The following is a 57,027-nucleotide window of genomic DNA, read 5'->3' as shown; positions in this document are numbered from 1 at the left end:
CGTCCGATCCTCACCTGCTCCGCACTCAAGCGCCGTTACCGCGATACCTTGCGCCAGGCCATGCCGGAACTGGTATTCGTGTTTCTTGAACTCACCCCTGCCGAAGCCGAGAAGCGCGTACTCGCTCGCCCTGGCCATTTCATGCCGGCGAGCCTGATCGATAGCCAGTTCGCCGCCCTTGAGCCCCCCCATGGCGAGCCTCTGACCCTGCCCCTTGATGCCACGCAGCCAATAGATGCGCTGGCCGAAACGGTAGATGCCTGGCTAAAGCCCTGCGGTGAGCGGAACCTGGCGCGGACCGCTTGAAATTGGCGGTTTTTCCGGCTCACCAAAGACAGCGCTGTCCCGACGCCTGAAAGCGTTGATAGTTCAATTTCAAGCAACGCCAAAAACAACGATAAGACCGAGGCATTAAAACCATGTTCGGACTGGCTACAGATACCTTCCTGCTGCTCGACGCCCTGGTAACCATCGTCGGGCTGATCCTGCTGATCACCCATTTCAAAGTCCACCCCTTCGTCGCCCTGACCATCGCCGCCGGTTTCCTCGGCCTGACTTCCGGTATGCCGGTTGCCAAGGTCATGAAGTCCTTCCAGGATGGCTTCGGCGGCGTACTAGGCTTTGTCGGCATCGTCCTCGCCCTGGGTACGATGCTCGGCAAGCTGATGGCCGACTCCGGTGGCGCCGACCAGATTGCGCAAACCCTCATTCGCGCCTTCGGCAAGAAGAACGTGCATTGGGCCATGATGTTTGCCGCGTTCCTGGTCGGCATCCCGCTGTTCTTCGAAATCGGCTTCGTACTGCTGATTCCGCTGGTGTTCATCGTCGCCAGACGCTCGGGTGTATCGCTGATCAAGATCGGTATTCCGCTGCTGGCGGGGCTTTCGGTGGTGCACGGCCTGGTGCCGCCACATCCCGGCCCACTGCTGGCGATCGGCATTTTCAACGCCGACATCGGCAAGACCATCTTCTACGGTTTACTCGTAGCACTGCCCACTGCAATCATCGCCGGCCCGCTGTACGGTAACTTCATTTCCCGCTACATCCCGGGCAATCCGTCACAGGAGCTGATGGACCAGATCGCCAAGGAGTCCGATCAGGGTAACCTGCCGAGCTTTACCGTCACTCTGGTCACCGTGCTGCTGCCGGTTGTGCTGATGTTGCTCAAGACATTCGCTGACGTCGTGCTGCCGGCCGAGCACATCGTTCGCCAGTGGATGGACCTGATCGGCCACCCGATTACCGCCCTGCTCGCTGCCCTGCTGCTGGCCTTCTACACCTTCGGCTCGGCGCGCGGCTTCAACCGTCAGCAGATCATGAAGATGCTCGACCAGAGCCTGGCGCCGACAGCTGCCATCGTGCTGATCGTCGGTGCAGGCGGCGGTTTCAAGCAGATGCTGGTCGATACCGGGGTCGGCAACGTGATCGGCCAGATGGCAGTACAGGCAGAAATTTCACCGATCATGCTGGCCTGGCTGGTGGCTGCGGTCATCCGCATCGCCACGGGGTCGGCGACGGTCGCCACCATCACCGGCGCAGGCATCGTTGCGCCGGTGATCGACCTGGTGCCCGGCGTCAACCGTGAACTGCTGGTGTTGGCCACCGGCGCCGGTTCGCTCATTCTGTCCCATGTCAACGACGCCGGCTTCTGGCTGGTCAAACAGTACTTCAACATGACCGTGGCCGAGACCTTCAAGACCTGGAGCATGATGGAGACCATCCTGTCGGTGGTCGGCATCATCTTCATCATGATGCTATCAACGGTGGTGTGACCGCTTATCGGGGTGATGGCACCTTGGCGTTTTGGGTAGGGCCCAACAGAAGTACGTGCCCTACCTTCGCAAAGGAGCCTGCCCATGATGCGCACAAGCCTGTTACTCGCTGCCCTGCTCGCCTCCCCCTTGGCCTTGGCGGTCGGCACCGGGCCGACCCATCCGGATGATCCGCACAACCCGGCACCACAGCCGGGCGTGGACAGCACCCTCAACCCGATCGAGGAGCCAATGCCACGGGATACCGACCCGCGAATACAGGGCAGCGGCCCTGAAAGCCCGCCCGCCCGGCAGAATGACAATCGTGATTTGCCCGGGATGGAGGGCAGTGGGTCGGAAGGCACGGGTGGCCAAGGTGGTAACGGATCGGACGGCGGTCAGCGCTGAGCGGTACAGCCCTCTTCGCGGGCTTGCCCCGTGAAGAGGGCTGAATTGGCAACGCAGGAACGCCGCTTCGAACCGCTCACCACTGGCGCTTTTCAGGCCGTGTAAGCCCCAGCTTTTCTATCTTGTAACGCAGCATATCCCGCGACAGCCCCAGCATCCGCGCCGACTTGGTCACGTTCCAATCTGTACGGTCCAGCGTCCTGCACACCAAATCCCGTTCCATGTCCGGCAAGCTGGTTCCGGGTTCAGGCTCATGCCGCGGCATTTCGTATACCGTGGCCGTAGGCTGCGCGAGGGGTTCGTCGACCAAGGCCAGGCACAGATTCAGCTGGTGCGCCTGCACCACTTCATTCGGTGCCAGCAGCACCGTCTGCTCCAGCATGTTGCGCAACTCGCGCACGTTGCCCGGCCAGCTGTAACCGAGCATCAAGTTCTCCGCCTCAGTGCTGAAGCGCAGGTTCGGTTTGCCGTAACGACGCCCGTGATGGGCCAGGAAATGCCGCGCCAACAGCAGGATGTCCTGCCCTCGCGCGTGCAACCGCGGTACCTTCAGGGCGATGATGCGCAGCCGGAAGAACAGGTCCCGGCGAAACTTGCCCTGTTGCACCATCTGTTCCAGGTTGCAGTTGGTGGCGCTGATCACCCGCAGGTCAACCTTGCGCTCCTTGACCGCACCTATGCGGCGGATACTGCGATCCTCCAGCAGTTTCAGCAGCTTGGCCTGTAGCACCAGGTCCATTTCGCCGATCTCATCGAGGAACAGTGTGCCGCCGTCCGCGGCCTCCACCAGCCCCACGCGACGTTCCTTGGCGTCGGTGAAGGCACCCTTCTCATGGCCAAACAGCTCAGCCTCCAGCAGATTGGCCGGGATCGAGGCACAGTTGAACTCGATGAACGGGCCCTTGCTGCGCGAGCCGTCGAAATGCAGGGCACGCGCAACCAGTTCCTTGCCGGTACCCGTCTCGCCTTCGACCAGCACCGGCGGCAGGTCGTCATTGGCCATGCGGCGTTCAGCATCGAGCACCTGGCGCAGCGTGTGCTTGAGGGTGAGCATCACCGGCGAGTCACCAATCAGCGCCTGCAGCCCGGACTTCTGCGCCTCACGCTCCTGGTAGAACGACAGCGTGCGCTCCATCCGTTCGGTGGCCAAAGCCTTTTCCAGTGTCAGTTTGAGCTCGGCCAGCACCACAGGCTTGGTCAGGTAATGGAAAGCCCCCTCTTTCATCGCTTGTACGGCATCCTCAACGTTACCGTAGCCGGTCATCATGATTACCTTGAGCTCCGGCATCTGCGCCACCAGCGTGCGCAGCAGGTCATGCCCATTCATGCCAGGCAGCGAGTTGTCGGTGAGTACCGCGTCGGGCTGGAACCGCTTGATCTGCTCCAGCGCAAGCTCCGCACTGTTACACACCGTCACTTCGAAGCCCTTCAGGTTCAAATAGGTGCGAATGTTGTTGCCAAGGATTTCATCATCCTCGACTACCAGGATGCTGTGCTCCATGTTCCCCTCCCGCTGCGATATTGAAAGTGAGGCTTACGCGGGTTCCTTCCTCTTCACGGCTGCTCAGGCTGACCGAGCCGCCAAAACGTTCCATGATGCGCTGAACCAGCGCCAGGCCTACACCGAGGCCGCCCTGCTTGGTGGTGAAAAACGGTTTGAAGACCATGCGTTGCTGCTGCCTGGTCATGCCCTTGCCTGTGTCACTTAGCAGCAAAGCAGCGCGCTGACCCTCCTGTATGCAGACCATGGCACGCAACTCGCCACCCATTGGCATGGCTTCGATGGCATTGGAAAACAGACTGTTGAGGATCTGCGTCAATTGCAAAGGCTGGCTGGCTACCCACTGCGTCTGGGGCCCGTCGAAGGAAAAGCGGATGCCGTTACGCTCGATCTGCTGGGCGAACGCCAGGCGGGTATCCTTGATGGCGGCTACCAGGTCAACGGCCTCGGGCATATCACTGGTCGGGCGTAGTGACACCAGCAGTTCGCGCACCCAACGCGACATGCGGTCCACCTGGCTGATGATGTCGACGATGTTCTGCTGGGCCTGCGGATTGGCGATTTCCTGTGCCAGCTCTGCGCTGGAGCGGATATTGGCCAATGGGTTGCGCAGGCTGTGGGCCACCGCCGAGGACATCTCGCCAAGGGCAACATAGGTTTCACTCGCCACCAGCCGATCCTGTTGCTGGTGCAGCATCGACGCTGCGCGACGCACGATCCAGAACAGGCCAAAGTAGATCAACGCCCCGCCCACCAGGGTCGAGGCCCAGATCAGCACATAACCGCGCTGAATCCGTCGAATGAGGTCCTGTGGCTCTTTGTAGATCTCGACCATAGACAGCACCTGCTCACCTTGGCTGTCGAACAGGGGGATGTAGTTTTCGATGAACAGGTAATTGGGCTCACGCTCGAACTTCTGCTCCTCGCGGTGCTCTTCGACTTTGTGGTAGCTGGCAGACACCGCCTTGCGCGAGCGGAAGGCGTGGTCCAGGTCGCCATCGGCCTCGATGCGCTTGCCGACCAGCTCGGGGTTGGTTGACCAGACGATGGTGCGGTCACGGGCATAGACATTGGCCAGCAGCGTATCGGGAAGATGCTCGACATGATCGAGGAACTCGACCCGCGTCGCCATGGCCAGCTGCGGGCTCACCTGCAGATGCAACTGGTCCAGGCGCGGATCGAGCAGTTCTCCCATGGTGGTGCCAGGTGGCAACTGCGAATGACGCACCTCGGCTTGGGCCATGGCCTGGATGAACTGGGCGGTGAGCATGGCATCGCGCTCCACGCTGTCACGTACCACGAAGCGGGTCGATACATAGCCCAGACCACCTGCCACCGACGTGATGATCAGCAAGCTGATCACGGAAAACCAGCGCAGCAGATTGAATTCGCGAAGGGGCGTAGCCAGACCACTGCCGGGCTGGGCGACGAGCTTGTCGGGAACATCGGTTTCCAGCGTCTGCATCGCGAGGTTCCCGCGCAAGGATTCCGTTCAGAAGGCTGTCACTAATTGCCGTGCGTAGCTAACTGATAGCACTTCGCCACGCCGGCCGCAGCCGCCATTTATCGCCTATCTCTTCTTGCAAAAAGTCAGCCACGGATGTCTTGTGAAACTAGCTTGAGGATAATCAACCGGTTAGCAACATAACCTAATCTTTAATCTAGAATAGATCCCCAGTTTCGGGGAATTTGCACCCAATAATAGGATTTACTTTAAAAACAATAGCTTATCGTCTGTTTCTAGATTTCTATGAAGGTTGTGCAAGCCGAAAATTGAGTGAAACCTGAGTGCCGAGGCCTTCGCGGCTACTCAACCGAACCGATCCACCGAAACGCTCCATGATCCGTCTGACCAATACCAGCCCGACCCCTAGCCCGCCTTGTTTGGTTGTGAAGAAGGGTTTGAACGCCATGCGCTGTTGCTGTTCATTCATGCCTTTTCCGGTGTCGGCCAGGCGCAGGGTCACGCTGCGCCTATCCTTCTTCACCACCTCGACACGCAGCCGCCCACCCTGCTCCATAGACTCCAGAGCGTTGGCGATCAGGCTGTTGAAAATCTGCCCGAGCAATTCTGGCTGTCCCAGCACCTGCAGTGCCGGAAGCGGCTTCAGGTCCAGGGTCACGCCACTGCGTGCCAGCGGTATGGCAAAGGTCTGCAAGCTGTCCTGCAGGACTTGGGGCAGATCCACCGGTATCGCCTTGTCATCCAGTGGTCGCAGCGACTGCAGCAACTGGCGGATCCACTGCGACATGCGGTCGACCTGGCTGATGATCTCGTTGATATTGCGCTGCGCCGGCCCTTCGTCGTAAACCTGAGCCAGCTCGGCGCTGGAGCGGATACTGGCCAGCGGATTACGCAGGCTGTGGGCCACGGCCGAGGACACCTCACCAAGGGCCACGTAGGTTTCATTGCTGATCAGCCGCTTCTGCTGTACCGCCATTAACCGGGCGGCGCGGCGCATGATGCCATACAGGCCGATGTAGACCACCGCGGCGCCCACCGTGGTCGCCAGCCAGATGAGGACAAGGCCATGTTCGATGCGCACGATCAGGTCATGGGGTTCCTTGTATATCTCCACCATTGCCACGACGTGCTTGCCATCTGCGTCGAACAGCGGAATGTAGTTCTCGATGAACAACTGCTCAGGTGGGGTCACGAACTTCTGCTCGGAGCGGGCTTCTTCGAAGCCGTGGTAACTGGCCGATACCCGCATCTTGTGCTCGAACGCCCGATCCAGGTCGTCATCGCCCTGAATCAGCTTGCCCGTCAGCGCCGGATTGCTCGACCAGATCACCGTGCGGTCCGGGGCGTAGATGTTGGCCAGCAGCATGTCTGGCAAGTGTGCGATGTGGTCGAGGAATTCGCCGCGGGCCTTGCGCCGCGCCACGGGGTCAACGCCTGGCAAAGGATCCAGGTCCGTACGCGGGTCCAATAGTTCTCCCATGGTGCGCACATTGGGGATCGCCACATGTCGTACTTCAGCGTCGGCGATCGAGGTAATGAACTGCGCGGTAAGCAGCGCGTCACGCTCGACGCTTTCGTCGATGATGAAACGGCTGGATATCAACCCCAGACCGGCGGCCACCGAGAGGATGATGGCCAAGCTGACCCAGGCGTACCAACGCAGGAGGTTGAACGGCTTGCGCGGTGTGCCAGCGTCAGGGCTGGCGGGTGACTCGAGTGGGTCGGAACGGGAGGCGATGTCCATGGCGGCTACCACTGCTGAGCACCTTTGAAAGGTTATAGCCCAGAGTTGGGGAACCCATGACATTGATTTTCGCAAGGCCGATGCAAGGCTGCCTGCCGTCAGGTGCTCATCACAACGGCGTGTCCGCTGCCAGCCCCTGTAACTTGCGGTATTCGCGCAGCACATTGGGCACATACCGCCGGGTTTCGGCGAAGGGTGGCACCGCGCCGCGGCGCCGTACGGCCTCCGGGCCGGCATTGTAGGCGGCCACGGCCAGGGTGATGTCGTTGTCGAACAGGTTCAGCATGCGCTTTAGGTAGCGAGCTCCACCCTGCACGTTATCCTCCGGATCAAGCACATCTTCAACACCCATTTCCTTCGCCGTACCCGGCATCAGCTGCATGAGCCCAAGCGCCCCGGCAGCCGAGCGAGCCTTTGGGTTGTACCCCGATTCTGCCTTGATCAGCGCATGCAGCAATGCCTGCGGAACGTTGTGCATGCGCGCCGCCGCTGCCACCAAGTCGGCGTAGGGGCGCCCGGTGATCAATTGCGCATTGGCCGGGCCGGCCTGTGCAACGGGTTCGCGAATTACCCGTTCGTAGTTGCGCCCGGGCCGGTGGACGTTGGTCAGCACGTAACCGCCCTTGCCATCGATGGCAATGTACACATCAGCCTGGGCGGTAGCCCCTGCCAGCCAGATCAGTCCCAGGATAATTCCACGCATGTCGGTCGCCTCCCCGCCGTGCCCCCCGATATGGGGGAAATACCCCGGAAAACCCGGGCTTTTCTGCTACGACGCAAGCAATGTGCCGCTTGCCATGGCCCATGGCGCAAGGCCCCGAGGCAGACGTGCACGGCTGTTGCATGGCGGATGAAAACCTGAAAAGGCATGTCCCCATGCAGGAGGGCTTCACCATGCAGCGCAAACCCAATCGCCAACGTGGCTTCACCCTGCTCGAACTTCTGGTGGTCCTGGTGGTGCTCGGCTTATTGGCCGGTATCGTCGCGCCCAAGTACTTCAGCCAGCTGGGCCGCTCCGAGGCCAAGGTGGCACGGGCGCAGATCGAAGGGCTGGGCAAGGCCTTGGACCTCTATCGCCTGGAAGTCGGCCACTATCCCAACAGTGAGCAGGGCTTGCAGGCGCTGGTTGCCGCCCCGAGCGGCGAGGCCCGCTGGTCAGGCCCTTACCTGCAGAAAGCAATTCCACAGGACCCGTGGGGCCGTGCCTACATCTACCGCCAACCAGGCGAAAACGGCGGCGAGTACGACTTGCTGTCCATGGGCAAGGACGGCCAACCCGGGGGCGACGGTGAAAACGCCGAAATTACCAGTTGGCAATGAGGAACAAGACCATGCGCTACAGCCTCAAGGCCCTGGGTAGAGAGGGCGTGGTTCAATTGCACATCGATGCCGAGGATGCCGAGCAGGCTCGGCGCAAGGTGGAAGACCAAGGCCTGCGTGTCGTCAGCGTACGCAGTCAAGGCCGCGCTCTGTTCGGTGTGCCCTGGCGACGCCAGGTCGCCTTTGACCTGTTGCTCTTCAGTCAGGAACTGACCACGCTGCTGCATGCCGGCCTACCCTTGATCGATGCCCTGGAAAGCCTTGCGGAAAAAGCCCCTACCGCGGCAACCCGTAAAGTGCTGGCAGCGCTGGTTGGCCAGTTGTACGAAGGCCGCTCGCTGTCCCAGGCCCTGGCCCAGCAGCCGCGGATATTCCCGCCGTTGTACGTGGCGTTGGTACAGTCCAGCGAGCGCACCGGGGCGCTGGGAGACGCCCTGCACCGCTATATCGGATACCGGCAGCGCTTGGACCTGGTCCGGCAAAAACTGGTGGGGGCTTCGGTCTACCCGCTGCTACTGCTACTGGTAGGCGGTGGCGTCGTGCTGTTCCTGCTCGGCTACGTGGTACCACGCTTCAGTCTGGTCTTCGAGGGTATGGGCAGCGAACTGCCCTGGCTCTCGCGCATGCTGATGCAGATCGGCCTGTTCTTGCATGCTCAGCAACTGCCCTTGGCCCTGGCCACAGCAAGTGGCATCGGTGCCTTGGTGCTGCTGCGGCGCAACCCCGTTCTGCGGCGCTGGGTGTCACGCCAGATTCGGCGAATGCCAGCCTTGCATCAGCGCCTGATGATGTATGAACTTGCGCGCTTCTACCGCTCGCTGGGCATTCTGCTGCAAGGCGGCATACCTATCCTGACGGCCATGGGCATGGCCCGCGGGCTGCTGGGAAGCGCTGCAGCGCAAGGCCTGGAGCAGGCTTGCCGCGGGGTGGGTGAAGGGCTGCCATTGTCGCAAGCGCTGGAAGCCGGACAGTTGGTCACGCCTGTGTCGCTACGCCTGCTGCGGGCGGGCGAGCAATCGGGGAATCTGGGCGAGATGCTTGAACGGTGCGCAGATTTTCATGACCAGGAGATAGGGCGCTGGGTGGAGTGGTTCGTGAAGCTGTTTGAACCGCTGCTGATGACCTTCATCGGGTTGCTTATCGGGGTGATCGTTATTCTGATGTACATGCCGATCTTCGAGCTGGCGTCGAGTATCCACTAGCCGTCACCCACAGCTATGACAACCTGCTTGCCGACGATCAACGTCGAGGCCGGTACCATCTGACACGGTGCCGGCCTGATGGATGAACCCGCTCGCTCAATAGTCGAACCGGTCCACCGCCTGCCGCCGCTCATTGTCATCGCGCCGGTCATAGCTGGCAGTGGTCTGGATGTTGGCGTGATGCGCCAGCTTCTGCGCAATCGACAGGTCGTGCTCTTCGATCACCCGGGTGATGAACGCACGGCGAAAATCATGCGGCATGATCTTCACCCCCACCTGTGCCCCCCGCTGACGGGCGATGTAGTAGATCGCATGCTTGGTGATGCGCGCGCGGGTAATGTGGTTGCCACGGCGGATGCGATTGAACAGGAAGGGGTCGTCTGACGCGCCCTCTGGCAGCGACTGCCGACGCAGTTCAAGCCAGGCCTGCAATTTTGCGAAGGCCCAGGGCGGTGCATACTTGATCAGTTGCCGGTTACCTTTGCCCAGCACCTGCAGGCTGCGCGCCTCGAAGTCGACTTGCTCCAGGTCGATGTCCACCGACTCCGATTTGCGCATGCCGGTGCCATAAAGCAGCGCTATGATCGCCGCATCACGGATGCCCTGCGGGCGCGGATCAGCCGCGCACACATCCATCAGTTCGCGAATCAGGCTACGGCGCAGGTTGCGCCCCGGCGGCAGGCGGCTACCGGTTGTCGGCTTGACTTCACGGATACGCAGCAACTGCTCATGATCGATCAGGCCCTGGCGCCAGGCTTCATTCATCACGCCACGAATTGCGTTGACATAAAGCGACGAACTGTTGGGCGCGTAGCCATCGGTACGCAGTGCTGCAACCAGGCCGATCACATGTCCCGGCTCAAGCTTGTGCCATGGCACATCGACGAGGTTGCAATCAATGAAACCCAGCCGGTCGGCAGCGTCCTGCAAGATGTAGCGCATGGTTTGCTGGCTGGAAGGCGCCAGCCTGGCGAGGTACTGCAGCAGTGGATTTTGCGAAAGGTCGGACAAAACGTGAATCCTGTAGCGAAGCCCGGAGCGCCATAAGGCACTCCAGGCGTAAAGCGGCCTGCGTCATTTCCTTGAACTTCAGAGACTTGGTCGCGGGCATGAGCCGAAATGGTATCCCATAGACTATCGTGGTAGCCATGGCTCCCTGTCGATGAGGCACCATGGCACTGCACCGCCTGACCCGCACCCACCCCCGCCTGAGCTTCGCCGCGCTGGTCGGTATCCTTGGCGCGTGGCTGATCCCTGCCAGCGACATCGTGCAACGCATCCTCGCTGGCTGGAACCTGGGGGTCTGGCTTTACTTGCTGCTGGTGCTTTGGCTGACCTGGCGAGCAACGCCCGAGAAGGTCCGTGAGGTCGCTCAGGTCGAGGACGAAAACGCCGGCCTGGTGCTCTTCACCGTGTGCATTGCCGCCATTGCCAGCCTTGCGGCAGTCACCCTGCAACTGGTTTCAAGCCGCGGTCTGCAGGGCAGTGACCAAGCCCTGCATTACCTGTACACCGGCTTGACCGTGGCGGGCTCCTGGCTACTGATCGGGTGCATCTTCACGCTGCACTATGCCCGGCTGTTCTACAACAGCGCCCCTGAGGCACCCGCGTTGCGCTTCGCCGACGGTGAACGCAACCCGGACTACTGGGACTTCCACTACTTCTCGTTCACCATCAGCGTCGCGGTGCAAACATCCGACATCGGCGTAAGCAGCCGGGGTATGCGCAGGGTGGTACTGGCACATTCACTGGTAGGCTTCGTGTTCAACACGGCAATTCTCGGTTTCACCATCAATATTGCTGCCGGCCTGCTCGGCTAGTACCCGCCGGGCGCAGGCACCAATCCGGCAACACACCTTTTCCAGCTGCTCGGCCGCCAGCACCAGCCCCATGCGCACATGCCCCGCCCCGCTGGGCCCGAAGGCATCACCCGGCAGCAGTGAAACGCCCTCCTCTGTCAACAGCCGCTGGGCGAAGGCCTGGGCGCTCAGCCCGGTTTCGCGGATATCAAGCATCACGAACATGCCTCCCGCCGGCCGATGGGCGCGCACCCCCGGACAATTGTCCAAGGCCCTGCACACCAGGTCGCGCCGCTCCCGGTAGGCCTCGCGCATCTGTTGTACCGCAGGCAAATCATGCTCCAGCGCCACACAAGCCCCCTGCATGACAAACTCTGGCAAGCCAAACAACATGGTCATGGCCAGGTTGGCCAAGTGCGCGGTAAGCGCCGGGGGGCCAACCACCCACCCCACGCGCCAGCCGCTCATCGCATGCGACTTGGACACGCTGTCAATGATCACGCAACGCTCGCGCATGCCGGGCAATTGCGCGGGGGCAACCGCTTCGCCGTCGTACAGCAGGCCACTGTAGACCTGATCGCACACCAGCCACAGATCATGGTCGCAACAAAGCTGCGCGAGCTGCACCATGTCCTCAGGGGAGATGGCGCAGCCGGTCGGATTGTGCGGTGTGTTCAGCAGCAGCCCGCGGGTACGCGAGGTTATTGCTTGCGCCACGGCCTGCGGGTCGAGCCGAAAGCCCTGCTCCGGGCTTACCGCCACCTGTACCGGTTGTGCCCCGCAAGCGCCGAATACACCGTGGTAAGTGACATACATGGGCTCGGCGACGATCACTTCGTCCCCAGCTCCGAACAGGCATTGGCAGACGGCATATAGCGCACACTGTGCGCCAGCGAGCACCATTACCTGCTCGACACTGACCTCGGGGCCGGTGCGGCGTGCAATCGCCTGGCGCAGTGCCAGGCTGCCACGTACATCGCTGTAATGAGTGTCGCCGCGGCGCAAGCTGCTGACCGCAGCTTCAACGATGGCCGTAGGCGTGTCGAAGTCAGGATCGCCCACCGACAACAGGAAAATCTCGCGGCCTTCGCGACGCAGGGCCTGTGCCTGATAGTGGATGTCCCAGGCGGCAGCGGTTTCACCGGCGATGCGTTGAGTGAGCCTGGAATAGCGCATGACTGTCTCCCTGTCTGCCCAGCTCGCACCGCTCGTCCGAAAACGATGTGCGCCGAATGCAGTTAAAAATAGCAGAACCCTGCGGCACTTCTGGCACCACTTGCCAAGGAAAACGTTTGCTTGGCCATTTGCCCCCAAACGGCGAACGCCCGATGTTTGTGACGGAGGTCAAGCGTGAGTGGATTTGTCGTATTTTCGGCAGAACAGCGGCCCGTCGGGTGCTATCTTTAGGTTCCCGGCAGCCGCGCTCGCGGTCCCACCGATCACCGCGTCCAGGTAAGGACAAGGAGGCTGGCATGAACAAGATGACGTTCCCCAACGCCTGCCAGGTGATGCGCTGGCACTTCCACCCGCTGGGCTTCGAGGCCACCATGGATGCGCCACGCAGCATGATCGCCCGCCTGTTCGACCGTGCCACGGGCGAAACCTTGCTGGCGATTGCCGGCATCCCCTGCACTGCGATCATGGCGGCCGCTGATGTCGAACGCATCATTGAGGCGGTAGAAGCTGAAATGGATGCCTTTGTACCGGTTCTCGCCCTGCGTGACGCCGGCTAGGCGACCACCTCCGGGTTTTGCTGCAATACCTGCAATGTCCCCATGAACTGCTCGGCCGGCACCGGTTGACCCAGCAGGTAACCCTGCAGCGAATCACAGCCCAGACGCGTCAGGAAGTCCTGCTGCCCGCCGGTCTCCACACCCTCGGCAACAATACGCAAGCCCAGCGCCTGGCCCAATGCAACGATGGCCGAGACAATGGCTGCGTCGTCGCTGTCCTGCTCCAGGTCGCGGACGAAACCGCGGTCAATCTTCAGCTCGTTGGCGGGCAAGCGCTTGAGGTACATCAGGCTCGAGTAGCCGGTACCGAAGTCATCGATGGACAGGTCCACCCCCATGTCGGACAGCCGCTGCAGCACCGCCAGGCTGGCATCGGCATCATGCATCGCAGTGGTTTCGGTGATCTCCAGGGTCAGGCAGTTGGCTGGCAGGTGATTGTCGCGCAGGGCGCGGGCAACGCTGTCAACCAGACCGGCATGGCAGAACTGGATCGCGGACAGGTTGACCGCCATGCGCCAGTTTTCATACCCCTGGTCAAGCCATTGGCGCATCTGCCGGCAGGCCTCGTCCAGCACCCACTCGCCAATCGGGATGATCAGGCCGGTTTTTTCTGCCAGGCCAATGAAGCGGTCCGGCAGTAGCAGCCCGTGCTGCGGATGCTGCCAGCGCAACAAAGCCTCGGCGCCGATCGGCTGGCAAGCCTGCGCGGCGAACTTGGGCTGGTAATGCAAGCGGAACTGACGTTGCTCCAGGGCCATGCGCAGGTCCTGCAGCAGTTGCAACTGCTGGCGGGCATTGCTGTTCATGGAAGCATCGAAGAAGCTGTAGCCATTCTTGCCGGCGCTCTTGGCGTGATACATGGCAGCATCCGCGTTGCGCAGCAACTCTAGCTGGTCTTGGCCATTACCCGGATACAGGACAATGCCAAGGCTCGCCGTCAATTGCAGGTCATGCTCGGCCACGCGGAACGCCCGCGACACCAGGTTGACCTGTTTGACTGCAACATCCATGGCATCTGCGGGCTCCTGCAGTTCCACCAGCAACACAAACTCATCGCCGCCAATGCGCGCCAGTGTGTCCTGGCTGTGCAAGTGGCCGCGCAAGCGTGCTGCCACCGCCTTGAGCAGCAGGTCGCCCACATGGTGACCAAACGCATCATTGACTGGCTTGAAGCCGTCCAGGTCGATGAACATCAGCGCAAAACAACCGCCCTGCTCCGCCACCTTGCCGATCGCCTGCTCGATACGGTCGGAAAGCAGCGTGCGATTGGGCAGGCCGGTCAGCGTGTCATGTAGCGCCAGTTGCGTCAGTTCCTGGTTGGCGAGGGTCAGCGAACGCGCAAGCTCCGCAGTGCGTGCCTCCAGGCGCGCATCGAGCACCGAGGTCAGCAACGCCACTGCGAGCACCGCCAAGGTAGTGATCAGAACCAGATAGACCAGCCCGTCACCTTGCAACCCGTCTGGCAGGGCACCACAGAAACTGCCCTGAGGGAAGTTGGCTGCGGCCATCCCGGTGTAGTGCATGCCAACGATGGCAACGCCCATCAGCACAGCCGCCAGCCCACGGACCTGGCGCACGTAAGGGGTATGCTGGCGCAACCGGAAGGCAATCCACAACGCTGCCGCCGATGCGCCCACTGCGATCGCCAGCGAGGCGCCAAACAGCGTCGGGTCGTAGTCGATACCCGGTAGCATGCGCAACGCTGCCATACCGGTGTAATGCATGCAACTGATGCCGGCCCCCATGAACAGTGCGCCAAACGCCAGTTGCAGCCACGGCAGGCTCGGTTGGCTCACCAGCCATAGGGCAAACCCCGAAGACAGCACGGCGATCAGCAATGAGAAGGCGGTCAGGCCAATGTCATAGCCCAGTTCGACTGGCAGGCTGAAGGCAAGCATGCCGATGAAGTGCATCGACCAGACGCCGATACCCATCGCCAACGCTCCACCGCCCATCCAAAGGTGCACCGCCCTGCCTTGGGCGGTAGCGATGCGGCCGGTCAAATCGAGGGCGGTATAGGAGGCAAGGATGGCCACGCACAGTGAGATCAGCACCAGCGAAGAAGAGTAACTACCGGTCAGCATTGAGAGTTCCAGCGACGGGACAGGGGGGGCCCGAAAAAGCTGACGATTGTACTCAAGCTTTGGCGAAACGCACGGGGTTTCTGAATACGAAAATGGATCCAAAACCTGGCTGGATAGGCCACGAGTTGCGCCATAGAGCGTCTGGATGAACCAGTGATATCAAAATGCCACTTGTCGACTTTCCATCCGCCCACAAGGGCAGATAGAAAACCCGTTGATGCATGCCCGGGCGGCCACCTCTCCAAGCAAGGCCGCTCCCACAGGGGTTGCCGAACAGATCAGGGTTTTAGCACAGGCCTGCCTTCACTCTTGCCCGGCAAACGCCTGCTCGGCATCCCAACCGCCGCCCAGCGCAGCAATCAGTTGCACGCTGGCCACCAGCCGGCCCTGCAACAGGTTCAACACACTGCGCTCATTGCTCAGCGCCGTGGTCTGTACATTGACCACGTCCAGATAACCGATCAGCCCGGCCCTGTACTGGTTGTCGGTCAGGCGCAACGACTCACGCGCGGCATCCAGAGCTTCCTGGCGTACGACCGCCTCGTCGCCGTAAACCTTGAGCTGCACCAGATAGTTCTCGACTTCCTTGAAGCCGTCGAGCACGGTCTGGCGGTACTGCGCCACGGTCTGGTCGTATACGGCGACAGTGCGGTCAACCTCGGCGCTACGCTTTCCAGCATCAAAGAGGGTCAGCGCCAATTGCGGCCCTACCGACCAGTAACGGTTGGGCAACTGAATCCAGTCATTGAAGGTACTACTGGAATAGCCACCGCTCATGCTCAGGCTCAAGTCCGGGAAATAGGCGGCCCGTGCAACGCCGATATTGGCGTTGGCGGCCATCACGTTGCGTTCGGCCGAAGCGATGTCCGGGCGGCGCTCCAGCAGTTGCGACGGCAGGCTTACCGGAATCTGCGGCAAGGCCGGAATGCTTTTGCTGTCGGCGAGGGCAAACTCCGCTGGTGCCTTACCCAGTAGCACAGCGATGGCGTTTTCGAACTGTGCACGCTGCCAGACCAGATCTATCAGATCGGCTTGGGTAGTCTTGAGCTGGGTGCGGGCCTGGGCCACTGCGTCGGGGCCGGAGACGCCTGCACGGTACTGGTTCTCGGTCATGCGCAGCGAACGTTCATACGTCGCGACGGTGGCCTCCAGAAGGCGCTTCTGCTCATCGATAACGCGCAACTGCAGGTAATTCTGCACCAGCTCAGACTGCTGGCTGAGGCGGATTGCGGCAAGGTCGGCGAAACTTGCTTCGGCACTGGCCTCATTGGCGTTCATGGTCTCGCGCAACTTGCCCCACAGGTCGATTTCCCAGCTCACGCCGAGCTGCGCGTTGTAAGTGTTGCGAATGCCGCTGCTGTTGTTGGAAAGGCTTGAGCTCGAACTGCCGGTGCCCTGGGCCGAGCGGTTCTTGCTGGTAGTCAGGTCCAGGCTTGGGAACAACGACGCACGGCTGCTACGCACCAGCGCTTGGGCCTGGCGGTACTGGGCTTCGGCCTGAGCCACACTCTGGTTGCTGCGGTTGAGCTCCTCGACCAGAGCGTTGAGCCCTGAGTCGCCATAGATTTCCCACCAGGCGCCACGGGCGATGGCATCGGACGGGTTGGCCTGGGTCCAGCCCTCGGCCTGTTTGAACTGCGCCGGCGTGCTCAGCTCCGGGCGATGATAGTCCGGGCTCAGGGTACAGGCGCTTAACAGCGCCGCGCACAAACCGGCACCGACCAGGCGTGAACCACGCCCGCGGGTCAGCAGTTGCAGGGCACGGTGGAGTGGAGACTGGGCAAAGTTCATAGCGGGGTATCCAGAGCGGCATCGGTGCGCACGCCGCGCCAATGGTTGAATCGGTGGCGCAGGCGGTCGAGGTACAGGTACACCACCGGCGTCGTATACAGGGTCAGGACCTGGCTGAAGACCAGGCCGCCAATGATGGTCAGGCCCAGCGGCTGGCGCATTTCCGCACCCTCGGCGCGACTGAGCAGCAGTGGCAAGGCGCCAAGCATGGCCGCCAGCGTGGTCATCAGGATCGGCCGCAGGCGCAGCAGGCAGGCACGGCGGATCGACTCTTCCGGCGTCAGCCCCTGATGGCGCTCCAGTTGCAGCGCCAGGTCGATCATCAGGATGGCGTTCTTCTTCACCACGCCAATCAGCAGGAACAGGCCCAGCAGCGAGATCAGGCTGAACTCGCCCCCAGTGACGTAAAGCGCAAGCAAGGCACCCACGCCAGCCGAAGGTAAGGTCGAGAGGATGGTCAGCGGGTGAATGTAGCTTTCATACAGTATGCCCAGCACCAGATACACCAGCACCAACGCGCCAAGAATCATGAACGGCTGGCCCTGCTGGGTCTTGGCAAAGGCGTCTGCCGTGCCGCCCAGCTTGGCAATCACTTCCTCGGGCAGGCCCAGCTTGGCCACCGCCCGTTCCACCGCGGCCATGGCCTGGTCGGGGCTGTAGCCTTCGGCAACGTCGAAGGCGATGTCTTCGGCAGCGAATTGGCCCTCATGGCTGACCCGATCGTTTGCCAGGCTGTTCTCGTAATGGGCGATGGTCGACAAGGGTACGCGCGCCCCGTCACTGGTGATCACCTGCACCTGCTCCAGGCTACTCGGGTCCCAGGCGTATTTCGGGTTGATCTCCAACACCACCTGGTACTGGTTGAGGCTGTCGTAGATGGTCGAGATCTGCCGCTGACTGTAAGCGTTGTTCAGAACGGTGGTGACCATGTCCATGTCGATACCCAGGCGCTTGGCCTGGTCGCGATCGACCACCAATGTCACCTGCTGGGTACCGGAGCCGTCGCGAGCATCGATGGCGGTCAGTTCGGGCAGCGCGCGCATGGCTGCGACCACCTTGGGGAACCACTGGCGCAACGCTGCCAGATCGCCGCTCTGCAGGGTGTACAGGTACTGCGACGAGGTCTGGTCACGGCCACCGCCGCCCAGCTGCAGGTCCTGATCAGCCATCAGGAACAGCCGTCCGCCAGGTACCTTGGGCATTTCCTTGCGCAAGCGCTCGATGACTTTCTGCGCATCGATCTTGCGCTCGCTGATCGGTTTCAGGCGCACCAGCACCATGGCGTTGTTGGTACCACTGTTGCCACCAATGAAACCGGCAACACTCTGCACGGCCGGGTCGGCCAGCAAGGCACGGCGGTAGATTTCCATCTTCGGCTGCATCACGGTGAACGACAGCCCGTCGTCACCGCGGATGAAGCCCATCAGCTGGCCGGTGTCCTGCTGCGGGATCAGCGTTTTCGGTACGACCACATACAGCACGATGTTCAGCCCGATGGTCGCCAACAGGCTGATCAAGGTCAGGCGCTTGTGGCGAAGGGCCCAACTCAGGCTGCGATCGTAACCTTCGACCATGCGCTTGTGCACATTGTCGCTCCAGCGCTGCAGGCGCGTCTGTTCGGCGCGGTGGGGCTTGAGCCAGCGGGCACATAGCATCGGGGTCAGGGTCAGCGAAACCACCAGCGAGACGATGATCGCCGCCGCCAGGGTAATCGAGAACTCCTGGAACAGGTTGCGAACGATGCCGCCCATGAACAGGATCGAAACGAACACCGCAACCAGCGAGACGTTCATCGACAGCAAGGTGAAGCCGACTTCCTTGGCGCCGAGGAACGCCGCACGCATCGGCGGCTGGCCGTCCTCTATATGCCGCGAAATGTTTTCCAGCACCACGATCGCATCGTCCACCACCAGGCCTGTGGCCAGGATCAACGCCATCAGCGACAGGTTGTTCAGCGAAAACCCGCACAGGTACATCACCGCGAAGGTACCCACCAGCGATACCGGTACCGCCAGGCTGGGGATCAACGAGGCGCGCAGGCTGCCGAGGAACAGGTAGACCACGAGGATCACCAGCACCACGGCGATCAGCAGCGTGTGCTCGGCTTCCTTGAGGGTGGCCTTGATGACCGGCGAACGGTCCATGGCCACGTTCAGCTGCACACTGGCCGGCAGCAGCGACTGCAGGGCCGGCAACTGCGCGTGGATCTGGTCGACGGTCTCGATGATGTTGGCGCCGATCTGACGGTTGACCACCAGCAGCACGGCACTCTGATCGTTGAAAAAGCCGCTGTTGTAGCGGTTCTCGACGCTGTCTGTGATGGTCGCCACGTCGGCCAGGCGCAGTATCGTGCCGTTCTGCTGACGGATCACGATCGGTTCGTAATCCTTGGCTTTTTCCAGCTGGTCGTTGGCCCGTACTTGCCAGTTACGCTGGCTGTCCTCGACGAAACCCATCGGCCGGCGCTGGTTGGCGTTGGCCACCGCAGTACGCACTTCGTCCAGGGCCAGGCTGTACTGGTTGAGCAGTTGCGGCTCGACGGAAATGCGCACAGCCGGCAGCGAACTGCCGCCGATCTGTACTTCCCCTACCCCACTTACCTGAGCCAGGCTCTGCGACAGTATGGTGTCAGCCAGATCGTACAGCTGGCCCTTCTGCAACACGTCCGAGGTCAGCGACAGCACCATGATCGGCGCCTGTGACGGGTTGAGTTTCTTGTAGGTCGGCATGCTGCGCATGCCGCTGGGCAGCAGGTTGCGGGTGGCGTTGATCGCCGCCTGCACCTCGCGCGCGGCGCCGTCGATGTCCCGGCCTTGCTCGAAGCCGATGATCACCCGGGTCGAGCCCTGGTTGGAGCTACTGGTCAGGGTGGTGACACCGGCGATACTGCCAAGCTTGCGTTCCAGCGGCGTGGCTACCGTGGAGGCCATCACCTCAGGGCTGGCGCCAGCCAGGTTGGCTTGAACCACGATCACCGGGAAGTCCATCTGCGGCAACGGCGAAACCGGCAGCAGGCCGAAGCTGACGCCACCAAGCAGCATGATTGCCAGGCTCAGCAGCATGGTCGCCACAGGCCTGCGAATGAAAGGGCCGGAGAGGTTCATGCCTCGGCCTGCGTCGCTTCAGTGGCCGGGCGCCAGCGCCGAGCCAGGCGGTCGAAGAACAGATAGATGACCGGCGTTGTGAACAGGGTCAGCACCTGGCTTACCAGCAAGCCGCCGACCATGACCAGCCCCAGTGGCTGGCGCAACTCTGCACCGGAACCTGTGGCCAGCATCAGCGGTACCGCGCCGAACAGCGCAGCCAGGGTGGTCATCAGGATCGGCCGGAAACGCAGCAGCGCCGCCTGGTAGATCGCGTCGTGCGGGCTCATGCCTTGATTGCGCTCGGCCTCAAGGGCGAAGTCGATCATCATGATCGCGTTCTTCTTGACGATGCCGATGAGCAGGATGATGCCGATGATGGCGATCATGCCCAGGTCGTTGCCGCTGAGGATCAACGCCAGCAAGGCACCTACCGCCGCCGACGGCAAGGTCGAGAGGATGGTGATCGGGTGAATGTAGCTCTCGTAAAGCACGCCGAGCACGATGTACATGGTCACCACGGCCGCCAGAATCAGCAGCAAGGTGCTCGACAGGGACGCCTGGAAGGCCTCGGCAGCCCCCTGGAAGCGGGTCTGCACGCCGATGGGCATGCCGATCTCCTGCTGGACCTGCTCGATCACCTTGACCGCTTCGCCCAGAGACGCACCATGCGCCAGATTGAACGACATCATCACCGCGGGGAACTGGCCGATGTGTGAAATCGCCAGCTGCGCCTGACGCTGCTCGATGCGCGCCAGTGCCGACAGGCGCACCTGACCACCGTCACTGGCCTTGACGTGGATCGACTCCAGCGCCTGCGGGCCGATGCTTGCTGCATCGCGCGACTGCAGCACCACCCGGTACTGGCTGGCCTGGGTGTAGATGGTCGAAATCTGCCGCTGGCCGAAGGCGTCATACAGGGCGTTGGTGATTTGCGACACATCGATGCCCAGGCGGCTGGCCATGTCACGGTCGATCACCAGGTACACCTGCAGCCCCTTGTCCTGCAGGTCGCTGGCCACATCCTGCAGTTCCGGCCGCTGTTGCAGGGCGTTGACCAGCTTGCCGCTCCACTGCGCGAGCAAGTCGGCGTCGGGAGAGGACAGGCTGAACTGGTACTGGGTGCGGCTGACCCGATCCTCGATGCTCAGGTCTTGCACCGGCTGCATGAACAGGCGGATGCCGACCAGCTTGTCGAGCTGAGGCTGCAAACGGCTGATCACCTCGCCGGCCGTCACGTCGCGCTCGCCGTGGGGCTTGAGGTTGATCAGCAGGCGACCACTGTTGAGCGTGGCATTGTCACCGTCCACACCGATGTAGGACGACAGGCTCTGCACGGCCGGATCCTGCAGGATTATCGTACTCAGCGACTGCTGGCGCTCGCTCATGGCGGCGAACGAGGTGGACTGCGGGGCTTCGGAGATACCCTGGATCACCCCGGTGTCCTGCACCGGGAAGAAGCCCTTGGGTACCACCATGTACAGGAAAACGGTCAGTGCCAGGCTGGCGACCGCCACCAGCAAGGTCAGCGGCTGGTGCCGGAGCACCCATTGCAGGCCACGGCCGTAGTGCTCGATCAGCCAGTCGATCCAGGCACCACTGGCGCGGTAGAAGCGGCCTTGCTCTTCCTGCTTGGGTTCACGCTTGAGCAGGCGAGCGCACATCATGGGTGTCAGGGTCAGCGAAACTACCAGGGAAATCAGGATAGCCACCGCCAGCGTGATGGCGAATTCGCGGAACAGCCGGCCCACCACATCGGCCATGAACAGCAGCGGGATGAGCACGGCAATCAGCGAAAAGGTCAGGGAGATCAGGGTGAAACCAATCTGCCGCGCGCCCTTGAGCGCAGCCTGCATGGGCGTCTCGCCCTCCTCGATGTGCCGCGAGATGTTCTCCAGCATGACGATGGCGTCATCGACCACAAAACCGGTGGCGATGGTCAGGGCCATCAAAGTCAGGTTGTTGATCGAGAAGCCGGCCAGGTACATCACGCCGAAGGTGCCGATCAGCGACAGCGGCACGGCAATTGACGGAATGATGGTGGCACTGACGCGGCGCAGGAAGACGAAGGTCACCATCACCACCAGAACGATGGCGATCAGCAGTTCGTGCTGTACATCCTTGACCGCGGCGCGGATGGTCTGGGTGCGGTCGGTCAACACCGACACCTCGAGGCCGGCGGGCAGGTTGTCGGTGATCGACGGCAGCAGGTCCTTGATGCGGTCGACCACCTCGATGACATTGGCACCGGGCTGGCGCTGGATGTTCAGCAGTACCGCCTGGTTCTGGTTGGCCCAGGCAGCGAGGCGTTCGTTCTCGGCTCCGTCGACGATTTCGGCGACGTCCTTCAGGCGCAGCGGCGCACCGTTGTTGTACGCCAGGATCAGGTTGGCGTACTCCTCGGGGGAACGCAGCTGGTCATTGGCATCGAGCATCGACACCCGGGTCGGGCCATCGAAGTTGCCCTTAGGCTGGTTGACATTGGAGGCGCCGACCAGGGTACGCACGTCAGCAAGGTTCAGACCATTGGCGGCCAACGCATCGACGTTGACCTTGATGCGCACAGCCTGGCGCTGGCCACCGGCGATGCTGACCATACCCACGCCGCCGATCTGCGCGAGCTTCTGTGCCACGCGGGTGTCGACCAGGTCGTTGAGCTTGGGCAGCGGCATGGTCTTGCTGGAAATGGCCAGGGTCAACACCGGGGTATCGGCAGGGTTGACCTTGTTGTACACCGGTGGTGCCGGCAGGTCGCTGGGCAACAGGTTGCTGGCGGCGTTGATCGCAGCCTGTACCTGTTGCTCGGCAACGTCCATGTTCATGTCCAGGCTGAAGCGCAGAGTCAGCACCGATGCACCGCCAGAACTGGTCGATGCCATCTGGGTCAGGCCCGGCATCTGGCCGAACTGGCGCTCGAGCGGCGCGGTCACGGCGCTGGTCATCACCTGCGGGCTGGCCCCCGGATACAGGGTCATGACCCGGATGGTCGGGTAATCGACCTGCGGCAAGGCCGAAACCGGCAGCAGCTTGTAGGCGATCAGGCCGGCCAGCACGATGGCCAGCATGCTCAGCGTCGTGGCGACCGGGCGAAGGATGAACAGGCGCGACAGGTTCATGCGCCCGCCTTGCCTGCCGTTTCACCGGTCTGGGCCGAACCTTTGCCGTCCTGCCCCTGCAGGTGCTGGCCGGGGGTGGCCGGTACTTGCGAGCTGTCTTCGACCACTTCGACCTTGGAACCTTCGCGCAGGCGGTCGGTGCCTTCGAGCACCAGGCGATCACCTGCCTTGAGGCCTTCGAGGATCACACTGTTCTCACCGTCACTGGGGCCCACCTTGAGCTTGCGCACATTGACCGTGTTGTTGTCCGTGACGACATAGGCGAAGGTGCCGTCGTTGCCGAACTGGATGGCCGCCGCCGGTGCCATGACTACCTGCTTTAGGGTGTCGGCCAACAGGCGCACGTTGACGAACTGGTTGGGGAACAGCGCCATGTCCTTGTTCTCGAAGCGGCCTTTGAACTTCAGGGTACCGGTGGTGATGTCTATCTGGTTGTCGATGCTGGCCAGCACGCCAGTGGACTGTAACTTGCTGTCGCCGCGGTCCCAGGCCTCGACCGGCAGGCTGGCACCGCTGCGGTAACGTTCCAGCACGGTGGTCAGTTCGGTTTCCGGCAAAGTGAAGGCGACGCTGATCGGTTCGGTCTGGGTGATGACCACCAGGGCGGTAGTGTCATTGGCCGCCACCAGGTTGCCCAGGTCGAGCTGACGCAGGCCCACCCGACCACTGATCGGCGCACGGATCTGGGTGAAATCAAGGTTCAGGCGGGCATCGTTGACCTGAGCCTGGTTGGTTTTCACCAGCCCCTGGAACTGCGCCACCTGGGCTTCGGACGTATCGAGGGTCTGCTTGGCGATGCTGTCTTCGGCGTACAGGCCTTTATAGCGCGCCAGGTCGACTTGGGCGTTCTTGAGCTGCGCCCGGTTTTGCGCCAGCGTGCCTTCGGCCTGCTGCAGCGCGATGCGGTAGGAGCGCGGGTCGATCTCGGCCAGCAAGTCGCCAGCCTTGACCTGCTGGCCCTCCTTGAAGTGGATTTTCACCAGCTCACCGGCAACACGGCTACGCACGTTGACGGTATTGGTCGCGGTAACCGTGCCAAGCGCTTTGTAGTAGAGCGGAAAGTCGCCCACCCTTGCAGGTTCCACACGCACTGGCACCGCTTCGGTGGAGCCGCCGAAGCCGGGACGGCCCATGCCAATGCCCATGCCCTTGCCCGGGCGACCCCCGCCCGCTTCTTTTGGGGCGGGCGTTGCAGCGGGCCACAACCACCAGGCCAGCAGGGCCACCAGCAGCAGGATCAGCAGGCCAACGAGCCAGCGACGAGGGGATCGGGAGACGGAAACTCGCATGGGTTGAACGAACCTTGTTCGGAATGACGACTTGGGAAGGTGAACGATAAGCACTGGCACTCTTTTAGCAAAGGCCCTTTACCAGAGGTTTACCTTTGCCTGACGTTGCCAAGAGGCTGAACTTTAAATGAAAACGGCCCGGAAAGCGTTCCGGGCCGTTACAGGGTGTTGCTTGGAGAGGCAGCGTACTGAAGAGTTCCGAGGCCGAAACCGGGGATAAAGACCTTCGTTACGCTTGATGGCAGTCAGCTAAGCGACTTAGGGCCGCTTTACGGCCCTGACAAAGCCAGCTGACTGGCATCAGCCCAACACCATCCTTACTTCAACACCGCCAGTGCCGCGTCATAGTTCGGCTCGTCAGCGATTTCGCCTACCAGCTCGCTGTGCAGCACCTTGTCGTTTTCGTCCAGCACTACCACGGCGCGGGCAGCCAGGCCGGCCAGCGGGCCGTCGGCAATAGCAACACCGTAGTTTTCGAGGAACTCGCGACCACGCAGGGTCGACAGGTTCTTCACGTTCTCCAGGCCTTCGGCGCCGCAGAAGCGCGCCTGGGCGAACGGCAGGTCGGCGGAGATGCACAGCACCACGGTGTTGGCCACATCGTTGGCCTGGGCGTTGAACTTGCGCACCGAGGTAGCGCAGGTCGGGGTATCGACGCTTGGGAAGATGTTCAGCACCTTGCGCTTGCCGGCGAAGTCCTTCAGCGACTTGTCGGCCAAACCTTCACCTACCAAGGAAAAGGCCGGAGCCTGGGCACCGGCTTTTGGCAGCTCGCCGTTGACCTGAACCGGGTTGCCTTTGAGAGTCACTTGAGCCATGGACGAAATCCTTATGCGGGGTTTGAAAAGGACACTGAGTTAAGCATGAAGGCGACCGGGTGCCTATGGGGCACGGTGAAATTGTTCTATTACCTGACAGTTTTTGTGGACAAAAAAATGTCCGGGTTGCAACAAGCAGCCCGGACATTTCTCAATGCAATCGATGGATCAGCCCAGCAGGCCGTACACCACAGAAGTCAGCGCAACCAGGCCAACCACCACTACGAAGACGTTGGACAGCGCGCCACTGTACTTGCGCATTGATGGCACGCGGCGAATGGCGTACATCGGCATCAGGAACAGCAGCACGGCGATGATCGGGCCGCCCAGCGATTCGATCATGCCCAGGATGCTTGGGTTCAAAGTGGCGACGATCCAGCACACCACCAGCATCAGCGCGGCAACCACACGGTCCAGCGCCTTGGCGCCAGGGCGTGCGCCGGTCTTGGCGATGATACCCTTCAGGCCTTCGCTGGCACCGATGTAGTGGCCCAAGAACGACTTGGCGATGGCGATGAAGGCGATCAGCGGCGCGGCGAAAGCGATCGTCGGGTTGCTGAAGTGATTGGCCAGGTACGACAGGATCGACAGGTTCTGTGCCTTGGCTTCAGCCAATTGAACGCTGTCGAGGGTCAGTACGCAGCTGAAGACGAAGAACAGCACCATGGCCACCATCAGCAGGTGCGCGCGGGCCAGGATCTGGCCACTGCGCTCGTCGGCGTGTTCGCCATACCGGCGCTTCTGGTCCACTGCGAAGGCCGAGATGATCGGCGAGTGGTTGAACGAGAACACCATCACCGGGATCGCCAGCCACACGGTGTGCAGGAAAGCCGAACCCGATGGCAACTGGGAAGCGCTGTCGAGGATACCACCGGTCCAGTGCGGGACCAGGTAAAGGCCCAGCAGCGCCAGGGCGACGATGAACGGGTACACCAGCAGGCTCATGACCCTCACCGTGGCCTGCTCACCGCAGCGCACGATAGCCAGAAGCCCGAGGATCAGCACGAACGACAAAAGCGCCCGCGGCGGCGGGGTGATGTGCAACTGGTGTTCCATGAAGCTGGTGACCGTATTGGTCAGCGCCACGCTGTAAATGAGCAGGATCGGGAAGATGGCAAAGAAGTACAGCACGGTGATCAGTGCACCGGCCTTGATGCCGAAATGTTCTTGCACCACGTCGGTGATGTCGCCGCCACTGCGCCCGGACAGAACGAACCGGGTCAGGCCGCGATGGGCGAAATAGGTCATCGGGAAGGCCAGTGCGGCGAGAATCAGCAGCGGCCAGAAACCACCGAGGCCAGCGTTGATCGGCAGGAACAAGGTACCTGCGCCGATGGCAGTGCCAAACAGGCCCAGCATCCAGGTAGTGTCATGACGGGACCAGCTGCCAAGGGCAGCCTGGGTCGATTCGAAGCGTTGTTCAACGCTTGGGGCCTGCTCGTTCATTCCGGGTGCAACTCCACTCGCAAGACTGCAACAGGGCTGGGAGTGGCGAAACAGAGGCTTCGAGCACCCCAACCAGAAAAGAGGGGCGCGATTGTGCACTGAAACTGGGCGGTTGCGAAGCCCCGCCCGAGGGACGGTTGCACTTGTCTTTACAAGCAGGTTGCACTATGGGGCCGCCTTGCGGCCCTTTCCGACCGGTCCGGCGCCCCGGCAAGGCCGCTCAGACTTTCGCGAAACCTTGCAGGAGCGGCATTGTGCGGTGTTACTTCTGAACGGCGGCGAACGCTTCGGCAACCCGTTGCAGGTTGGCCGGGCGCAGGCCGGACATGCACACCCGGCCGCTGTCGATCAGGTACACACCGAACTCGTCGCGCAGGCGACGGACCTGCTCGACGCTGAAACCTGTGTAGCTGAACATGCCACGCTGGCGCAGGAAGAACTGGAAGTCCTGGCCTGGCAGCAACACGGCCAAAGCATCGACCAGGGCCTGGCGCATATCGAGGATGCGCTTGCGCATCACTTCGACTTCAGCGGCCCACTGCGCATTCAGCGCAGCATCGCCGAGCACGCCGGCTACCAGCTGTGCGCCGAAGTTGGGCGGGCTGGAGTAGTTGCGGCGCACAGTCGCCTTGAGCTGGCCAAGCACGCTTTGAGTGGTGTCTTCATCGTCACAGACCACCGACAGGCCCCCTACCCGCTCGCCATACAGCGAGAAGATCTTCGAGAACGAGTTGCTGACCAGGCACGGTACGCCGGCACGGGCCATTTCGCGGATGGCGTACGCGTCTTCCACCAGACCCTCGCCGAAGCCCTGGTAGGCGATGTCGAGGAACGGGATCAACTGGCGCGCCTTGACCACTTCCACTACGTGCTGCCACTGCTCCTGGGTAAGATCGGCACCGGTGGGGTTATGGCAGCAAGGATGCAGCAGCACGACGCTGTTGGCCGGCAGGGCCTGCAAAGTCGCCAGCATGCCATCGAAGTCTACGCCACGGCTGGCCTGGTCGAAGTACGGATAGCTGTGCACCTTGAACCCTGCACCTTCGAAGATGGCGCGGTGGTTGTCCCAGGTCGGGTTGCTGACCCAGACTTCGGAGGCAGGGAAGTAACGCTTGAGGAAATCGGCGCCGACCTTGAGCGCGCCGGAGCCGCCGACAGTCTGCACGGTCGCGACGCGCTTGCCGGTGACGGCTGGGTGATCAGCACCGAACAGCAGCGCCTGGATCGCCTGGCGGTAGCTGGCCAGGCCTTCCATCGGCAGGTACAGCGAAGCCTCGTGGGCCACGCCGGCGATGCGTTTTTCAACGGCATCCACCGCTTCGAGCTGCGGCACCACGCCGGCCTCATCGTAATAAAGGCCGATACTCAGGTTGACCTTGTCGGCGCGCGGGTCGGCCTTGAAGGTTTCCATCAACGAGAGAATCGGGTCGCCGGCATAGGCATCGACATGTTTGAACACAGCGTGCAGCTCCTTGAATCAGGACAGTTCGGAAAGGCTCAGGTGAGGATACCCGGAGTCGGCGGGCAGGAACATCACCTATTGTGCAAGGTTGTCTATGCAAGATTGCACAGCGGGCATTTGCAGCATGTCAGCCGGCCAGCGCCTTGAGCTCCTGCAGCTCAAGCTCAGTCACCGCCACCCCTTCACGTTGCGCAATTTCCCGCTCCCGGTAGCGTCGCTCGCCCGGCATACGCGACAACCCCACCGCCTGCATCTGCTCGACCAGCTCCCGGCTGCGCTGCGCAAACCGGTCGCCTTCGGCCTTGCTCGGGTCGATGACGATGATCAACTGCCCGGTCCACGGCGTTTTCGCCCCAGGGTGGCTCGCCCAGTCGAATTCCCAGGAGAAATGCCCGCCGGTCAGCGCCGCCGCCAGTAACTCGACCATCATCGACAGTGCCGAGCCCTTGTGTCCGCCGAAGGGCAGCAGCGCACCGCCCTCCAGAATGGCCCTGGGCTCGGTGGTCGGGTGGCCATCGGCGTCCACGCCCATGCCCTCCGGCAGCTGCTGTCCAGCCCGCGCAGCAATCTGTACGTCACCATGGGCCATGGCGCTGGTGGCCATGTCAAAAACGATAGGGTCATGCCCCGCACACGGCGCGGCAAAGGCAATCGGGTTGGTGCCGAACAACGGCTTGCGTGCACCGTGTGGCACGACACAGGTCATGCTGTTGACCACGCTCAGAGCCACCAGGCCCTCATCGGCAAACGGCTCGACATCGGGCCACAGCGCTGCGAAATGGTGGGAGTTGTGAATCGCCAGTACCGCGATGCCGGCACTGCGGGCCTTTTCGACCAGCATTGCACGCGCCGCGGCCAAGGCCGGCTGGGCAAAGCCCCCGCCAGCGTCTACCCGAACAAAGCCAGCCGCCACGTCAGCCACCAGCGGTATGGCACAGCCGCTCACCCAGCCGCTGGCCAGGGTCGAGACATAGCCAGGCATACGAAACACCCCGTGGCTATGGGCGCCATCGCGCTGAGCGCTGGCGCAATTGTGGGCGAGCACGCTGGCCACCGCCGCACTGCAGCCGTGACGCTGGAAGATTGCTTGCAACAACCCCTGCAGTTCGGCAAAAGGCATGCGCACGACAGGGTGGGTGGAAGGTGCAGACATCTGAAGCTCCTTTCTTGGAATTGGAATGGCAACAGCGTGGGCCGCGACAAAAACTTTCCCGCATGTGACAGCTATCTGTCAAATATTGACTCCATGACAGAAAACATTCATTTTCTATTCACGCCTCGCCTGGAGCAACAGCATGAGCCAACCGATCAAACAACGCCTGGAACACAGCCTGCAAGCCGCGACTGCTTCAGGCCACAAGATCGCCAGCTACATGCTCGCCAATCTCCAGGAATTGCCATTCCAGACCTCGGCCAGCATTGCCGCCAAGCTCGGCGTCAGCGAATCCAGTGTCGGGCGTTTCTGCCGCTCCCTCGGTTATGCCCATCTCAAGGCGCTCAAGCAAGACCTTCAGAGCGACCTGGGTGATGGCCCATGGCTGGTGGGAGACCGCCTGCAGGAATACCGCCAGCAGCACGACGACAATACCCGCGCAGGCAGCCTTGAGCTGGAAATCGCCGCGCTGGTACGGGTGCACGAATACAGCCGCAGCGAGGCCTGGCACATAACCGCCCAGCGCCTGGCAGACAGGCCGCGGGTATTCGTTGCCGGTTTTCAGACCGAGCGTGGTGTGGCCCAGTGCATGGCCCACCTGCTGCACTACCTGCGCGACGGCGTCCAGGTGGTCGATGGCAGTGCCGGGCACTTCGGCGAGGTGCTGCTCGGGCGCCCGGAAAACAGCGCGTTGGTGGTGTTCGAGGCACGCCGCTATTCCCGCCATGCCTTGCTGCTGTGCCAGAAGGCACGCCAGGCCGGTATCCCGGTCACGCTGGTGACCGACACCTTCTGCGATTGGGCCGATGCCAATGCCGACGAGGTGTTCCGCATCCCCACCGAATTCAATCTGTTCTGGGAGTCCACCTCGGCAATGCTGTCGTGGGTGCACCTGATGGTCAACGAGGTCTGCAAGAAGCTCGGGCCTGATGTTGAAAAACGTTTGGAAGCGACTGCCGCTCTACATAACGAATTCGTCGGCTACACGACGGGAAAACAACAATAGCAAGAGTGCAAGAGGTGCGAGATGAACAAGACCATGGCTATGGTGGGTGCATGTGCCCTGCTGCTGGCGGCTAACGCCAGCGCCGAAACCCTGCGCTTCGCCACCGAAGGGGCCTACCCGCCCTTCAACTATGTGGATGCCGACAACCAGTTGCACGGATTTGACATCGACATCACCCACGCCCTGTGCGAGCAGATGAAAGTCGAGTGCACCCTGGTGGCTCAGGACTGGGAAGGCATCATCCCGGCTTTGATGGCACGCAAGTACGATGCGGTGGTGGCTTCGATGATCGATACCGAGGAGCGCCGCAAGAAAATCGCCTTCACCGACCATTACTACCGCACCCCGCTGACCGTCGCCGTGGCCAAGGACAGCAAGATCAGTGATGCGCAGAACACCTTCGAAGGCTACACGGTGGGTGCCCAGTCTTCCTCGACCCAGGCGATCTATGCCGAAGACGTGTATGCCAAGGCGGGCGCTGACGTGAAGCTCTACCCGACCATGGACGAGGCCAATGCCGACCTCGCGGCCGGCCGCCTGGACGGAGTGATCGCCGACAAGTTCCCGTTGCACGAGTGGATGAACAAGAACGGCCAGGACTGCTGCAAGGTGCTGGGTGACGTGGCCGGCACCAAGGCCAATGCCGCCATCGCCGTGCGCAAGGACGATGACGCACTGCGCCAGCGGCTGAATACCGCGCTGGCGCAAATCGTCGCCAACGGTACCTACCAGAAAATCGCCAGCAAGTACTTCGACTTCGATATCTACAACTGATTCCGCCTGCAACGACGCGCTCCCCCGTAGGAGCGGCCTTGTGTGGCGAAAGGGCCGCAAAGCGGCCCCAGGCTTGTGCAGCGCCACCAGAACCTGTGGGGCTGCTGCGCAGCCCTTTCGCGACGCAAGGCCGCTCCTACAGAGCTCGCCCGTGGAGCAGTCAATTCTAGGGATATGTCATGCTCGATCAATTGTCCTTGCTGTCCTTCGCCAGTGGTGGCTGGGGCCAGGCGCTGCTGGCCGGCGCGCTGGTGACCGTGTCACTGGCCCTCGCCTGCCTGCCCATCGGTTTGCCACTGGGCCTTGTCGTGGCGCTCGCGGCGCGCTCGCGCAAGCGCCTGCCGCGCGCATGGTCAACCACGTTTTCCACTGTGTTCCGCGGCCTGCCCGAGCTGCTGACCCTACTGATCATCTATTACGGTTGCCAGATCGCCGCACAGCAACTGCTGGCCGCCATGGGCTATCAAGGTGAGTTCCTGATCAATACGTTCCTCGCGGCGATGATCGCTTTCAGTCTGGTATTCGCCGCCTTTTCCAGCGAGATCTGGCTGGCTGCTTTCAAAACCCTGCCCAAGGGCCAGCTTGAGGCCTGTGCGGCATTGGGCCTGGGCAAGCGCACCGCCTTCTTCAAGGTGGTACTGCCACAACTGACGCGCATCGCCCTGCCGGGGCTCTCCAACAACTGGCTGTCGTTGCTCAAGGATACCTCGCTGGTATCGACCATCTCGCTGGTCGACCTGATGCGCCAGACCAACCTTGCGGTCAGCGTGACCAAAGAGCCGATGTTCTTCTACGGGGTGGCCTGCCTGGGTTACCTGCTGTTCTCGGCGCTGTCGGGGCGAGTGTTCGCCTACATAGAACGGCGCAGCAACCGCCACCTGCAAGGAGCGCGCGTATGAGTGCCGAACAATGGCTGAGCCTGGTGCTGGACCCCGACCTGCTGGAGCGCTACGGGCCACGGTTCATCGACGGGCTGCTGGTAACTGCCAAACTGGTGGCGATTTCATTCACCCTCGGCGCCGTGCTCGGCCTGCTGCTGGCGCTGGCCCGGATGTCGCGCAACCTGCCGCTGCAGCGCCTGGCGGCCGGCTACATCTATTTCTTCCGTGGCTCCCCCCTGCTGGCACAGCTGTTTCTGCTGTACTACGGGCTTGGATCGCTGAAGGAGTTCTGGCAGGACGTCGGCCTCTGGTGGTTCTTCCGCGAAGCCTGGTTATGCACCCTGCTGGCCTTCACCCTGAACACTGCCGCCTACCAGGCCGAAATCTTGCGCGGCAGCCTGATGGCAGTGGCGCCAGGGCAGTACGAAGCGGCCAGGGCTCTGAACCTCAAACGTTCCACCACCTTCTTCAAGGTCATCTTGCCGCAATCGTTGCTGGTGGCCATCGGCCCGCTGGGCAACGAACTGATCCTGATGATCAAGGCCAGCGCCATCGCCTCGCTGGTGACCATCTACGACCTGATGGGGGTGACCAAATTGGCGTTCTCGCGCAGCTTCGACTTCCAGATCTACCTGTGGGCCGCCGTCCTTTATCTGGTGATCGTCGAGCTGGTGCGGCGCCTGCTGAAACACCTGGAGGCCCGCCTGGGCCGCCACCTGAACTGACCGAAGGATACAATCATGCATTGCCAGACCCTTGTCCTGGGCGCCGGTATCGTCGGCGTCAGCACCGCGCTGCATCTGCAGGCACGCGGGCGCCAGGTAATCCTGATCGACCGCGATGAACCCGGATGCGGTACCAGCCATGGCAACGCCGGGCTGATCGAACGCTCCAGCGTCATCCCCTATGCGTTCCCCCGCCAGTTCGGCAAGCTGCTGCGCTATGGCCTAAACCGCCAGCCGGACGTGCGCTACAGCCTGCTGCACCTGCCCAAGGCCGCGCCCTGGTTGCTGCGCTACTGGCGTCAGTCGGCACCGGGGCGGCTGGCCGGGGCCGCGGCCGACATGCTGCCGCTGGTACAACGCTGCGTAGAGGAGCATGACGCCCTGATCGCCGCCGCCGGCCTCGAAGGGCTGGTTCAGGCCAAGGGCTGGATCGAGGTGTACCGCGACCCGGCGCTGTTCGAGCAGGCCAAGGCCGAGGTCAAGGGCCTTGCGCGCTATGGCCTGCACTACGAACTGCTAGAACGCGAGCAGCTGCAGGCACGCGAGCACCAGCTCGACAGCGCCGTAATCGGCGGCATCCATTGGCTCGACCCCAAGACCGTGAACAACCCCGGCGCCCTCACCCGTGGTTATGCTGCGCTGTTCGTCCAGCGCGGCGGGCAGTTCCTGCACGGTGATGCGCGCAGCCTGCGCCAGGTCGGCAGCCAATGGCGGGTCGAAAGCCAGCGCGGGCCGATCACCGCCGACGAAGTGGTGGCGTGTCTTGGGCCGCAGTCGGCCGACCTTTATGAGCGCCTTGGCTACACGATTCCGCTGGGTATCAAGCGCGGCTACCACATGCACTACGCCACCCGTGACGGCGCTCAATTGCAGCACTCGATCTGCGACACCCAGGGTGGCTACGTGCTGGCGCCGATGGCCGCCGGCATACGCCTTACCACCGGCATCGAGTTCGCCGCCAGCAGCGCCCCGGGCAACGAAATTCAACTCAAGCGCTGCGAAGCGCTGGCGCGCACATTGTTCCCGGCACTGGGTGAGCGCCTGGACGACACCCCCTGGCTGGGCCGTCGCCCCTGCCTGCCGGACATGCGCCCTGTGATCGGCCCGGCGCCGCGGCACAAGGGCCTGTGGTTCAACTTCGGCCACGCCCACCACGGCCTGACGCTGGGGCCGGTCAGCGGCCGTCTGGTGGCTGAACTGCTCACCGGCGAGCGCCCTTTCACAGACCCTGCGCCTTACAGCGCGGCACGTTTCAACTGACACCACGCGGGAGAACAACAACATGACCGCCCCTTTGAGCGTTGCCAGCCTTGCCCCTGAGAACGACCCACGCCCGGTGCTGATCCGCATCGAGGGCCTGAACAAGCACTATGGCGCTTTCCATGTGCTGCGCGATATCGACCTGCAGGTGCACGAAGGTGAACGCATCGTGCTGTGCGGCCCCTCCGGCTCCGGCAAGTCCACCTTGATCCGTTGCATCAACCGCCTTGAAATTGCCGAACAAGGCAGCGTCCGGGTAGCCGGAACCGATCTGGCCGGCAACACGCGCCAGGCCGCCCAGGTACGCAGCGACATCGGCATGGTGTTCCAGCACTTCAACCTGTTCCCGCACATGAGCGTGCTCGACAACTGCCTGCTGGCTCCCACCAGCGTGCGCGGCCTGTCCCGCAAGGACGCCGAGGAGCGTGCGCGGATGTACCTGAGCAAGGTCGGCATCGAAAGCCAGGCGCTCAAATACCCCAGCCAGCTCTCCGGCGGCCAGCAGCAGCGGGTGGCGATCGCCCGCGCCTTGTGCATGAAGCCGCGGATCATGCTGTTCGACGAGCCGACCTCGGCGCTGGACCCAGAAATGGTCGCTGAAGTGCTGGATGTTTTGGTACAACTGGCGGGCACCGGTATGACCATGCTCTGTGTTACCCATGAAATGGGCTTTGCCAGGCAGGTTGCCGAGCGTGTGCTGTTCCTTGAAGGCGGGCAGATCATCGAAGACAGCCCGCCGCAGGTGTTCTTCAACCAGCCGCGCACTGCACGTGCCAAAAGTTTTCTGGCGCAGATCCTTCATTGAAGCCACTGGCCCTATCGTCGGCCAGCCGGCGATAGGGCCAGCGAACACGACACAAGCCCCCTTTATTGCACAGCTGCAATGACCCAACTGCGTCGTTAAATATAATTGACCTCAGCTCCTGTCAAACCCTTGCCGCCTGAGGCTCGCAAGGGTTTCAGCCCCCGAATTCAGGCGCTTCAGCCCATTTCAGTCGTTTGACATATCGAACGGCTCTGGCAAGCTATCTACAAGCCCCGACCGGCATCGTCGCCTCTGACGAGCCGGCAGTGCTCGGGGCTTCAGGTAGCACACCAGGCCCCGCGCCGTGCACCTGCACAACAACGGCAGGTCGAACCTGTCATAAGGTGACATATGTCCAACAGCAACATTGGCAACAAGCAACCTTCCCTGCGCAAACCTGTCGTCCTGATGACCATGGGCAGCCAAGAGCGCAAAGGCCATGACTACCAGGTCATGACCCACAAATACATCACCCCGCTGGTCGATTTCGCCGATTGCGTCCCGGTGCTGGTGCCCACCTGCTGTGGCACCGAAGCCCTTGAGACCTATCTGGACATGGCCGACGGCGTATACCTGACCGGTGCTGGCAGCAACATTGAGCCGAGCCTGTATGGCCAGGAAAACCAGACTCCAGGCAAAGGCCAGGATGTCAACCGCGACCTGTTCGATATTCCGCTGGTCAAGGCAGCGCTCAAGCGTGGCCTGCCCATCTTCGGCATCTGCCGTGGCATGCAGGAAATCAACGTCGCCCTGGGCGGCGACATTTATCAGAAGGTTTACGCCGAACCAGGCTTCAACGACCACCGGGAAAACCCGGAAGATCCGGTCGACGTGCAATACGCTCAGGTGCATGGCGTGAAGATCAAGCCCGGCAGCTGGCTGCACGACGCCCTTGGCACCGACGAGATCCGCGTCAACTCGCTGCATGGCCAAGGCCTGCGTAATCTGGGTACTGGCATCGAACCGATCGCCCACGCCGAAGACGGCCTGGTCGAAGCGATTCACGCCCCGAGCATTTCGCCGTTCCTGTTCGCCGTGCAGTGGCACCCGGAGTGGCAAGCGGCGAAGAACCCTGATTCGATCAAGATCTTCCAGGCCTTCGGCGATGCATGCCGCGCCCAGGTGCGCAAATCCCAGATCAAGCGCCAACAGGCCGCCTGACCCTCAGCTTCGTTAGTTTTGATCGCGGGGCGGCGCAAGGCCGCCCCCGCTTCCACGGTCACCCTCTGCTGGTCCCAGAACATTTCCCGTGGATGCGGGCGGCGGGCTTGCGTCTGTCTCCGCGATCTTTTTTCCCTTCCCGAGAGATACGATGACTGTTTAGATGGTTGTCGTTGGGTTTTCTGCGCCCGGGATCCCGAGCGCCGCCGCGCTGCGCATCGCGAGCTGCGCACGATTCCGCCTCATCACAAATCCCCCGCTAGGCCAAGTGCCGCAAAAATTTTCCGAAGGGGGACTAGTCATCGCACTAGTTGTACGATAACTTACCTCCAACGCAAAACAACACCCTTCACCCAAGCGCCACAGGATGCCAATAACAATGAATCCACAAGAACTGAAATCCATCCTCTCCCACGGGCTGCTGTCTTTCCCGGTCACCGACTTCAATGCCCAGGGCGACTTCAACCAGGCTGGCTACATCAAGCGCCTGGAATGGCTTGCCCCGTATGGCGCCAGCGCCCTGTTCGCCGCCGGTGGCACCGGTGAGTTCTTCTCCCTGGCCGCCAGCGAGTACAGCCAGGTGATCAAGACTGCCGTCGACACCTGCGCCAAGTCGGTACCGATCCTCGCCGGCGTCGGTGGCTCCACCCGCCAGGCCATCGAATACGCTCAGGAAGCCGAGCGCTTGGGTGCCAAGGGCCTGCTGTTGCTGCCGCACTACCTGACCGAAGCCAGCCAGGACGGTGTAGCCGCCCACGTCGAAGCGGTGTGTAAATCGGTCAACATCGGGGTGGTGGTGTACAACCGCAATGTCTGCCGCCTGAACGCCGACCTGCTGGAAAAGCTTGCCGAACGCTGCCCTAACCTGATCGGCTACAAGGACGGCCTGGGCGACATCGAGCTGATGGTGTCGATCCGTCGCCGCCTGGGTGACCGTTTCAGCTACCTGGGTGGGCTGCCGACCGCCGAGGTTTATGCTGCCGCTTACAAGGCCTTGGGTGTGCCTGTTTACTCCTCGGCGGTGTTCAACTTCATCCCGAAGACCGCGATGGACTTCTACCACGCCATCGCCCGCGACGATCACGCCACCGTTGGCAAGCTGATTGACGATTTCTTCCTGCCGTACCTGGACATCCGCAACCGCAAGGCCGGCTACGCCGTGAGCATCGTAAAGGCAGGCGCGAAGATCGCCGGTTACGACGCAGGTCCGGTGCGCACCCCGCTGACCGACCTGACCGCTGAAGAATACGAAATGCTCGCAGCTCTGATGGACAAGATGGGTCCGCAATAAGCGCACCCCGCGGCCTGCCAATGCCGCACCCGGAGTGGGCTACCCCACTCCGGCTACAACTCGTGAGCCCGCACAAAAATAACTAGTGGGAGTATTACCAGCATGCAAGCGACTAAAAAGACGCATGTGCGCTACCTGATCCTGTTCATGCTGTTCCTGGTGACCACGATCAACTATGCCGACCGCGCCACCATCGCCATTGCAGGCTCCAGCCTGCAGAAGGACCTCGGCATTGACGCCGTAACCCTCGGTTATATCTTCTCCGCCTTTGGATGGGCTTACGTTGCCGGCCAGATTCCTGGTGGCTGGCTGCTGGACCGCTTCGGCTCCAAGAATGTCTACGCCTTCAGTATTTTCACCTGGTCTCTGTTCACCCTGCTGCAGGGTTTTGTCGGCGGCCTGCCAGTGGCTTGGGCGGTCGTCACCTTGTTCACCCTGCGTTTTCTGGTTGGTTTTGCCGAAGCACCATCGTTCCCGGGTAACGCGCGCATCGTTGCGGCCTGGTTCCCCACGGCAGAACGCGGCACAGCATCGGCGATCTTCAACTCCGCGCAGTATTTCGCCACCGCACTGTTCGCCCCGATCATGGGCTGGATCGTGTTCAGCTTCGGCTGGGAGCACGTATTCGTGGTGATGGGTGCACTGGGTATCGTGTTCTCCATGGTGTGGCTGAAGACCATCTACAACCCGCGCCAACACCCGCGCATCAGCCCGCAAGAACTCGAGCACATCGAGCAGAACGGCGGCCTGGTGGACATGGACCAGAAGCGCGGCAACGACGGCCCGAAATGGGGGTACATCAAGCAACTGCTGACCAGCCGCATGCTGCTGGGCGTATACCTGGGCCAGTACTGCATCAACGCCATCACCTACTTCTTCCTGACCTGGTTCCCGGTGTACCTGGTGCAGGAGCGCGGCATGACCATCCTCAAGGCGGGCATCATCGCCTCGCTGCCGGCGATCTGCGGCTTCATCGGTGGTGTGCTTGGTGGCGTGCTGTCTGACTGGCTGCTGCGCCGTGGCAACTCGCTGACCTTCTCGCGCAAGCTGCCGATCGTCTGTGGCCTGCTGCTGTCGACCACCATGGTCTTCTGCAACTATGTCGAGGCGGAATGGATGGTGGTCGGCTTCATGACCCTGGCCTTCTTCGGCAAGGGCATCGGCGCACTGGGCTGGGCCGTGGTCGCCGATACCTCGCCCAAGCAGATCGCAGGGCTGTCCGGCGGCCTGTTCAACACCTTCGGCAACATTGCTTCGATCACCACCCCGATCGTCATTGGTTACATCATCAGCGCGACCGGTTCGTTCAAGTGGGCGCTGGTGTACGTGGGCGCCAACGCCCTGGTAGCGGTGTTCAGCTACCTGGTCATCGTCGGGCCGATCAAGCGTATCGAGTTGCGGGAGGATGCAAAGCCAGACGCTGAGCCTGCCGCCCCGGGCGAACTGGCCAGCGCACGTCACTGAGTGAGCACGCCCGCGACCGGTAATCCCGGTGCGGGCGGATGTACAAAGCCTGAGAACATCACAAACAGGGCCCGAACATGCAGTTGATCGAACATTCCGACTCGCCCCGCTACGTCCGCCTGCACGACGACGATAACGTCGTGGTAGTGGTCAACGATGGTGGTCTGGGCGAAGGCGCGCGCTTCCCCGATGGCCTGACCCTTGTAGAAGCCGTGCCGCAGAGCCACAAAGTGGCCACCGTCCTCATCGCCAAAGGCGAGCCAGTGCGACGCTATGGGCAGATCATCGGTTACGCCCTGGAAGACCTGCGCCAGGGCAGCTGGGTGCAGGAGAGCCAACTGGCCATGCCCTCTGCCCCGGAACTGGACAGCCTGCCGCGCTGCGATGCCGTACCTGCGCCCCTGCCTGCGCTGGATGGCTTCACCTTCGAGGGCTACCGCAATGCTGACGGCACCGTCGGTACCCGCAACATCCTGGGCATCACCACCACCGTTCAGTGTGTGACAGGTGTGCTGGAACATGCAGTCAAGCGCATCCGCAGCGAATTGCTGCCCAAATACCCCAATGTCGATGACGTGGTCGCCCTCACCCACAGCTATGGCTGCGGCGTGGCGATCAACGCCCGTGATGCCTATATCCCGATCCGCACCGTGCGCAACCTGGCACGTAACCCCAACTTGGGTGGCGAAGCGCTGGTCATCAGCCTGGGCTGCGAGAAACTGCAGGCCGACCAGGTGATGCACGACAACGACCCCTCGGTTGACCTCACTGAGCCGTGGCTGTATCGCCTGCAGGATGCCAGCCTCGGCTTTTGCGAAATGATCGAGCAGATCATGGGCTTGGCCGAGACGCGCTTGCAGAAGCTCGACAAGCGCCGCCGCGAAACCGTGCCGGCCAGTGAGCTGATCCTGGGCATGCAATGCGGCGGCAGCGATGCATTCTCCGGTATCACTGCCAACCCGGCGCTGGGCTATGCGGCCGACCTGCTGGTGCGGGCCGGCGCCACCGTGCTGTTCTCGGAAGTGACCGAGGTGCGCGACGCCATCTACATGCTTACCTCCCGCGCCGAAAACCAGGCGGTCGCCGATGCGCTGGTGCGCGAGATGGACTGGTACGACCGCTACCTGCAGCAAGGTGCGGCCGACCGCAGCGCCAACACCACGCCAGGCAACAAGAAAGGCGGCCTGTCCAATATCGTCGAAAAATCCCTGGGGTCGATCGTCAAGTCCGGCAGCGGCGCCATCCAGGGCGTGCTCGGGCCGGGCGAGCGGGTAAACCGCAAGGGCCTGATCTTCTGCGCAACGCCCGCCAGCGACTTTGTCTGCGGCACACTGCAGCTGGCGGCCGGGATGAATCTGCACGTATTCACCACTGGCCGCGGTACCCCGTACGGCCTGGCCATGGCGCCGGTAGTCAAGGTGTGCACCCGCACCGAACTGGCCCAGCGCTGGCCGGACCTGATCGACATCGACGCCGGGCGCATTGCCAGTGGCCGTTCAAGCATCGAGGAGCTGGGCTGGGAGTTGTTCCACTACTACCTGGACGTGGCCAGCGGCCGCAAGCAGACCTGGGCAGAACAACACCGGCTGCACAATGACATCACCCTGTTCAATCCGGCGCCAATCACCTGATGGTTCGGCCTTGGCCGGTATTTCAATGGCACACGCCCGCCTGTAGTAGCTGGCTTGCCAGCTTCCACAGGTCATGCGACATCCACTGATCAACCCTTCCACACACAGGAGCACACCATGCCTGAGATTCTTGGCCACAACTTCATCGCCGGCCAGCGCAGCGCCGCTGGCGCGCAACGCCTGCAGAGCCTGGACGCCACCACTGGCGAGGCCCTGCCCTACAGCTTCGCCCAAGCCACCGAGGCCGAGGTGGACCAGGCAGCTCAAGCGGCGGCAGCGGCCTTTGCCGAATTCCGCCAGCTGGCCCCGGCACGTCGTGCCGAGTTCCTCGACGCCATTGCGGCGGAACTGGACGAGCTGGACGACGCCTTCGTCGCCGTGGTCTGCCGTGAAACTGCCCTGCCCGCCGGGCGCATCCAAGGTGAGCGAGGCCGCACCAGCGGTCAGATGCGCCTGTTCGCCCAGGTGCTGCGCCGTGGCGACTACCTCGGTGCACGCATCGACCTGGCCTTGCCCGAACGCCAGCCGCTGCCCCGCGTGGACTTGCGCCAGATGCGCATCGGCGTCGGTCCGGTCGCCGTGTTCGGCGCCAGCAACTTCCCGCTGGCCTTCTCCACCGCAGGCGGTGATACCGCTGCAGCCTTCGCCGCCGGTTGTCCGGTGGTGTTCAAGGCGCACAGCGGCCACATGGCCACGGCCGACCTGGTCGGTGCGGCCATCGTCCGCGCTGCCGAACGCACCGGTATGCCCAAGGGCGTATTCAACATGGTGTTTGGCGGTGGCGTCGGTGAGTGGCTGGTCAAGCACCCGGCCATCCAGGCGGTCGGCTTCACCGGCTCGCTCAAGGGCGGGGACGCACTGTGCCGCATGGCCGCCGAACGCCCGCAACCCATCCCGGTATTCGCCGAGATGTCCAGCATCAACCCAGTGATCATTCTGCCGGGCGCGCTTGCCAAGCGTGGCGACGCCATTGCCCGCGAGCTGGCCGGGTCCGTGTGCCTGGGTGCTGGCCAGTTCTGCACCAACCCAGGCCTGGTAATCGGCCTGCAATCGCCACAGTTCAGCCAGTTGCTCACCGACCTCGGCCAGCACCTGGACCAGCAAGCCGGCCAGACCTTGCTCAACGCCGGTGGCCTGCGCAGCTATGTGGGCGGCCTGGAGCACCTGCAGGCCCACGCCGGCATCGAACACCTGGCAGGCCAACCTCAGGAAGGTAGCCAGGCGCGGGCACAACTGTTCAAGGCTGATGCCCGTTTGCTGGTGGACGCCGACCCGCTGCTGCAGGAAGAAGTGTTCGGCCCGACCACCGTTGCCGTTGAAGCTCAGGACAACGCGCAGCTGCGCGCCGCCTTGCTCGGCCTGCGCGGCCAGCTGACCGCTACGCTGATCGGTGAGCCTGAAGACTTCGAAGCATTTGCCTGGCTGGTACCACTGCTGGAAGAAAAGGTTGGCCGCATCCTGATCAATGGCTACCCGACCGGCGTGGAAGTGTGCGACGCCATGGTCCACGGCGGGCCTTACCCGGCCACCTCCGATGCCCGTGGTACGTCCGTCGGCACCCTGGCCATCGACCGCTTCCTGCGCCCGGTGTGCTACCAGAACTACCCGCAGTCGCTACTGCCTGAGGCACTGCGTGACAACAACCCGCTGGGCCTGCGCCGCCTGGTGAATGGGCAGTGGAGTGACGGGGCGATCTGAATGCCCTGATCCGATAAAAAGCCCCGCATTTGCGGGGCTTTCTTTTGAGTCTTGCATTGGATTTAGCGGCCCTGTCGCCGGCAAGCCGGCTCCCACTGGGTTTGCGCTGAGCTTGAGAGCAGCGAGATACCTGTGGGAGCCGGCTTGCCGGCGACAGGGCCAGCACAGCCATCAGACCCCTTGCGCCTCAGCCTCCGCATGCGCCTGACGCAACCGCTCACGGCTGTTGCTCAGGTGCATACGCATGGCCATCTTGGCCCCTTCGCTGTCGCTTCGGGCGATGGCTTCGTAGATCGCCTCGTGCTCATGCATCAAGCGGCTCATGTAGTGCGCCTGGTCATCATGCGCCAGACGCGCCGAGTTGAGCCGGGTACGCGGGATGATGCTGGTACCAAGGTGGTTGATGATGTCGGCAAAGTAGTGATTGCCGCTGGCCTGGGCGATACGCAGGTGGAACTGGAAGTCCGCCGACACCGCATCAGTGGCATGGGCAGCACCCTCGTTGAGTTCGTCCAGCGCCGCACGCATGCCTGCCAGCTCTTCATCGCTGCGCCGTTGCGCCGCAAGGCCTGCCGACTCGATCTCCAGGGCGATGCGCAGCTCCAGTACCGCCAGCACCTCACGCAGCGTGACCACGGTGGCCGGGTCGATGCGAAAGCCCCCCGTGGCAGGCGTGTCCAGCACAAAGGTGCCGATGCCATGGCGGGTCTCGACCTGACCGGCGGCCTGCAGCCTCGAGATGGCCTCACGCACTACGGTGCGGCTGACGCCCTCCTCGGCCATGATCTGCGATTCGGTCGGCAACTTGTCGCCGCGCTTGAGCTGGCCGCTGCGAATACGCTCGGTCAGCACCGTGACCAGTTCCTGGGCCAGACTGCGCGGCTTGCGCCGGGTCTTTGCCTGTACCTGTTGCTCTGTCATGCCCTGTTTTTCACCTTGAAAGACAGCCGTCATGATAGCGCAAGCAGTTGTACGATCACATACACCAGACGCGGTATTTATCAACACAACGTCCTCGGCATAGGGGGATGGCGGAAATAAGGATTGCGGCAGCGGACCTGCCCGCGAACAGGTCAGGACAGACGGCATCCATCTCGGTACTGTATAAGCATCGATTGGTCACTCCATGGAAGGAAAACCGCTGATGAAAACCTTCGACCGCTGCCTGCTTTGCTGCGGGCTGATCACACCGTTCTGGCTGCTGCTTGGCGTTTGGTTCACCGCCCAAGCATACCCGGGCTACGATCATCTGCAGCAGGCCATGAGCCAGCTCGGCGCGGAGGGTGCCCCAACCCAACGCTGGTCACCCCTGCTCAACAACTTCCCCCTCGCTGTGCTGTTTACCCTGTTCGCCTGGGGCCTGGCGCGGCGCTGGCGGGGCTCGAAGCTCGCCCTTGCCAGCGCCGCACTGGTACTGCTGCATGGGCTCGGCAGCGTGGGCACCGGCTTTTTTCCCTGCGATCAAGGCTGTGCGCCTGCGCACCCCTCCCTGTCTCAGCAACTGCATAACGTGTCCGGCTTGCTGATGTTTCTCTCGTTGACCCTGGCCAGTGCGCTTTGGGTATGGGCCGGCAAAGGCGTGGCCGGCTCGCGCGCGCTGGGGGCATTTTCACTGGCTTGTGTAGTGGCTGCGATAGCCAGTGCCACACTGATGGTCCAGGCGGCCCAGAACGGTCAGTTATTCGGCCTGTACCAACGCCTGAACTATACCGTCTCGGTGGTCTGGGTAGCCGGGCTTGCCCTCTACTGCCTGCGGCCGACGCTGGCAAATCGCCTGCGCATCGCCACCACCTGACCTGCAACGTGCTGGCCCCCAGGCACTTGAAGCGAAGGCAAACTCCTTTTTCCTTCAGATGCTTAGGACAGCAACATGCGAGTATTTCTAGCAATGGTGGCCGGCTGCTTGCTGGCCACGACTGCCTTCGGCGCCCAGGCCAGAGCGCTGAGCCAGAACGACCGCCATGTTTGTGGCTGGGGGTCGCAGATCGCCGCCGAGGCCCAGCAGGCCAAGCTTTCCGGTGTGACCTTGTACGCCACGCGCAAGAAACTACAAGTACGCCGGTTCGCCAAACCATGGATGCGCATGACCGCCTTCGGCATCACTGAACAGACCTACAATAGCCGCTCGCGGCTCAAGCCGGCAGCCATCAAGCAGACCTACTATGAGCAGTGCGTGCAGCATGCAGTTGCAAAGCGATAGAATCTATATATATCAATAACTTATATAGTTCATTTAATGCTTTGCCTGGAACAGGCCAGCCCTAGCGCCGCCATGGCGGGCCCTCCTTGAACTGATCCGTGACCCATGCCTTGAACGCCCCCAACGAGGCCGTGTTCAAGCGTGCCGATGGTCGCACCAGATAGATCCCGGCCGCCGCATCCAACTCCCATTGCGCAAGTACCCGCAGCAGGCGACCGGCGGCCAGGTCCTCGCCCATCAACCAGTCACCGCCAGCGAGGATGCCCACGCCACGGCGCGCCGCCTCTAACAGGGCTTCGTTGTCATTGCCGCGCAATGACCCACTGATCTTCACACTCACCTGATGGTTTCCACGGGTGAGCCGCCATTCAGGAAATGATCGTAAGCCACTGAACCCCAAGCAATTATGTTTCGACAAGTCTTCTGGTTTTGCCGGTTCGCCCTGGCGCGCCAAGTAGTCCGGCGAGGCACAGAGGATGCGTACGTGGTCACAAAGCTTGCTGGCCACCAGGCGGTTGTCGGCCAGTTCACCGATGCGTATGGCGGCATCAAAACCTTCCCCGACCAGGTCGACGAAGCGGTCGGCATACTCGGCTTCCAGGGTCACCTGCGGATGGGCCAGGACAAAGTCCGCCAGCATGCCGCTCAACCAACGCCGTCCCATCGCCGCAGGTAGGGCCAGGCGCAGGCGCCCGCGCACCGACGCCGCACCCTCGGTGGCCTCCTGCTCTGCCTCTGTTATCAGCCGGCTGGCCTCGCGCACTCGCACCACCAGGCGTTCGCCCTCATCGGTGAAGCGCAGTTGCCGAGTGGTGCGTTCCACCAGGCGAATGCCAAGGCGCTGTTCCAGTGCGCTGAGGCGTTTGGACAGTACCGTGGGGTGGCGTGCCAACTGCCGGCCGGCGGCCGAGAAAGAGCCCTGCTCGTGCAGGGCCAGCAAGGTGGCGAGTTCATCGGCGCGGCGGCTGTCAAAGGCGTCCATGGCAAGGCTCTGTGGCTGGGTCAGTCAGGTGGTGAGAATCAGCGCCCCTTCCGACAGCCCCTGCTCCAGGTCTTCGTGGGCCCTGGCTGCTTCGGCCAACGGATAGCGGCGCCATACCCGTGGCTGGATGATACCTTCGGCGACCGCCGACAGCACGTCGCCTGCGCGCTGCTGGTACTCCTCCACTGTGCGGGTATGGGCGGCCAGCGATGGCCGGGTCACGTACAACGAGCCTTTAGCGTTGAGGGTGCCAACCTCGATCGCTGCCGGGGTGCCCGTGGTCGCCCCGAACGATACCAGCAGCCCACGCAGGCGCAGGCTGTCCAGGGACGCTTGCAGCGAGACCTTGCCGACACTGTCATACACCACATCGACCCCTTGGCCCCGGGTGAGTTCATGCACCTGACCAGCCAGCGTCGCAGCATCGAATACCAGCACATGGTGGCAACCCGCTGCCTGCGCGCGCGCCATGCTTTGTGGTCGGGATACCACGCCAATCACCGTTGCGCCCAGGTGCCGCGCCCACGGTACCATCAACTGGCCGAGCGCACCGGCGGCGCCATAAAGCAGTATCTGGGTGCCGGGCCCGATCGGGTAAGTCGTCTTGAGCAGGTATTGTGCGGTGATCCCCTTGAACAGGATGGCAGCGGCAGCTTCATCGCTTACCTCGTCCGGCAGATGCACCAGACGCTCGGCAGGATACAACCGGGCGCTCGCATAGCCGCCCACAGGGCCTGTGGCATAACCGACACGGTCGCCGACCTGAACATTGTGTACACCCTCACCCGTCGCGACGACGCGCCCGGCACCTTCCAGGCCTAGCCCCGATGGCAGTAGCAGCGGCGCACCGCCTTGGCGCTGCAGCACATCCAGCGGATTGACGCCTATGGCAGTTTGCTCCAGCCAGACCTCGCCAGGCCCTGGCCGTTGGATTTGCAGGGGCTGCAGGCGCATGACGTCAGTAGCGCCGGTAGCGCTCAACACAATTCGGGTCGTCATGTTCGATTCCTTGAGGGAGTGGAAGACCGACTCAGGCTAATTAGTCGGCAGGAATCGAACAATCGGCTTGGGTGCAGATGATTCCTGCACCCAATGAAGCAAAGTGTTTTCAGCAGCCCGTCAACACCGCTGGCCGGCGCTCACCGGCAAAGAACAATGGGCGCAGACGCACGCCAATGATGTTTCCGGTGTAGGCGGCAACCAGCCATAGCCAGCCATGCACGCTACCCGAAGCGATGCCGCTGAAGTAGGCGCCAATGTTGCAGCCATAGGCCAGGCGCGAACCGTAGCCCAGCAGCAGGCCACCGATCACTGCGGCTACCAGCGAGCGAAGCGGGATGTTCAGGCTCGGGGCAAAACGCCCCGCTAGGCCAGCCGCCAGCAGCGCCCCCAGCACGATGCCAAGGTCCATGACGGTGGTCACGTCTTGCCACAACGGCGCTGCCAGCGCCTTGGCGTTGGCCGGCGCCTGCCAGAACACCCAGCTGCCGACGTCTACACCCAGGCTGGAGAGAGTCTTGGCGCCCCACAGGGCAAATGCGGAGGTAATGCCCCACGGGCGCCCGGCCAAGGCCAAGGTGGCGTAGTTCAGCAAGGCCAGGGCAATAGCGCCCCACAGCAACGGCCATGGGCCACGCATGAAGCGTCGCAGGCCCTGGTGTTCACTGCTCACGGGGGCTTCCAGAGCGCCATGGCGGCGCTTTTCCAGTACCACCGTGGCCCAGGCGATCAGCGCGAACACCGCCACGCTGGCCAGCAGCGCCGGCGCTACCCCCCAGGCCTGGACGATCGAGGTAGCCGGCAACGATGGCAAGGCGAACCACCAGTCGGCATGGTGCGTGGCAGTAACCGAGCCGATGATGAAGAACAGCAGCGTCACCAGCATTCTGGCGTTGCCCCCGCCGACGGTGAACAGCGTGCCCGAGGCACAACCGCCGCCCAGTTGCATGCCGATACCGAAGATAAACGCGCCAAACACCACGGAAACCCCGGCTGGCGCCACCAGCCCGGTCACCGGGTTACCAAACAGGCTGCCAGCCGACAACGCCGGGAAGAACAGCAGCACGGCCAGGGTCAGCATGACCATCTGCGCACGCAGGCCGGCGCCCCGTCGTTCGTTGATGAATACGCGCCAGGCCGAGGTAAAACCGAACGCTGCGTGGTAAAGCGTCAGCCCCAGAGCGGCGCCGAGGATCAGCAGCAGTACCTGCTTGAAACCGGCGTTGAGGTTTAGGAACCAGGCACCAGCCAGCAGCAGGGCCAAGGCAATCAAGGGGGCGCCCAGGCGGCGCGGTTCGGGTGTTGCGGTTGCGGAAAGACCCATCGGAATGCTCGGATTACTGTAAAACGGGGGGCGATTATAGCGCCGGGGTTCGATCAATGCTGCTTTGGGTGGCTTTCATCTGTGGCAGGGGGGCTGCCCGCTCAGCAGTGCGCACATCTGTTAGGCTGATACGAAGCCCCCAAAAGCCACCCTGGCCATTCGCACCATGGATGAACTGCGCAAGATCGACCTCAACCTGCTGCTGGCCCTGCATGCACTGCTCAGCGAAAAACACGTGACCCGCGCTGCCATCCGCCTGCACCGCAGCCAACCGGCAGTCAGCCATGCCTTGGCGCAACTGCGCGCACATTTCGACGACCCGCTGCTGATCCGCCAGAACGGCCACATGGCCCTGACCGCACGCGCCCAGTCCCTCATCAAACCCTTGCAGGACGCGCTGGGCAGCCTCAACAGCCTGCTGGCCACACCACGCTTCGACCCGGCTCTGGCTCAGCGCAGGTTCCGCCTGTCGTTGTCCGATTACGCCTCGCGGATCATCCTGCCGCCACTGGTCCGTCACCTGCGACAGGCAGCACCGGGCGTGGACCTTGCCATCAGCCAGGCCAGCCGCGAGGCGATGATGGCGCAGTTGCTCGATGGCGAACTCGACCTCGCCTTGGGCATCTTCCCCGAGCTGCCGCAGGGCATTACCGCGCAGACACTGTTCGAGGACAGCTTCGTCAGCATCGCCGACCGTCAGGTGCTGCCAGCCAAAGGTGGCCTTGCACTGGATGACTGGCTGGCACGGCCGCACGTGCTCATGGCCATGCGCCCGGACGCCCATGACGAGATCGAGCGCGCGCTGGGTGAACGGGGCCTGCGCCGGCGCATCGCCCTGGCGCTCCCGCACTGGAGCGCCGCCGTCGAAGTGCTCGGCGGCACCGACCTGATCCTTACCGTGGCCAAGCGAGCGGTGGGCCCGATGCGCCCACATAAGGGCCTGCGCCAGTTCGCACCACCCTTGGCAATTCCAAACCTGGCCTATCAGCAGGCTTGGCACACCAGAAAAGACAGCGATCCAGGGCATCGCTGGCTGCGGGAGACAGTCTGGGCCTGTTGCCAGCCCGGCCGCTGATCAGGCTTCGGGCTGTTTGACGATAGCCGCCTTGCCAGTCGCCGGGCTTGCGGCCCAGGTGCTCTGCACCAGGAACACCCCGACGAGTATCAGAACCACCCCCGCAAGCCTTGGCAGGCTCACCGGTTTGCTGGCAACGCCCATCAGCCCGAAATGGTCGACAATCACCGACGTCAGAATCTGCCCCGCCACCACCAGCACCAGAAAGCCCGCGGTTCCAAGCTTAGGAGTCAAGGCGGCGGCAGCGGCTACGTACAGTGCGCCAAGCACCCCGCCGATCCACAGCCACCATGGGCCTTGCAGTGCTTTGCCCAGGTCGGGCAGCGGTACCCGCAGGATCAGCAAGGCCGCGATGACCACCACAGAACTGACCGTCAATGACGTGAAGGCGCCCCAAAGCCAGTGCCCGAGCGCACGACCAACGGCCGCGTTGCTGGCGGCCTGGTAGGGCAGCACGACTCCGGCGAGCAGCGCCAAAACCAAGGGAAGAAAAGCAATAAGCAGGGCCTTGTTAGGCATAGGTGCACTCAGCTGAAGACAGGGTCGGTACATCATCCGCAAATCCACAGAGGTTATGGAAATCGAAATCCTGCACTCAGATTATTCGCCACATGGATGATGGATACCGATCTATGATCGCCGGCCTTTTCGCGGGGTCGCCCGCGAAAAGGCCGGCGAGAGGTCAGCGGGATGTCTCGATCCGCAGTACTTCGGTGTAGATCGCATCGACCGTCTGGTCGACCTTGAGGTTTTTCATTCGGGCCTGCAGTTCAGGGTCCTCGACCTTGACCACCTGCAACTTGCCTTCCGGCGGTAGCAGGCTCACCTCATGGGTCTTGAGGTCGATCTTCTTGATCTGCGACGTTACCCGCACCTGGCGGAATGCCTCGCCGCCCGGGTTGGGGTTGTCCTTGGTGGCGCGGATGGTTCCAGACTCATCGCTGGCTTTGGGCGCCCCGCCCACCTCTGTGTTGAGTACATAGGCCACCGCACGGGTCACGTAGATATCGACCTGGTCACCGACTTTTAGGTTGGGCAGCGCCTTGGCCTTTTCCGTGAGCTGGAACGTCACGTCCTTGTCGTCAGGACCTTTGACCGTGACCTGCCGGTTGGCCTGGTCGATGGCGGTGACCTGTGTGGTCACATGACTTTCCAGTGCTTCACTGGCAATGGGTATATCGGCAGCCTGCACCGTGTAACTGGCGGTACCGACGAGCGTGGCAAGCGCAACAGCGCGAGCGAGTGTACAAAGAGCATTCATAGGCCTGCTTCCCTGTGGTCAAGACCGGACAGGCGCGTGAACGCTTCACGCGCCGCTCCTACACCATAGCTGGACTTACCGATTGCGCGTGACCCGCCATACGGTATTGGCCAAATCATCGGCGATGATCAGTGCCCCGCGAGGGTCAACCGTCACACCGACCGGCCGGCCACGAGTCTTGCCATCCTCGGTCCGGAAACCGGTGGCGAAGTCGATCGGTTCGCCGGCAGGCTTGCCATTGCTGAACGGCACGAAGATCACCTTGTAGCCCACAGGGTTTGGCCGGTTCCAGCTGCCGTGCTCGCCCACGAACACGCCGTCGGCAAAGCGCTCGCCCATGGCCGGTATGGAAAAGTCCACGCCCAGCGCGGCCACATGCGAACCGAGGCTGTAATCGGGCTTGATTGCGGCAGCCACCTTGTCCGGGTTCTGCGGTTTCACCCGCTCATCGACGTTCTGCCCCCAGTAGCTGTACGGCCAGCCATAGAAGCCACCTTCACGCACCGAAGTGAGGTAGTCCGGCACCAGGTCCGGGCCCAGCTCATCGCGTTCATTGACCACGGTCCACAGCTGCCCGCTGCCAGGCTGGATGGCCAGCGCCGTCGGGTTACGCAAGCCGGTAGCGTACGGCTTGTGCGCGCCGGTGGCAGCGTCGATTTGCCAGACCATGGCGCGATCGACTTCGGCCTCCATCCCGCGCTCGGTGATATTGCTGTTCGAACCGATACCCACATACAGGTAACGGCCATCGGGGCTGACGGTCAGCGCCTTGGTCCAGTGATGATTGATCTCGGCCGGCAGGTCGGTGACTTTGGTCGGCGGGCTGCCGGCCTGGGTCTGGCCGTCCTGGTAGTCGAAACGTACCAATGCGTCCTGGTTGGCCACGTACAGCTTGCCATCGGCAAAGGCCAGGCCATAAGGCGCGTTGAGGTTTTCGGCAAACACCGTCTGCACCTCATAGGTGCCATCGCCGTCGGCGTCGCGCAGCAGGGTCAAGCGGTTGCCGCCCTTGACCTGGGTATTGCCTTTGGCTTTGATCTGGCTGGCGATGACGTCCTTGGGCTTGAGCTTGGCTGCACTGCCGCCGCGGCCTTCGGCCACCAGGATGTCACCGTTGGGCAGTACCAGGCTCTGACGCGGAATTTTCAGGTCAGTGGCAATGGCTGTGATGCTGTAACCCTCAGGTACGGTCGGCTTCTGCTCGCCCCAGTGTGCGGGCTGGGCGATCTTCATGCTCGGCAACAGGCCACGCTCGGGGGCCGGCAGTTTCGGGTCGGGGCCCAGGGCCTGGGTAGCCTCACCTTCCCCACCGCAGGCGCTCAACAACAGCGCTACACTCAATACAGGCAATGCATGCAAAGGTTTCATGCCGCACCTCCCGAACGCAGGTTGCTCATACCCAGCCAGGCCGCCACGCAGGCCAGCACGGTCACGATCAGAGACAACACCAGGCCCGCGGGCATCACTGCCCAGGCGTCCTTGGCGTGCTCGAAGGCATTGACCAGCCCTAATATCCAAGTCACCAGCAACAGCAGAAAGTACAGCGTTGGCCGCCCGCCCTTGCGCTCGGCGCGGACCAGGTTGGCCAGCGCGAACAGCAACGTCAGCCCGCAGAACAGCAGGCCGCCGGCAATCAACCAGGAGGCGAAGTTGCTCCACTGGATCTGGTAGCTCTTGAAGTAGGCTAGGTCACTCAGCAATGCGCCAAGAAACAGCGGGACCGTGCCGGCCAGCAGGATTGCGTGCAGCGGGCTGGGCGTGCATCGGTAGAGGGTTTGCTCGGTAGCGGTCACGGCGCCTCCTTACTCAGTCAGTGACCCGGGGCTGGCGGACAGGCGCGAGTGCCCGGTCCGTCAGGCGTGCGCGGGGTGCGCTTAGCAAAGGATCACCTTGACGTCCGGTTAGTTCACCGCTTGGCTTGATAGAAATATCCTGAAAGACTTCACCCCCCTTCCCACCTGAGGCAAATGGCATGAGCGCTGATAGAGCACGACCTTACGCGTTGTGGGCCGCACATGCCCTGCTTGGCCTCAGCATGGCGCTGACCGCCGGATGTTCGAACAAGCACAGCCAGGCTCGCTACCAGACAGCGGCATTGGGCTCGAACTGTTTCGCCAAGGCCGTGCCCACTACGGGAGAAGGCGGCCTGGCGTGGGGCGATACCTTGAGCATGGCCCGCCACAAGTCGATGAACAATTGCATCCGCTATGCCGGCCGCTCCGGCGGAACGCCCAGGACCTGCCAGGTGGTCATGGCCAAGTGCAAGAACTAGCGGCTGCCGGGTTCCGCCCCCTCAAGCCGGGCGTCCAGCACGGCTTCCAGATCCGCCAGTTCGATTTCCCCGCCGGCCTCCAGCAGCGCACACCGTTTTGTACAGTCGATGATCACGCGTATGCCGTCGCGCGCGCGGTGGCTTGGGTACTTGCGCAATGCCAGTTCGACGGTCGAGCCGCTATGCCAGGTGCTGACGTCCGCTGACCAACAGGCATCCTGGAAGCTCAGCAGGCAAGTGCCTTGGTGGGTATCGAGAACACGCGGGGAATAGACCCAATGCGTATTTCCAGCCTCCCATGGCCTCACCATTACCCGGTAGTGGTCATCCGCTGAGCGGGACTGCACCTCGTCTTCGACTGCAGGCTGGCCGTTGGCGGCCACGTAGCGGTCGAAAGCATTGACCTGTCCCGCCGTACGGCAGCCTGCCTGGTAATACGCCACGTGCTGTCTGTAGCCGGCAAACTCGGCGGACTGGGCACCATCGGCGAAGAGAGAGGTGATGGCAGCGCTCTGCACCAGCCAATACACCTCATCCGAACCTTCGTGGGCTTTGCTGCTACCCAAGGTAATTGCCTGGCCCAGCAGTTCGCTGGCCAGGCGCCGGCCAACCTCGCGCAATGCGCCATCGGCCAGCGGCGCAGGGTTTTTCCCTGCTTGCGCCATGAAGGCCGAATAGCGCAGGTACAGTGGCTCACCAATCAGGCCAGGTGCGGGGTAATCGGGAAGAGGCAGGTCGAGCGGTTCGAACACCCGATTACGCGGCAGCCATGCCAGGTTCTGCTGAGCACGCGAAGGCTCAAAGGCAGGTTCGCAGGCCACATGTTTACCTGACCAGCCCGCGAGGCAGTTTTTCAGGCGATTGAAGAAGTTTGTCACCAGAACGTCCTTGAAGGTGCCAGGGCTTGCATGCTACTCCAGATGAACGCTTGCCTGTACGACCTCTTCGCGGGTGAACCCGCTCCGGCCCCAATCGCTGCGGTCTGCTAGCGGGAGCAACCCGCGAAGAGGCTCGCAATCAACGTTTCATGATCACGACTTCAAGGTAATCACTGGGCACCACAAGCGACGAAGCCCCAGCAAGGTTGCTCTCGTTCAACAATTGAGTCAGATCGCTCTCCAGCGCCGCCGAAGCATCTGCCGACTACGCCGCAAAGGCTTTATGCACCGGGCCATACCAAGTGCGGAACACCTCGATGAAGTGCGCTGGCGAACGATAGCGAAAGTTGAACTGCTGGCACCTGACATCCATGGCGCCGATTTCGCCGTCAAACATTGCGCGCAGTTGCTCTTCATCGCCCCAGCGCGACGGCGGCAAGGCGCCAGCCGGTGGCGGCACATGCCGACCGAGGGTCTTGAACATCTGGCCGACGAAGCCCTGAGGTGTCCAGTTAGCCAGGCCTACCCTTCCGCCGGAGCGGCAAACGCGCGCAAGCTCCCGAGCCGCCTGCGCCTGGTCGGGGGCGAACATCACGCCGAAGGTCGAAACAACGGCATCGAAGGTAGCGTCTTTGAACGGCAAGGCCTCGGCATCGGCCACCTGGAATTCCACATTCAGATGTTCGGCACGAGCGCGATCCTCTGCGCGCTTGAGCAGCTCGGGCACGTAGTCGGTGGAAATGACCCGGCACCCGCGCCGAGCGGCGGCCAGAGTGGCGTTACCGTTGCCTGCAGCAACATCCAGCACCTGCTCGTCCCAGCGAAGGTCACAGGCTTCGGCCAGCCGTTCACCCACCAGTTGCAAGGTAGTGCCGATCACCGCGTAGTCACCGCTGGCCCACGCAGCCTGCTGGCGGGCCTTCAATGCGTTGGTGTCCAGTGGGTTGCTCATGCTCTGCGCCTTCTTGTTCTGTGCGCGGCCGAGGTCCTTCTGACGGTCTATGCGCCGTGGTGTGTAGTGTGGTGGCCTGCTCCGACCACCATTGAGCTAAACGCTGATGAACAGATGCAGCAAGCAGTAATGCCTGACGGGCAATACGCATTGGCAATAGCATCAAGGCCGTTGCGTACTATCCAAGTGTAAAGGGGCGCTAAGCGCCCCCTCCAGACTCGTCACACCGCCTTGGCCCGTGCGGCATGCAGTTTCTTGTAGCTCTCGATCAGGCGCAGGTGGCGGTCCAGCCCCTCCAGCTTCATGCTGGTCGGGGTCAGGCCATGGAAGCGCACGCTACCGTCCACCGAACCCAGCACTGCATCCATGCGCGGGTTGCCGAACATGCGGCGGAAATTGGCCTCGTAGTCATCCATCTGAAGCTCGTCATCCAGCACCACTTCCAACACAACATTCAGGGCCTGGTAGAACAAACCGCGCTCGACAGTGTTGTCATTGAACTGCAGGAACGCCTCGACCAGTTCTTTGGCGTCCTCGAAACGCTTCAGCGCCAGGCAGATCAGCAGTTTCAACTCAAGGATGGTCAGCTGGCCCCACACCGTGTTCTCATCGAACTCGACACCGATCAGCGTGGTGATGGTGGTGTAGTCGTCCACCTCACAGTTGTCCAGGCGCTTTAGCAGCGCCCGCAGTGCACGGTTGTCCAGGCTATGCAGGTTGAGGATGTCGGCACGGAAGCCCAGGGCACGGTTGGTGTTGTCCCAGATCAGGTCCTCGACCGGGTAGATCTCCGAGTAACCCGGTACCAGGATGCGGCAGGCGTTGGCGCCGAGGTTGTCGTACACAGCCATGTACACCTCTTTGCCCATGCCCTCGAGGATGCCGAACAGGGTCGCGGCTTCCTGGAGGTTGGAGTCTTCGCCATGGCCGGAGAAGTCCCACTCGACGAACTCGAAGTCGGCCTTGGCGCTGAAGAAGCGCCACGACACCACACCACTGGAGTCGATGAAGTGCTCGACGAAGTTGTTCGGCTCGGTCAGCGCGTGGCTTTCGAAGGTCGGCTGCGGCAAGTCGTTGAGCCCCTCGAAACTGCGGCCCTGCAGCAGTTCGGTAAGGCTGCGTTCCAGCGCCACCTCAAAGCTTGGGTGCGCGCCGAACGAGGCGAACACGCCACCGGTACGCGGGTTCATCAGGGTCACGCACATGACCGGGAATTCACCGCCCAGCGACGCGTCCTTGACCAGCACCGGGAAGCCCTGCTCTTCCAGCCCCTGGATGCCTGCGACGATGCCTGGGTACTTCGCCAGCACCTCCTGCGGCACATCCGGCAGGCACAGCTCGCCCTCAAGGATTTCACGCTTCACGGCCCGCTCGAAGATCTCCGACAGGCACTGCACCTGAGCTTCAGCCAGGGTGTTGCCCGCGCTCATGCCGTTGCTGAGGAACAGGTTTTCGATCAGGTTGGACGGGAAGTACACCACCTGGCTGTCCGACTGGCGCACGAACGGCAGCGAACAGATGCCACGCGCGGTATTGCCCGAGTTGGTGTCATACAAGTGCGAACCGCGCAGCTCGCCGTCCGGGTTGTAGATCTGCAGGCAGTATTCGTCGAGGATCTCGGCTGGCAGCGCGTCCTTGGGCCCCGGCTTGAACCACTGCTCGTTGGGGTAGTGCACGAACGGCGCGTTGGCGATGTCCTCGCCCCAGAACTGGTCGTTGTAGAAGAAGTTGCAGTTCAAACGCTCGATGAACTCACCCAGCGCCGAGGCCAGCGCGGCCTCTTTGGTCGAGCCCTTGCCGTTGGTGAAGCACATCGGCGACTGCGCATCGCGCACGTGCAGCGACCACACGTTCGGCACGATGTTGCGCCACGAGGCGATCTCGATCTTCATGCCCAGCCCGGCAAGCAGCCCCGACATGTTGGCGATGGTCTGCTCCAGCGGCAGGTCCTTGCCGGCGATGTAGGTGGTGGTGTCGGCCACCGGCATGAGCAGGCCCTGGGCGTCGGCATCAAGGTTGTCCACCTGCTCGATGATGAACTCGGGACCGGTCTGTACCACTTTTTTGACCGTGCAGCGGTCGATGGAGCGCAGGATGCCCTGCCGGTCCTTCTCAGAGATGTCTTCCGGCAGTTCGACCTGGATCTTGAAGATCTGGTTGTAGCGGTTCTCAGGGTCGACGATGTTGTTCTGCGACAGGCGGATATTTTCGGTAGGGATATCCCGGGTCTGGCAGTACAGCTTGACGAAATAGGCGGCGCACAGGGCCGATGAGGCAAGGAAATAGTCGAACGGCCCCGGGGCCGAGCCATCGCCTTTGTAGCGGATCGGCTGGTCGGCGATCACCGTGAAGTCGTCGAATTTGGCTTCAAGACGAAGGTTGTCGAGAAAGTTGACCTTGATTTCCATGCGGGAACACCGTGATTTAAGCGTGCAAAACGAAATTGGCCGGCATTATCCGGTTTTTTCGGCTGGAAGTCCTGTTTGTCTGTACGGCTGACGGCTGCGGCACTTGATTGCGCATTTCACCGGATTGCTTGCCTGATTCTCTGAACCTGCAGTACACGGCAGGCCACCGCTCATACCGCTGTGCTAGCGTTTGCGATTGGGGAACAACGTATTCCCTGCAAGACAGCACACAATCACAACCGATGATCAGCAGGTGAGCCATGGAACTTCGAATCAACCAGAAGACCTACCAGGTCGAGGCCGACGCCGACACGCCGTTGCTGTGGGTGATCCGCGACGACCTCGGCCTGACCGGCACCAAATACGGCTGCGGCCTGGCACAGTGCGGCGCCTGCTCGGTGCTGGTGGACGGCAATGTGGTGCGCGCCTGTGTCACGCCGGTGGCCGGGGTGGTCGGGCGTGAAGTGACCACAATCGAAGCCATCGAGACCGATGAGGTGGGCAAGCGCGTGGTGGCGGCGTGGGTCGAGCATCAGGTGGCCCAATGCGGTTACTGCCAGTCGGGGCAGGTGATGGCGGCCACCGCGCTGCTCAAGCACGCCCCGCAACCGAGCGATGCGCAAATCGATGCAGCGATGGTCAACCTGTGCCGCTGCGGCACCTATAACGCCATCCATGCCGCCATGCACGAACTCGCCCAAGGGGAGAAGGCCTGATGAATACGCCTGTCGATACCTCTGCGGTGCTGCTCGACCTGCCGCCGGGCGAAACGGTCAACCTGTCGCGTCGGCGTTTTCTCGCCGGTACCGCCGTAG

Annotated in this window: 50 protein-coding genes (2 of these 50 running past the window's edge); 24 read left to right on the top strand and 26 right to left on the bottom strand. The window is 62.4% G+C overall.

The features are described from left to right. The 3 genes from ACW4TB_RS07935 to ACW4TB_RS07925 all read left to right on the top strand — a co-directional run. Positions 1-306: the 3' portion of a gluconokinase gene (locus ACW4TB_RS07935; RefSeq protein ID WP_012314635.1), read on the top strand. Its footprint begins 234 nt before the window's first position; 306 of the gene's 540 nt are visible here — the last part of the coding sequence; the start codon falls outside the window, past its left edge; its stop codon occupies positions 304-306. Positions 307-419: 113 nt separating this feature from the next. Further along, the gene (locus ACW4TB_RS07930) at positions 420-1,772 is read left to right on the top strand and encodes a GntP family permease (protein ID WP_012314636.1); all 1,353 of its coding nucleotides are present in this window, start codon (positions 420-422) and stop codon (positions 1,770-1,772) included. Positions 1,773-1,856: 84 nt separating this feature from the next. Continuing rightward, positions 1,857-2,159: a hypothetical protein gene (locus tag ACW4TB_RS07925; RefSeq protein ID WP_012314637.1), complete on the top strand. Its 303-nt coding sequence runs from the start codon at positions 1,857-1,859 to the stop codon at positions 2,157-2,159. Between the two features lie 76 nt (positions 2,160-2,235). Here ACW4TB_RS07925 and ACW4TB_RS07920 read toward each other — a convergent pair whose 3' ends face one another. The 4 genes from ACW4TB_RS07920 to ACW4TB_RS07905 form a co-directional block, all read right to left on the bottom strand. Next, on the bottom strand, positions 2,236-3,660 hold the full coding sequence (locus tag ACW4TB_RS07920; RefSeq protein WP_012314638.1) for a sigma-54-dependent transcriptional regulator: 1,425 nt from the start codon (positions 3,658-3,660) through the stop codon (positions 2,236-2,238). Beyond that, positions 3,629-5,125, bottom strand: coding sequence for a sensor histidine kinase (locus tag ACW4TB_RS07915; RefSeq protein WP_012314639.1), 1,497 nt, complete (start codon positions 5,123-5,125; stop codon positions 3,629-3,631). Before ACW4TB_RS07915 ends, ACW4TB_RS07920 begins: the two co-directional genes overlap by 32 nt. A 283-nt stretch (positions 5,126-5,408) precedes the next feature. After that, positions 5,409-6,869, bottom strand: a complete 1,461-nt coding sequence (locus ACW4TB_RS07910; protein ID WP_012314640.1) for a sensor histidine kinase — start codon at positions 6,867-6,869, stop codon at positions 5,409-5,411. Positions 6,870-6,978: 109 nt separating this feature from the next. Continuing rightward, on the bottom strand, positions 6,979-7,572 hold the full coding sequence (locus ACW4TB_RS07905; RefSeq protein ID WP_012314641.1) for a lytic transglycosylase domain-containing protein: 594 nt from the start codon (positions 7,570-7,572) through the stop codon (positions 6,979-6,981). Positions 7,573-7,763: 191 nt separating this feature from the next. Here ACW4TB_RS07905 and gspG point away from each other — a divergent pair, with 191 nt between their 5' ends. Together gspG and ACW4TB_RS07895 are read left to right on the top strand one after the other, a co-directional pair. After that, the gene (gene gspG, locus ACW4TB_RS07900) at positions 7,764-8,189 is read left to right on the top strand and encodes a type II secretion system major pseudopilin GspG (protein WP_012314642.1); all 426 of its coding nucleotides are present in this window, start codon (positions 7,764-7,766) and stop codon (positions 8,187-8,189) included. 11 nt (positions 8,190-8,200) lie between these two features. Further along, on the top strand, positions 8,201-9,391 hold the full coding sequence (locus ACW4TB_RS07895) for a type II secretion system F family protein (protein WP_254465849.1): 1,191 nt from the start codon (positions 8,201-8,203) through the stop codon (positions 9,389-9,391). A gap of 96 nt (positions 9,392-9,487) precedes the next feature. On the opposite strand, the gene ACW4TB_RS07890 is transcribed toward ACW4TB_RS07895, so the two are convergent. Beyond that, positions 9,488-10,402 (bottom strand): site-specific integrase, encoded by a 915-nt coding sequence (locus ACW4TB_RS07890; RefSeq protein WP_279931205.1) that lies wholly within the window; start codon positions 10,400-10,402, stop codon positions 9,488-9,490. 161 nt (positions 10,403-10,563) lie between these two features. Here ACW4TB_RS07890 and ACW4TB_RS07885 point away from each other — a divergent pair, with 161 nt between their 5' ends. Next, entirely contained in the window at positions 10,564-11,211 is a 648-nt protein-coding gene (locus tag ACW4TB_RS07885) for a DUF1345 domain-containing protein (protein WP_279931203.1), read from the top strand. Here ACW4TB_RS07885 and ACW4TB_RS07880 read toward each other — a convergent pair. Continuing rightward, positions 11,137-12,366: a pyridoxal phosphate-dependent aminotransferase gene (locus ACW4TB_RS07880; RefSeq protein ID WP_012314646.1), complete on the bottom strand. Its 1,230-nt coding sequence runs from the start codon at positions 12,364-12,366 to the stop codon at positions 11,137-11,139. The genes ACW4TB_RS07885 and ACW4TB_RS07880 overlap by 75 nt on opposite strands. Before the next feature lie 296 nt (positions 12,367-12,662). On the opposite strand from ACW4TB_RS07880, the gene ACW4TB_RS07875 reads away from it, so the two are divergent. Next, entirely contained in the window at positions 12,663-12,923 is a 261-nt protein-coding gene (locus tag ACW4TB_RS07875) for a DUF1652 domain-containing protein (RefSeq protein ID WP_012314647.1), read from the top strand. Here the strand turns inward: ACW4TB_RS07875 and ACW4TB_RS07870 are convergent. The 9 genes from ACW4TB_RS07870 to ACW4TB_RS07830 all read right to left on the bottom strand — a co-directional run bounded on the left by ACW4TB_RS07870 (position 12,920) and on the right by ACW4TB_RS07830 (position 29,165). After that, positions 12,920-15,007, bottom strand: a complete 2,088-nt coding sequence (locus ACW4TB_RS07870; RefSeq protein ID WP_012314648.1) for a putative bifunctional diguanylate cyclase/phosphodiesterase — start codon at positions 15,005-15,007, stop codon at positions 12,920-12,922. The genes ACW4TB_RS07875 and ACW4TB_RS07870 overlap by 4 nt on opposite strands. Before the next feature lie 303 nt (positions 15,008-15,310). Continuing rightward, positions 15,311-16,798 (bottom strand): efflux transporter outer membrane subunit, encoded by a 1,488-nt coding sequence (locus ACW4TB_RS07865; protein WP_012314649.1) that lies wholly within the window; start codon positions 16,796-16,798, stop codon positions 15,311-15,313. Continuing rightward, positions 16,795-19,902, bottom strand: coding sequence for an efflux RND transporter permease subunit (locus ACW4TB_RS07860; protein WP_254465851.1), 3,108 nt, complete (start codon positions 19,900-19,902; stop codon positions 16,795-16,797). Before ACW4TB_RS07860 ends, ACW4TB_RS07865 begins: the two co-directional genes overlap by 4 nt. Next, on the bottom strand, positions 19,899-22,997 hold the full coding sequence (locus tag ACW4TB_RS07855) for an MdtB/MuxB family multidrug efflux RND transporter permease subunit (RefSeq protein WP_279931199.1): 3,099 nt from the start codon (positions 22,995-22,997) through the stop codon (positions 19,899-19,901). Before ACW4TB_RS07855 ends, ACW4TB_RS07860 begins: the two co-directional genes overlap by 4 nt. After that, complete coding sequence (locus tag ACW4TB_RS07850) at positions 22,994-24,286, bottom strand: MdtA/MuxA family multidrug efflux RND transporter periplasmic adaptor subunit (RefSeq protein WP_254465853.1); 1,293 nt, start codon at positions 24,284-24,286, stop codon at positions 22,994-22,996. Before ACW4TB_RS07850 ends, ACW4TB_RS07855 begins: the two co-directional genes overlap by 4 nt. Positions 24,287-24,603: 317 nt before the next feature. Beyond that, a complete protein-coding gene (gene tpx / locus ACW4TB_RS07845; RefSeq protein WP_012314653.1) occupies positions 24,604-25,104 on the bottom strand; it encodes a thiol peroxidase in 501 nt (166 codons plus the stop codon). Positions 25,105-25,272: 168 nt separating this feature from the next. Next, positions 25,273-26,550, bottom strand: coding sequence for a serine/threonine transporter (locus ACW4TB_RS07840; protein WP_279931197.1), 1,278 nt, complete (start codon positions 26,548-26,550; stop codon positions 25,273-25,275). 262 nt (positions 26,551-26,812) lie between these two features. Then, complete coding sequence (locus ACW4TB_RS07835) at positions 26,813-28,009, bottom strand: amino acid aminotransferase (RefSeq protein WP_012314655.1); 1,197 nt, start codon at positions 28,007-28,009, stop codon at positions 26,813-26,815. 130 nt (positions 28,010-28,139) lie between these two features. Then, positions 28,140-29,165: an Ldh family oxidoreductase gene (locus ACW4TB_RS07830; protein ID WP_279931194.1), complete on the bottom strand. Its 1,026-nt coding sequence runs from the start codon at positions 29,163-29,165 to the stop codon at positions 28,140-28,142. Between the two features lie 142 nt (positions 29,166-29,307). Here ACW4TB_RS07830 and ACW4TB_RS07825 point away from each other — a divergent pair, with 142 nt between their 5' ends. The 11 genes from ACW4TB_RS07825 (at position 29,308) to ACW4TB_RS07775 (ending at position 41,861) form a co-directional block, all read left to right on the top strand. Continuing rightward, positions 29,308-30,171 carry a MurR/RpiR family transcriptional regulator gene (locus tag ACW4TB_RS07825; RefSeq protein ID WP_254465856.1) on the top strand — a complete coding sequence of 288 codons (864 nt, stop codon included), beginning with the start codon at positions 29,308-29,310 and terminating at the stop codon, positions 30,169-30,171. Positions 30,172-30,192: 21 nt separating this feature from the next. Continuing rightward, complete coding sequence (locus ACW4TB_RS07820; protein WP_012314658.1) at positions 30,193-30,945, top strand: transporter substrate-binding domain-containing protein; 753 nt, start codon at positions 30,193-30,195, stop codon at positions 30,943-30,945. A gap of 179 nt (positions 30,946-31,124) precedes the next feature. After that, on the top strand, positions 31,125-31,844 hold the full coding sequence (locus tag ACW4TB_RS07815) for an ABC transporter permease (protein ID WP_012314659.1): 720 nt from the start codon (positions 31,125-31,127) through the stop codon (positions 31,842-31,844). Continuing rightward, complete coding sequence (locus ACW4TB_RS07810; protein WP_012314660.1) at positions 31,841-32,551, top strand: ABC transporter permease; 711 nt, start codon at positions 31,841-31,843, stop codon at positions 32,549-32,551. Before ACW4TB_RS07815 ends, ACW4TB_RS07810 begins: the two co-directional genes overlap by 4 nt. A 15-nt stretch (positions 32,552-32,566) precedes the next feature. Beyond that, a complete protein-coding gene (locus ACW4TB_RS07805) occupies positions 32,567-33,811 on the top strand; it encodes an NAD(P)/FAD-dependent oxidoreductase (RefSeq protein ID WP_254465857.1) in 1,245 nt (414 codons plus the stop codon). 22 nt (positions 33,812-33,833) lie between these two features. Next, positions 33,834-34,616, top strand: coding sequence for an amino acid ABC transporter ATP-binding protein (locus tag ACW4TB_RS07800; protein ID WP_012314662.1), 783 nt, complete (start codon positions 33,834-33,836; stop codon positions 34,614-34,616). 351 nt (positions 34,617-34,967) lie between these two features. Then, on the top strand, positions 34,968-35,777 hold the full coding sequence (locus ACW4TB_RS07795) for a gamma-glutamyl-gamma-aminobutyrate hydrolase family protein (RefSeq protein ID WP_012314663.1): 810 nt from the start codon (positions 34,968-34,970) through the stop codon (positions 35,775-35,777). A gap of 379 nt (positions 35,778-36,156) precedes the next feature. Continuing rightward, on the top strand, positions 36,157-37,068 hold the full coding sequence (gene kdgD / locus ACW4TB_RS07790; RefSeq protein ID WP_012314664.1) for a 5-dehydro-4-deoxyglucarate dehydratase: 912 nt from the start codon (positions 36,157-36,159) through the stop codon (positions 37,066-37,068). A 102-nt stretch (positions 37,069-37,170) separates the two neighbouring features. Beyond that, complete coding sequence (locus tag ACW4TB_RS07785) at positions 37,171-38,532, top strand: MFS transporter (protein ID WP_012314665.1); 1,362 nt, start codon at positions 37,171-37,173, stop codon at positions 38,530-38,532. Between the two features lie 77 nt (positions 38,533-38,609). Next, positions 38,610-40,163 carry a galactarate dehydratase gene (garD, locus tag ACW4TB_RS07780; protein ID WP_012314666.1) on the top strand — a complete coding sequence of 518 codons (1,554 nt, stop codon included), beginning with the start codon at positions 38,610-38,612 and terminating at the stop codon, positions 40,161-40,163. Between the two features lie 117 nt (positions 40,164-40,280). Continuing rightward, positions 40,281-41,861 (top strand): aldehyde dehydrogenase (NADP(+)), encoded by a 1,581-nt coding sequence (locus ACW4TB_RS07775; protein ID WP_279931187.1) that lies wholly within the window; start codon positions 40,281-40,283, stop codon positions 41,859-41,861. A 171-nt stretch (positions 41,862-42,032) separates the two neighbouring features. On the opposite strand, the gene ACW4TB_RS07770 is transcribed toward ACW4TB_RS07775, so the two are convergent. Beyond that, complete coding sequence (locus ACW4TB_RS07770) at positions 42,033-42,782, bottom strand: FadR/GntR family transcriptional regulator (RefSeq protein ID WP_012314668.1); 750 nt, start codon at positions 42,780-42,782, stop codon at positions 42,033-42,035. A 223-nt stretch (positions 42,783-43,005) separates the two neighbouring features. Between ACW4TB_RS07770 and ACW4TB_RS07765 the strand changes: the two genes are divergently transcribed. Together ACW4TB_RS07765 and ACW4TB_RS07760 are read left to right on the top strand one after the other, a co-directional pair. Then, positions 43,006-43,656, top strand: coding sequence for a DUF998 domain-containing protein (locus ACW4TB_RS07765; protein ID WP_279931185.1), 651 nt, complete (start codon positions 43,006-43,008; stop codon positions 43,654-43,656). Between the two features lie 75 nt (positions 43,657-43,731). Continuing rightward, the gene (locus ACW4TB_RS07760; RefSeq protein ID WP_012314670.1) at positions 43,732-44,061 is read left to right on the top strand and encodes a hypothetical protein; all 330 of its coding nucleotides are present in this window, start codon (positions 43,732-43,734) and stop codon (positions 44,059-44,061) included. 61 nt (positions 44,062-44,122) lie between these two features. Here ACW4TB_RS07760 and ACW4TB_RS07755 read toward each other — a convergent pair whose 3' ends face one another. The 3 genes from ACW4TB_RS07755 to ACW4TB_RS07745 all read right to left on the bottom strand — a co-directional run bounded on the left by ACW4TB_RS07755 (position 44,123) and on the right by ACW4TB_RS07745 (position 47,366). After that, the gene (locus ACW4TB_RS07755; protein ID WP_012314671.1) at positions 44,123-45,043 is read right to left on the bottom strand and encodes a LysR family transcriptional regulator; all 921 of its coding nucleotides are present in this window, start codon (positions 45,041-45,043) and stop codon (positions 44,123-44,125) included. A 24-nt stretch (positions 45,044-45,067) separates the two neighbouring features. Then, entirely contained in the window at positions 45,068-46,042 is a 975-nt protein-coding gene (locus ACW4TB_RS07750) for a quinone oxidoreductase family protein (RefSeq protein ID WP_279931182.1), read from the bottom strand. 109 nt (positions 46,043-46,151) lie between these two features. Then, positions 46,152-47,366 carry a YeeE/YedE family protein gene (locus tag ACW4TB_RS07745; RefSeq protein WP_012314673.1) on the bottom strand — a complete coding sequence of 405 codons (1,215 nt, stop codon included), beginning with the start codon at positions 47,364-47,366 and terminating at the stop codon, positions 46,152-46,154. Between the two features lie 166 nt (positions 47,367-47,532). Between ACW4TB_RS07745 and ACW4TB_RS07740 the strand changes: the two genes are divergently transcribed. Beyond that, a complete protein-coding gene (locus tag ACW4TB_RS07740; RefSeq protein WP_012314674.1) occupies positions 47,533-48,441 on the top strand; it encodes a LysR family transcriptional regulator in 909 nt (302 codons plus the stop codon). On the opposite strand, the gene ACW4TB_RS07735 is transcribed toward ACW4TB_RS07740, so the two are convergent. The 4 genes from ACW4TB_RS07735 to ACW4TB_RS07720 form a co-directional block, all read right to left on the bottom strand. After that, the gene (locus ACW4TB_RS07735) at positions 48,442-48,960 is read right to left on the bottom strand and encodes a DMT family transporter (protein WP_254465863.1); all 519 of its coding nucleotides are present in this window, start codon (positions 48,958-48,960) and stop codon (positions 48,442-48,444) included. It abuts the gene before it with no gap. Positions 48,961-49,123: 163 nt separating this feature from the next. Beyond that, the gene (locus ACW4TB_RS07730) at positions 49,124-49,702 is read right to left on the bottom strand and encodes a hypothetical protein (protein WP_039601934.1); all 579 of its coding nucleotides are present in this window, start codon (positions 49,700-49,702) and stop codon (positions 49,124-49,126) included. 75 nt (positions 49,703-49,777) lie between these two features. Beyond that, positions 49,778-51,070 carry a PQQ-dependent sugar dehydrogenase gene (locus ACW4TB_RS07725; RefSeq protein WP_012314677.1) on the bottom strand — a complete coding sequence of 431 codons (1,293 nt, stop codon included), beginning with the start codon at positions 51,068-51,070 and terminating at the stop codon, positions 49,778-49,780. Beyond that, complete coding sequence (locus ACW4TB_RS07720; RefSeq protein WP_279931174.1) at positions 51,067-51,495, bottom strand: DUF2231 domain-containing protein; 429 nt, start codon at positions 51,493-51,495, stop codon at positions 51,067-51,069. The genes ACW4TB_RS07725 and ACW4TB_RS07720 overlap by 4 nt, the downstream gene beginning before the upstream one ends. A gap of 179 nt (positions 51,496-51,674) precedes the next feature. Here ACW4TB_RS07720 and ACW4TB_RS07715 point away from each other — a divergent pair, with 179 nt between their 5' ends. Continuing rightward, a complete protein-coding gene (locus tag ACW4TB_RS07715; RefSeq protein WP_012314679.1) occupies positions 51,675-51,974 on the top strand; it encodes a hypothetical protein in 300 nt (99 codons plus the stop codon). On the opposite strand, the gene ACW4TB_RS07710 is transcribed toward ACW4TB_RS07715, so the two are convergent. The 3 genes from ACW4TB_RS07710 to ACW4TB_RS07700 all read right to left on the bottom strand — a co-directional run bounded on the left by ACW4TB_RS07710 (position 51,971) and on the right by ACW4TB_RS07700 (position 56,212). Next, the gene (locus tag ACW4TB_RS07710; protein WP_279931172.1) at positions 51,971-52,852 is read right to left on the bottom strand and encodes a hypothetical protein; all 882 of its coding nucleotides are present in this window, start codon (positions 52,850-52,852) and stop codon (positions 51,971-51,973) included. The genes ACW4TB_RS07715 and ACW4TB_RS07710 overlap by 4 nt on opposite strands. 265 nt (positions 52,853-53,117) lie before the next feature. After that, positions 53,118-53,804, bottom strand: coding sequence for a class I SAM-dependent methyltransferase (locus ACW4TB_RS07705; protein WP_455842936.1), 687 nt, complete (start codon positions 53,802-53,804; stop codon positions 53,118-53,120). Positions 53,805-54,025: 221 nt separating this feature from the next. After that, the gene (locus tag ACW4TB_RS07700) at positions 54,026-56,212 is read right to left on the bottom strand and encodes an OsmC domain/YcaO domain-containing protein (protein ID WP_279931170.1); all 2,187 of its coding nucleotides are present in this window, start codon (positions 56,210-56,212) and stop codon (positions 54,026-54,028) included. Positions 56,213-56,472: 260 nt separating this feature from the next. Here ACW4TB_RS07700 and ACW4TB_RS07695 point away from each other — a divergent pair, with 260 nt between their 5' ends. After that, complete coding sequence (locus ACW4TB_RS07695; RefSeq protein WP_012314683.1) at positions 56,473-56,928, top strand: (2Fe-2S)-binding protein; 456 nt, start codon at positions 56,473-56,475, stop codon at positions 56,926-56,928. Beyond that, positions 56,928-57,027: the 5' portion of a xanthine dehydrogenase family protein molybdopterin-binding subunit gene (locus ACW4TB_RS07690; protein WP_012314684.1), read on the top strand. It continues 2,150 nt past the right edge of the window; only the first 100 of its 2,250 coding nucleotides appear in the window; its start codon is at positions 56,928-56,930; its stop codon lies off the right edge, out of view. The genes ACW4TB_RS07695 and ACW4TB_RS07690 overlap by 1 nt, the downstream gene beginning before the upstream one ends.

The organism is Lelliottia jeotgali (assembly GCF_977070485.1).
The sequence above is the reverse complement of the archived record's forward strand: the minus strand, read 5'-3'. Positions and strand labels throughout refer to the sequence as shown.

Excerpts from the sequence above, each read along its gene's own strand:
- ACW4TB_RS07930 (WP_012314636.1), top strand. The coding sequence starts at position 420 with ATGTTCGGACTGGCTACAGATACCTTCCTGCTGCTCGACGCCCTGGTA.
- ACW4TB_RS07925 (WP_012314637.1), top strand. The coding sequence starts at position 1,857 with ATGATGCGCACAAGCCTGTTACTCGCTGCCCTGCTCGCCTCCCCCTTG.
- ACW4TB_RS07920 (WP_012314638.1), bottom strand. The coding sequence starts at position 3,660 with ATGGAGCACAGCATCCTGGTAGTCGAGGATGATGAAATCCTTGGCAAC.
- ACW4TB_RS07915 (WP_012314639.1), bottom strand. The coding sequence starts at position 5,125 with ATGCAGACGCTGGAAACCGATGTTCCCGACAAGCTCGTCGCCCAGCCC.
- ACW4TB_RS07910 (WP_012314640.1), bottom strand. The coding sequence starts at position 6,869 with ATGGACATCGCCTCCCGTTCCGACCCACTCGAGTCACCCGCCAGCCCT.
- ACW4TB_RS07905 (WP_012314641.1), bottom strand. The coding sequence starts at position 7,572 with ATGCGTGGAATTATCCTGGGACTGATCTGGCTGGCAGGGGCTACCGCC.
- gspG (WP_012314642.1), top strand. The coding sequence starts at position 7,764 with ATGCAGCGCAAACCCAATCGCCAACGTGGCTTCACCCTGCTCGAACTT.
- ACW4TB_RS07895 (WP_254465849.1), top strand. The coding sequence starts at position 8,201 with ATGCGCTACAGCCTCAAGGCCCTGGGTAGAGAGGGCGTGGTTCAATTG.
- ACW4TB_RS07885 (WP_279931203.1), top strand. The coding sequence starts at position 10,564 with ATGGCACTGCACCGCCTGACCCGCACCCACCCCCGCCTGAGCTTCGCC.
- ACW4TB_RS07880 (WP_012314646.1), bottom strand. The coding sequence starts at position 12,366 with ATGCGCTATTCCAGGCTCACTCAACGCATCGCCGGTGAAACCGCTGCC.
- ACW4TB_RS07875 (WP_012314647.1), top strand. The coding sequence starts at position 12,663 with ATGAACAAGATGACGTTCCCCAACGCCTGCCAGGTGATGCGCTGGCAC.
- ACW4TB_RS07870 (WP_012314648.1), bottom strand. The coding sequence starts at position 15,007 with ATGCTGACCGGTAGTTACTCTTCTTCGCTGGTGCTGATCTCACTGTGC.
- ACW4TB_RS07865 (WP_012314649.1), bottom strand. The coding sequence starts at position 16,798 with ATGAACTTTGCCCAGTCTCCACTCCACCGTGCCCTGCAACTGCTGACC.
- ACW4TB_RS07860 (WP_254465851.1), bottom strand. The coding sequence starts at position 19,902 with ATGAACCTCTCCGGCCCTTTCATTCGCAGGCCTGTGGCGACCATGCTG.
- ACW4TB_RS07855 (WP_279931199.1), bottom strand. The coding sequence starts at position 22,997 with ATGAACCTGTCGCGCCTGTTCATCCTTCGCCCGGTCGCCACGACGCTG.
- ACW4TB_RS07850 (WP_254465853.1), bottom strand. The coding sequence starts at position 24,286 with ATGCGAGTTTCCGTCTCCCGATCCCCTCGTCGCTGGCTCGTTGGCCTG.
- tpx (WP_012314653.1), bottom strand. The coding sequence starts at position 25,104 with ATGGCTCAAGTGACTCTCAAAGGCAACCCGGTTCAGGTCAACGGCGAG.
- ACW4TB_RS07840 (WP_279931197.1), bottom strand. The coding sequence starts at position 26,550 with ATGAACGAGCAGGCCCCAAGCGTTGAACAACGCTTCGAATCGACCCAG.
- ACW4TB_RS07830 (WP_279931194.1), bottom strand. The coding sequence starts at position 29,165 with ATGTCTGCACCTTCCACCCACCCTGTCGTGCGCATGCCTTTTGCCGAA.
- ACW4TB_RS07825 (WP_254465856.1), top strand. The coding sequence starts at position 29,308 with ATGAGCCAACCGATCAAACAACGCCTGGAACACAGCCTGCAAGCCGCG.
- ACW4TB_RS07820 (WP_012314658.1), top strand. The coding sequence starts at position 30,193 with ATGAACAAGACCATGGCTATGGTGGGTGCATGTGCCCTGCTGCTGGCG.
- ACW4TB_RS07815 (WP_012314659.1), top strand. The coding sequence starts at position 31,125 with ATGCTCGATCAATTGTCCTTGCTGTCCTTCGCCAGTGGTGGCTGGGGC.
- ACW4TB_RS07810 (WP_012314660.1), top strand. The coding sequence starts at position 31,841 with ATGAGTGCCGAACAATGGCTGAGCCTGGTGCTGGACCCCGACCTGCTG.
- ACW4TB_RS07805 (WP_254465857.1), top strand. The coding sequence starts at position 32,567 with ATGCATTGCCAGACCCTTGTCCTGGGCGCCGGTATCGTCGGCGTCAGC.
- ACW4TB_RS07800 (WP_012314662.1), top strand. The coding sequence starts at position 33,834 with ATGACCGCCCCTTTGAGCGTTGCCAGCCTTGCCCCTGAGAACGACCCA.
- ACW4TB_RS07795 (WP_012314663.1), top strand. The coding sequence starts at position 34,968 with ATGTCCAACAGCAACATTGGCAACAAGCAACCTTCCCTGCGCAAACCT.
- kdgD (WP_012314664.1), top strand. The coding sequence starts at position 36,157 with ATGAATCCACAAGAACTGAAATCCATCCTCTCCCACGGGCTGCTGTCT.
- ACW4TB_RS07785 (WP_012314665.1), top strand. The coding sequence starts at position 37,171 with ATGCAAGCGACTAAAAAGACGCATGTGCGCTACCTGATCCTGTTCATG.
- garD (WP_012314666.1), top strand. The coding sequence starts at position 38,610 with ATGCAGTTGATCGAACATTCCGACTCGCCCCGCTACGTCCGCCTGCAC.
- ACW4TB_RS07775 (WP_279931187.1), top strand. The coding sequence starts at position 40,281 with ATGCCTGAGATTCTTGGCCACAACTTCATCGCCGGCCAGCGCAGCGCC.
- ACW4TB_RS07770 (WP_012314668.1), bottom strand. The coding sequence starts at position 42,782 with ATGACAGAGCAACAGGTACAGGCAAAGACCCGGCGCAAGCCGCGCAGT.
- ACW4TB_RS07765 (WP_279931185.1), top strand. The coding sequence starts at position 43,006 with ATGAAAACCTTCGACCGCTGCCTGCTTTGCTGCGGGCTGATCACACCG.
- ACW4TB_RS07760 (WP_012314670.1), top strand. The coding sequence starts at position 43,732 with ATGCGAGTATTTCTAGCAATGGTGGCCGGCTGCTTGCTGGCCACGACT.
- ACW4TB_RS07755 (WP_012314671.1), bottom strand. The coding sequence starts at position 45,043 with ATGGACGCCTTTGACAGCCGCCGCGCCGATGAACTCGCCACCTTGCTG.
- ACW4TB_RS07750 (WP_279931182.1), bottom strand. The coding sequence starts at position 46,042 with ATGACGACCCGAATTGTGTTGAGCGCTACCGGCGCTACTGACGTCATG.
- ACW4TB_RS07745 (WP_012314673.1), bottom strand. The coding sequence starts at position 47,366 with ATGGGTCTTTCCGCAACCGCAACACCCGAACCGCGCCGCCTGGGCGCC.
- ACW4TB_RS07740 (WP_012314674.1), top strand. The coding sequence starts at position 47,533 with ATGGATGAACTGCGCAAGATCGACCTCAACCTGCTGCTGGCCCTGCAT.
- ACW4TB_RS07735 (WP_254465863.1), bottom strand. The coding sequence starts at position 48,960 with ATGCCTAACAAGGCCCTGCTTATTGCTTTTCTTCCCTTGGTTTTGGCG.
- ACW4TB_RS07730 (WP_039601934.1), bottom strand. The coding sequence starts at position 49,702 with ATGAATGCTCTTTGTACACTCGCTCGCGCTGTTGCGCTTGCCACGCTC.
- ACW4TB_RS07725 (WP_012314677.1), bottom strand. The coding sequence starts at position 51,070 with ATGAAACCTTTGCATGCATTGCCTGTATTGAGTGTAGCGCTGTTGTTG.
- ACW4TB_RS07715 (WP_012314679.1), top strand. The coding sequence starts at position 51,675 with ATGAGCGCTGATAGAGCACGACCTTACGCGTTGTGGGCCGCACATGCC.
- ACW4TB_RS07705 (WP_455842936.1), bottom strand. The coding sequence starts at position 53,804 with ATGAGCAACCCACTGGACACCAACGCATTGAAGGCCCGCCAGCAGGCT.
- ACW4TB_RS07700 (WP_279931170.1), bottom strand. The coding sequence starts at position 56,212 with ATGGAAATCAAGGTCAACTTTCTCGACAACCTTCGTCTTGAAGCCAAA.
- ACW4TB_RS07695 (WP_012314683.1), top strand. The coding sequence starts at position 56,473 with ATGGAACTTCGAATCAACCAGAAGACCTACCAGGTCGAGGCCGACGCC.